This is a genomic window from Streptomyces sp. JLYT201 (genome assembly GCF_059448825.1).
Window position 1 is genome coordinate 57,672 of the sequence record NZ_CM182551.1, and the last position, 55,835, is coordinate 113,506.

The 55,835-nt window shown below is 74.2% G+C and carries 48 protein-coding genes and 1 pseudogene (1 of these 49 only partly in view); 28 read left to right on the forward strand and 21 right to left on the reverse strand.

Annotated features, from left to right (window positions below; translation table 11 throughout):
- Positions 1–464: 464 nt before the first annotated feature.
- From AC5WAM_RS00275 to AC5WAM_RS00285, 3 genes are all read left to right on the forward strand, one after another.
- On the forward strand, positions 465–1,244 hold the full coding sequence (locus tag AC5WAM_RS00275) for an SDR family NAD(P)-dependent oxidoreductase (RefSeq protein ID WP_495521058.1): 780 nt from the start codon (positions 465–467) through the stop codon (positions 1,242–1,244).
- Between the two features lie 759 nt (positions 1,245–2,003).
- Positions 2,004–2,336, forward strand: a complete 333-nt coding sequence (locus tag AC5WAM_RS00280) for a hypothetical protein (protein WP_366795574.1) — start codon at positions 2,004–2,006, stop codon at positions 2,334–2,336.
- Between the two features lie 249 nt (positions 2,337–2,585).
- Entirely contained in the window at positions 2,586–3,104 is a 519-nt protein-coding gene (locus tag AC5WAM_RS00285) for an Imm63 family immunity protein (protein ID WP_495521059.1), read from the forward strand.
- A 95-nt stretch (positions 3,105–3,199) separates the two neighbouring features.
- Here AC5WAM_RS00285 and AC5WAM_RS00290 read toward each other — a convergent pair.
- Positions 3,200–3,775, reverse strand: a pseudogene (locus AC5WAM_RS00290) (class I SAM-dependent methyltransferase); the annotation flags it as partial.
- A 430-nt stretch (positions 3,776–4,205) separates the two neighbouring features.
- Between AC5WAM_RS00290 and AC5WAM_RS00295 the strand changes: the two are divergent.
- A complete protein-coding gene (locus tag AC5WAM_RS00295; protein WP_495521060.1) occupies positions 4,206–4,778 on the forward strand; it encodes a helix-turn-helix domain-containing protein in 573 nt (190 codons plus the stop codon).
- The gene (locus tag AC5WAM_RS00300) at positions 4,771–5,109 is read left to right on the forward strand and encodes a DUF1707 SHOCT-like domain-containing protein (RefSeq protein ID WP_366795570.1); all 339 of its coding nucleotides are present in this window, start codon (positions 4,771–4,773) and stop codon (positions 5,107–5,109) included. Before AC5WAM_RS00295 ends, AC5WAM_RS00300 begins: the two co-directional genes overlap by 8 nt.
- Positions 5,110–5,397: 288 nt before the next feature.
- Here AC5WAM_RS00300 and AC5WAM_RS00305 read toward each other — a convergent pair whose 3' ends face one another.
- Positions 5,398–6,027 (reverse strand): helix-turn-helix domain-containing protein, encoded by a 630-nt coding sequence (locus AC5WAM_RS00305; RefSeq protein WP_495521061.1) that lies wholly within the window; start codon positions 6,025–6,027, stop codon positions 5,398–5,400.
- A 143-nt stretch (positions 6,028–6,170) separates the two neighbouring features.
- Between AC5WAM_RS00305 and AC5WAM_RS00310 the strand changes: the two genes are divergently transcribed.
- Positions 6,171–7,157, forward strand: a complete 987-nt coding sequence (locus AC5WAM_RS00310; protein ID WP_495521062.1) for an alpha/beta fold hydrolase — start codon at positions 6,171–6,173, stop codon at positions 7,155–7,157.
- Positions 7,158–7,683: 526 nt separating this feature from the next.
- Here AC5WAM_RS00310 and AC5WAM_RS00315 read toward each other — a convergent pair.
- Complete coding sequence (locus AC5WAM_RS00315; protein WP_495521063.1) at positions 7,684–7,851, reverse strand: hypothetical protein; 168 nt, start codon at positions 7,849–7,851, stop codon at positions 7,684–7,686.
- 71 nt (positions 7,852–7,922) lie between these two features.
- Between AC5WAM_RS00315 and AC5WAM_RS00320 the strand changes: the two genes are divergently transcribed.
- The 4 genes from AC5WAM_RS00320 to AC5WAM_RS00335 all read left to right on the forward strand — a co-directional run bounded on the left by AC5WAM_RS00320 (position 7,923) and on the right by AC5WAM_RS00335 (position 10,141).
- Positions 7,923–8,588, forward strand: coding sequence for a pyridoxamine 5'-phosphate oxidase family protein (locus tag AC5WAM_RS00320; protein ID WP_366795566.1), 666 nt, complete (start codon positions 7,923–7,925; stop codon positions 8,586–8,588).
- Between the two features lie 146 nt (positions 8,589–8,734).
- On the forward strand, positions 8,735–9,142 hold the full coding sequence (locus AC5WAM_RS00325) for a hypothetical protein (protein ID WP_495521064.1): 408 nt from the start codon (positions 8,735–8,737) through the stop codon (positions 9,140–9,142).
- Positions 9,143–9,372: 230 nt separating this feature from the next.
- On the forward strand, positions 9,373–9,564 hold the full coding sequence (locus AC5WAM_RS00330; RefSeq protein ID WP_495521065.1) for a hypothetical protein: 192 nt from the start codon (positions 9,373–9,375) through the stop codon (positions 9,562–9,564).
- Between the two features lie 373 nt (positions 9,565–9,937).
- Positions 9,938–10,141, forward strand: a complete 204-nt coding sequence (locus AC5WAM_RS00335) for a cold-shock protein (protein WP_495523770.1) — start codon at positions 9,938–9,940, stop codon at positions 10,139–10,141.
- 151 nt (positions 10,142–10,292) lie between these two features.
- Here the strand turns inward: AC5WAM_RS00335 and AC5WAM_RS00340 are convergent, their stop codons facing one another.
- Positions 10,293–11,816, reverse strand: a complete 1,524-nt coding sequence (locus tag AC5WAM_RS00340) for a glycosyl hydrolase family 18 protein (protein WP_495521066.1) — start codon at positions 11,814–11,816, stop codon at positions 10,293–10,295.
- Between the two features lie 251 nt (positions 11,817–12,067).
- Positions 12,068–12,478 carry a hypothetical protein gene (locus AC5WAM_RS00345; protein ID WP_495521067.1) on the reverse strand — a complete coding sequence of 137 codons (411 nt, stop codon included), beginning with the start codon at positions 12,476–12,478 and terminating at the stop codon, positions 12,068–12,070.
- Positions 12,479–12,603: 125 nt separating this feature from the next.
- On the opposite strand from AC5WAM_RS00345, the gene AC5WAM_RS00350 reads away from it, so the two are divergent.
- Positions 12,604–13,956 carry a tetratricopeptide repeat protein gene (locus tag AC5WAM_RS00350; protein WP_366795562.1) on the forward strand — a complete coding sequence of 451 codons (1,353 nt, stop codon included), beginning with the start codon at positions 12,604–12,606 and terminating at the stop codon, positions 13,954–13,956.
- Positions 13,957–14,181: 225 nt separating this feature from the next.
- Entirely contained in the window at positions 14,182–14,598 is a 417-nt protein-coding gene (locus AC5WAM_RS00355) for a hypothetical protein (RefSeq protein ID WP_495521068.1), read from the forward strand.
- A gap of 96 nt (positions 14,599–14,694) precedes the next feature.
- Here AC5WAM_RS00355 and AC5WAM_RS00360 read toward each other — a convergent pair whose 3' ends face one another.
- Positions 14,695–15,234, reverse strand: a complete 540-nt coding sequence (locus tag AC5WAM_RS00360) for a GNAT family N-acetyltransferase (protein ID WP_495521069.1) — start codon at positions 15,232–15,234, stop codon at positions 14,695–14,697.
- A 657-nt stretch (positions 15,235–15,891) separates the two neighbouring features.
- Between AC5WAM_RS00360 and AC5WAM_RS00365 the strand changes: the two genes are divergently transcribed.
- Entirely contained in the window at positions 15,892–16,536 is a 645-nt protein-coding gene (locus tag AC5WAM_RS00365) for a hypothetical protein (protein ID WP_495521070.1), read from the forward strand.
- A 28-nt stretch (positions 16,537–16,564) separates the two neighbouring features.
- Here the strand turns inward: AC5WAM_RS00365 and AC5WAM_RS00370 are convergent, their stop codons facing one another.
- Together AC5WAM_RS00370 and AC5WAM_RS00375 are read right to left on the reverse strand one after the other, a co-directional pair.
- Positions 16,565–17,158, reverse strand: coding sequence for a TIGR03086 family metal-binding protein (locus tag AC5WAM_RS00370; RefSeq protein ID WP_495521071.1), 594 nt, complete (start codon positions 17,156–17,158; stop codon positions 16,565–16,567).
- A gap of 560 nt (positions 17,159–17,718) precedes the next feature.
- Positions 17,719–18,483 carry an ArsR/SmtB family transcription factor gene (locus AC5WAM_RS00375; RefSeq protein ID WP_495523771.1) on the reverse strand — a complete coding sequence of 255 codons (765 nt, stop codon included), beginning with the start codon at positions 18,481–18,483 and terminating at the stop codon, positions 17,719–17,721.
- Between the two features lie 272 nt (positions 18,484–18,755).
- On the opposite strand from AC5WAM_RS00375, the gene AC5WAM_RS00380 reads away from it, so the two are divergent.
- Together AC5WAM_RS00380 and AC5WAM_RS00385 are read left to right on the forward strand one after the other, a co-directional pair.
- The gene (locus tag AC5WAM_RS00380) at positions 18,756–21,065 is read left to right on the forward strand and encodes a molybdopterin cofactor-binding domain-containing protein (protein ID WP_495521072.1); all 2,310 of its coding nucleotides are present in this window, start codon (positions 18,756–18,758) and stop codon (positions 21,063–21,065) included.
- A 56-nt stretch (positions 21,066–21,121) separates the two neighbouring features.
- Positions 21,122–21,598, forward strand: a complete 477-nt coding sequence (locus AC5WAM_RS00385; RefSeq protein WP_495521073.1) for a (2Fe-2S)-binding protein — start codon at positions 21,122–21,124, stop codon at positions 21,596–21,598.
- 90 nt (positions 21,599–21,688) lie between these two features.
- Here the strand turns inward: AC5WAM_RS00385 and AC5WAM_RS00390 are convergent, their stop codons facing one another.
- Positions 21,689–22,723, reverse strand: coding sequence for a Rossmann-fold NAD(P)-binding domain-containing protein (locus tag AC5WAM_RS00390; protein ID WP_495521074.1), 1,035 nt, complete (start codon positions 22,721–22,723; stop codon positions 21,689–21,691).
- A gap of 404 nt (positions 22,724–23,127) precedes the next feature.
- On the opposite strand from AC5WAM_RS00390, the gene AC5WAM_RS00395 reads away from it, so the two are divergent.
- Positions 23,128–23,892 carry a GbsR/MarR family transcriptional regulator gene (locus AC5WAM_RS00395; RefSeq protein ID WP_366795554.1) on the forward strand — a complete coding sequence of 255 codons (765 nt, stop codon included), beginning with the start codon at positions 23,128–23,130 and terminating at the stop codon, positions 23,890–23,892.
- Between the two features lie 22 nt (positions 23,893–23,914).
- Here AC5WAM_RS00395 and AC5WAM_RS00400 read toward each other — a convergent pair whose 3' ends face one another.
- From AC5WAM_RS00400 to AC5WAM_RS00430, 7 genes are all read right to left on the reverse strand, one after another.
- Complete coding sequence (locus AC5WAM_RS00400) at positions 23,915–24,700, reverse strand: SDR family NAD(P)-dependent oxidoreductase (RefSeq protein WP_495521075.1); 786 nt, start codon at positions 24,698–24,700, stop codon at positions 23,915–23,917.
- 177 nt (positions 24,701–24,877) lie between these two features.
- Positions 24,878–26,353: a nitrosuccinate lyase gene (locus tag AC5WAM_RS00405; RefSeq protein ID WP_495521076.1), complete on the reverse strand. Its 1,476-nt coding sequence runs from the start codon at positions 26,351–26,353 to the stop codon at positions 24,878–24,880.
- Between the two features lie 157 nt (positions 26,354–26,510).
- On the reverse strand, positions 26,511–28,049 hold the full coding sequence (locus AC5WAM_RS00410) for an FAD-binding oxidoreductase (protein WP_366795889.1): 1,539 nt from the start codon (positions 28,047–28,049) through the stop codon (positions 26,511–26,513).
- 102 nt (positions 28,050–28,151) lie between these two features.
- On the reverse strand, positions 28,152–29,150 hold the full coding sequence (locus AC5WAM_RS00415) for an aldo/keto reductase (RefSeq protein ID WP_495521077.1): 999 nt from the start codon (positions 29,148–29,150) through the stop codon (positions 28,152–28,154).
- A gap of 125 nt (positions 29,151–29,275) precedes the next feature.
- A complete protein-coding gene (locus tag AC5WAM_RS00420) occupies positions 29,276–30,430 on the reverse strand; it encodes an FAD-dependent monooxygenase (protein WP_495521078.1) in 1,155 nt (384 codons plus the stop codon).
- Positions 30,427–31,008, reverse strand: coding sequence for a chorismate--pyruvate lyase family protein (locus AC5WAM_RS00425; RefSeq protein ID WP_366795892.1), 582 nt, complete (start codon positions 31,006–31,008; stop codon positions 30,427–30,429). The genes AC5WAM_RS00420 and AC5WAM_RS00425 overlap by 4 nt, the downstream gene beginning before the upstream one ends.
- A gap of 86 nt (positions 31,009–31,094) precedes the next feature.
- Complete coding sequence (locus AC5WAM_RS00430) at positions 31,095–31,577, reverse strand: carboxymuconolactone decarboxylase family protein (RefSeq protein WP_495521079.1); 483 nt, start codon at positions 31,575–31,577, stop codon at positions 31,095–31,097.
- 1,301 nt (positions 31,578–32,878) lie between these two features.
- On the opposite strand from AC5WAM_RS00430, the gene AC5WAM_RS00435 reads away from it, so the two are divergent.
- The 12 genes from AC5WAM_RS00435 to AC5WAM_RS00490 all read left to right on the forward strand — a co-directional run bounded on the left by AC5WAM_RS00435 (position 32,879) and on the right by AC5WAM_RS00490 (position 49,037).
- Entirely contained in the window at positions 32,879–33,961 is a 1,083-nt protein-coding gene (locus AC5WAM_RS00435; protein ID WP_495521080.1) for a phenylacetate--CoA ligase family protein, read from the forward strand.
- The gene (locus tag AC5WAM_RS00440) at positions 33,961–35,352 is read left to right on the forward strand and encodes an aldehyde dehydrogenase family protein (protein WP_495521081.1); all 1,392 of its coding nucleotides are present in this window, start codon (positions 33,961–33,963) and stop codon (positions 35,350–35,352) included. The genes AC5WAM_RS00435 and AC5WAM_RS00440 overlap by 1 nt, the downstream gene beginning before the upstream one ends.
- 183 nt (positions 35,353–35,535) lie before the next feature.
- Complete coding sequence (locus tag AC5WAM_RS00445; RefSeq protein WP_495521082.1) at positions 35,536–36,882, forward strand: 3-deoxy-7-phosphoheptulonate synthase; 1,347 nt, start codon at positions 35,536–35,538, stop codon at positions 36,880–36,882.
- A 42-nt stretch (positions 36,883–36,924) separates the two neighbouring features.
- Positions 36,925–39,066, forward strand: coding sequence for an aminodeoxychorismate synthase component I (pabB, locus tag AC5WAM_RS00450; protein WP_495521083.1), 2,142 nt, complete (start codon positions 36,925–36,927; stop codon positions 39,064–39,066).
- An 89-nt stretch (positions 39,067–39,155) separates the two neighbouring features.
- A complete protein-coding gene (locus AC5WAM_RS00455) occupies positions 39,156–40,628 on the forward strand; it encodes an AMP-binding protein (protein ID WP_495521084.1) in 1,473 nt (490 codons plus the stop codon).
- A 76-nt stretch (positions 40,629–40,704) separates the two neighbouring features.
- Complete coding sequence (locus AC5WAM_RS00460; RefSeq protein ID WP_495521085.1) at positions 40,705–42,297, forward strand: class I adenylate-forming enzyme family protein; 1,593 nt, start codon at positions 40,705–40,707, stop codon at positions 42,295–42,297.
- Positions 42,298–42,352: 55 nt separating this feature from the next.
- Entirely contained in the window at positions 42,353–43,582 is a 1,230-nt protein-coding gene (locus AC5WAM_RS00465; protein WP_495521086.1) for an FAD-dependent oxidoreductase, read from the forward strand.
- A gap of 6 nt (positions 43,583–43,588) precedes the next feature.
- Positions 43,589–44,398, forward strand: coding sequence for an aminotransferase class IV (locus AC5WAM_RS00470; protein WP_495521087.1), 810 nt, complete (start codon positions 43,589–43,591; stop codon positions 44,396–44,398).
- 85 nt (positions 44,399–44,483) lie between these two features.
- Positions 44,484–46,481, forward strand: coding sequence for an FAD/NAD(P)-binding protein (locus AC5WAM_RS00475; protein WP_495521088.1), 1,998 nt, complete (start codon positions 44,484–44,486; stop codon positions 46,479–46,481).
- A gap of 97 nt (positions 46,482–46,578) precedes the next feature.
- Positions 46,579–47,124, forward strand: a complete 546-nt coding sequence (locus AC5WAM_RS00480; protein WP_495521089.1) for a MarR family winged helix-turn-helix transcriptional regulator — start codon at positions 46,579–46,581, stop codon at positions 47,122–47,124.
- 393 nt (positions 47,125–47,517) lie between these two features.
- On the forward strand, positions 47,518–48,060 hold the full coding sequence (locus tag AC5WAM_RS00485) for a hypothetical protein (protein WP_366795904.1): 543 nt from the start codon (positions 47,518–47,520) through the stop codon (positions 48,058–48,060).
- Positions 48,060–49,037 carry an MsnO8 family LLM class oxidoreductase gene (locus AC5WAM_RS00490; RefSeq protein ID WP_495521090.1) on the forward strand — a complete coding sequence of 326 codons (978 nt, stop codon included), beginning with the start codon at positions 48,060–48,062 and terminating at the stop codon, positions 49,035–49,037. Before AC5WAM_RS00485 ends, AC5WAM_RS00490 begins: the two co-directional genes overlap by 1 nt.
- A 425-nt stretch (positions 49,038–49,462) precedes the next feature.
- On the opposite strand, the gene AC5WAM_RS00495 is transcribed toward AC5WAM_RS00490, so the two are convergent.
- The 5 genes from AC5WAM_RS00495 to AC5WAM_RS00515 form a co-directional block, all read right to left on the reverse strand.
- Positions 49,463–50,716 carry an FG-GAP repeat domain-containing protein gene (locus AC5WAM_RS00495; RefSeq protein WP_172387720.1) on the reverse strand — a complete coding sequence of 418 codons (1,254 nt, stop codon included), beginning with the start codon at positions 50,714–50,716 and terminating at the stop codon, positions 49,463–49,465.
- A 60-nt stretch (positions 50,717–50,776) separates the two neighbouring features.
- Positions 50,777–51,514: a hypothetical protein gene (locus AC5WAM_RS00500; RefSeq protein WP_495521091.1), complete on the reverse strand. Its 738-nt coding sequence runs from the start codon at positions 51,512–51,514 to the stop codon at positions 50,777–50,779.
- A 50-nt stretch (positions 51,515–51,564) separates the two neighbouring features.
- Positions 51,565–52,761, reverse strand: coding sequence for a non-hydrolyzing UDP-N-acetylglucosamine 2-epimerase (gene wecB / locus AC5WAM_RS00505; RefSeq protein ID WP_366795907.1), 1,197 nt, complete (start codon positions 52,759–52,761; stop codon positions 51,565–51,567).
- Between the two features lie 391 nt (positions 52,762–53,152).
- Positions 53,153–54,505: a phosphomannomutase/phosphoglucomutase gene (locus AC5WAM_RS00510; RefSeq protein WP_495523772.1), complete on the reverse strand. Its 1,353-nt coding sequence runs from the start codon at positions 54,503–54,505 to the stop codon at positions 53,153–53,155.
- A 372-nt stretch (positions 54,506–54,877) separates the two neighbouring features.
- On the reverse strand, positions 54,878–55,835 hold the 3' portion of the coding sequence (locus AC5WAM_RS00515) for an FAD-binding oxidoreductase (RefSeq protein ID WP_495521092.1). The gene runs 725 nt beyond the window's last position; the window shows 958 of its 1,683 coding nt (coding positions 726–1,683); its start codon lies off the right edge, out of view; its stop codon occupies positions 54,878–54,880.

Sequence of the window (55,835 nt, forward strand, 5' to 3'; positions counted from 1 at the left end):
GCCTCCGAAGATCGGCTTCCGGTTCCCCGCACGCCGAGCATACGAAGGGGCGGTGCTGCCGGGGCGGCCGGGTGCGGCTGTCTCGGCGGCGCGGCGGCTGGCGTTGGGCGGGGTGGGCGGTAGTCGTGTGCGCCGTGTACGTGTCCTCATCGCGGCTTGCTCCGGCCAGCCGGGCTGGCCTGGCCTGGCCGGAGGAGGCCGTGAAGTGCCCGGTGTCGGCCTGTTGTTCGGGAGTGCCGCGTTTCATGGGCGACGTACGCCATCCCGCCAGGACCCGCCCGGCCGGAGCGAGGAGGCGTTCCTGGAGACGGTCGCCGCGCTCGGGGTGCTGTTGTCCTGCGGCGTCGACGCCGGGCTCGACGAGCCGGGCGGGCGGTGCTGGGCCGGCACCGCATCGCGCTGTGTCCCCTTAGGCTGAATCGCTCCGGGATCCGGCCGGGGACATCACGAGGGAAGAGGCGTTCATGGGGGAACTGGACGGCCGCACCGCGCTGGTGACGGGCGGATCGCGCGGGATCGGGCGCGCGGTCGCTCTGCGGCTGGCCGCCGAGGGGGCGCTGGTCGCGGTCCACTACGGCGGCAACGACGCGGCCGCTGCCAAGACCGTGGCGCAGATCGCCGAGAGGGGCGGCCGGGCGTTCGCGGTGCAGGCCCGGTTCGGTGACAGCGGCGCGGTGGACCGGCTGTTCGACGGGTTCGCTGCCGGGCTCGCCGGTCACGGTGCGGACGGCCTGGACATCCTGGTCAACAACGCGGGCCTTCACTCGGTCAGTTCGATCGAGCAGCTGACCGAGGAGGAGTTCGAGCGGCTGCTGGCCATCAACGTGAGCACGCCCGTCTTCGTGGTCCAGCGGGCGCTGCCGCTGCTGCGGGACGGCGGGCGGATCGTCAACGTGGGCTCGGCGTCCACCCGGATCGCCGACCCCCACCAGATCGGCTACACCGTCACCAAGGCGGCGCTGGCCGCCCTTGGCCCCTCGCTCGCCAACGAACTGGGCCGACGCGGGATCACCGTGAACACGGTCGAACCCGGGGTGGTGCTGACCGACATGATCGCCCACTACGCCGAGGTTCCCGAGGCGGTGGCCGCACTTGAGTCGATCACCGCGCTCGGACGGATCGGCGAGCCGGAGGACGTCGCGGACGTGGTGGGCTTCCTGGCGGGGCCGCGGGGGCGCTGGGTGACCGGCCAGAGCATCGACGTCTCCGGCGGCACCTACCTCGGGCCGATCGCGCCCCGGTGACCTGGCGCGGGCGCGTACCGGGGCCGGGACGCCGGCCCGGGCCGCCTCAGCGCAGTGCGGTGCCGGTCCTCCCGGCGCCTGGGCGGCCGAACGGACCGGCACTCGGCTTCAGCCACCTGCTCAGAGCACCCTCACGGCCGGGCACTTGCGCGCGTGGAAGCAGCTGCGGACCGCTCTGCTCGCGCCCTGCCTGAGGTGCGGCCGGACGGGCGCGCCGGGCGTGGCTCCGGTGCCCGCCGTGGTTCGGCCGGTCTGGCGGTCTGCTGGCTGGTCCTCGCCGGTCCGCGGGGCGCGCAGGTGGGTGTGCTGTGGGGCAGTTGGCGAGGATGCCCAGGGCTGGCCCGGGGGCGGGGTGGCCCCGGGGGGGGGCGCGGTGGCCCCGTGCGGGGGCGGGAGCCCGCGGTCGCTGCGGGTGCCGGGGCTGCCCGGCGCGGTCGCGTCGTCACGCGCTTCGGCTCCTGCTGCGCGGCCTCGCAGGCGGTGCGCAGGCCCCCCGGGGTCGGTCAGGACGGGCGGGCCAACGGGCCAACGGGCCAACGGGCCAACGGGCCAACGGGCATGAGGATTGGCCTGCCGGGCTCCCCGTCAACGACGCGCGTCGGGGCGCCCTCCCTCCCAGGCGCTGACGGTTGAGAGGAAGCCGCAATATCATTCATTCGGGTGATTATTTGCTAAAACCCCCAGCTCTGCCTATACAGGGTGGATCCTGCAACTGCGGCGTGATTCTCACTGACCACGACAAGAGGGGAAGGACCCTTCATGCGTGCACTCAACCGAATCAGCAGGGCGACTCTGGCCATCGGCGCGGCCGCCGCGCTGGTCACGGGCCTGTCCACCAGCAACGCCCAGGCCGCCACCGGCACGTTCTTCTACACGCGGGCGGACAACGGGCACGAGACGACCCTCAACGTCCCCACGCCCAATGGCACATGCATCGCCGTCAGCGGTGGCGCACGCGATGCGCACAACGACACCGACACCGACGCCACCATGTACACGAACAGCACCTGCACGGTGTTCGCCGGGTTCGTCGGCTCCCGGAACTTCGAGACGTTCTCGGCGCCCTTCCCGACCTTCGTGAAGTTCGGCTAGCCCAGTTCCCCTGCCGGGGGCGGCGCCGGGTCGTGTACCGACGATCAGCCCGCCGCCGCCCCCGGCACCGGCGGCCGCACTCCGGCCGGACGCGCTTCGCCCATCGGCCCCTGGCAGCGCGTCGTCGCCGATGCCGGCCCCGCGGGCCGTCTCCGCGCGTGCCCCGACGAGGCGGCAGGAGAGCAGGGCGCCCCCGCGTCACGTCGGGCGGATGCGGGCGCGGATCGAACAGGTGCAATAATCGTCACTATGACGATAACGATCGAGGATGTGCGCACCGCGGTGCACGAGATGTCCGCAAAGCTCTACGGCGGGCGCACGTACGACCTGGTCGGGTTCACCATCCGCGACGGCTCCTACCCCTGGATCGAAGTCCACGACGGGGTCATCCACTGGACCCTGATGGAGCGCGGCGTGAGATGCGGCCCCACCACCACCGAGGACCTTCACGAGGCCATGCACTGGGTCGCCCTCGACGCCACCGGATCCATGGCCATGCGCTGGGAGCTGGGCCAGCGGGACCGGTGGCCCGAGGACCGCGACACGCGGATCGGCTGGAACGCCAAGCAGGTCGCCCTCCTGCGTCTCCTCGATGACCAGTGGGCCGAGGAGTTCCGGGCGGACATCCCCGTGCGATGCCCGGGAGTCCGGCTCCAGGACGTGGACGCCCACCCCCTCGCCGAATGGGCCGCGGTCAAAACCGCCGACGAGTCCTTCCTCGCCCGGCGCTGGCGCACCCTGCGCGACAAGCTGCGCGAACCGTACTGATTCTCCGCGCCCCCGGCCTTGCCCGCACCACCGTCGGCCGCGTGAGGCGTGCGACGACGGCTGTGAGGTGCCTTCCCGTCCCGGTGGGGCGCAACTCACGGTTTGTGGGTCACCCAGAGCAGTTCCGCCGGCCAGCGGCGGGCCCAGTCGGGCGGGTCGGTTTCGTTGTAGCCGTTGGGTGTTCCGGGTTCGGGCCGCGGCTCGATGAGGTCGTCGATGACGAGACCCGCGCCGCGCAGGACCCTGACCCAGTCGCCGTAGGTGAGTTGACAGCTGGTCGCGCCGTCGCCTTCGGCGATGGTGTTCAGCCCGAAGTGGTCCTGCTGCAGCGTCGTGGTCACGCGGCTGGCGGCTTCGTCGTAGCAGGCTTCGAACCACGCACTGGCGACGTTGAACACCAGGCGTCCGCCCCGGCCCAGGACGCGTGCGGCCTGCGGGACGGCCAGGTGCGGGGGCGCCCAGCTGAGCCCGCCGAAGTCGCAGAACACCAGGTCGAAGCTGTCGGCGGCGAAGGGGAGCTGCTCGGCGGCGCCCTGCACCAGCGGGTAGCGGGCCGCTCCCCTCGCGCGGGCCGCTGCGGCGAGCTGGGCTTCGGACAGGTCGAGCCCGACCACGGTGGCGCCCTCGGCGGCGAGCGCCCTGGACCACTGGCCGGCGCCGCAGCCCAGCCCGGCCTCCCCTCCTCTGCCCCCGGAGCTGAGCCAGGCCGCCCGGGCTCGCGGGGCAACAGCAAGACCGTGCAGGGGGCGCGCTGCCGGCCCTGCGCACAGCCGCTCCGCACCCCTGGCACCGGCTGACGCTGGAGCAGGCCCGCCCTCGCGCTCGCAGCCCACGCGGGAGAAGCTCCTCGCGCCCGCGCCCGGCAGCGGCGCGCTCCGGGCCACCGGGGCCAGGGCCCACCTGGCCCCCGGTCTTCCGCGCCCGATCGGGGCACGCCCGCAGGCATAACGCTGCGACCACCGGCCACGCGACAGCCGACGCACTGGACCGACACCGCCCCGGAAACGGTCACCCATCACCCGCCTCAACTAGCCGCATCCGCCTGCTGGTTGTAGGATTTTCCAACGATTGCAGATCAGTACAATGATGAGGGGCAGGACGATGAGTGCGAAGCGTCCCGACGACGCGCCCAAGCGGTGGAAGGGCGTGCACAAGGCGCTCGCCGACCCCTTGCGCATCCGGATCCTGGAAGGCCTGTGGGAGACGCCGCAGTCCGCACGTGAGCTTGCCGACCGGGTCGAGCTTCCCGCGGACCGGCTCTACTACCACCTGGGCCGGCTCGAGCGGGCCGGGCTGATCGAGATCTGCGAGTACAGGCCGCTGGCCCGCGGCAAAGTCGAGCGGATCTACGCCCCCGCGGTCAGCGAACCTCCCGGCGACGCCGCGGACCCGGAAGAGCTGGCGGACTTCCTCGGCTCGATGCTGGAGGCCACCCGGGCCGACATCAACGCCGCCTGCCGCTCCCGACAGGCCGGTGGGCGACGGGAGGTCGACCTCCACCGCGGCGCACTGCGGCTCACCGACGAAGCACTCGCCGAACTGCGCGGCCACATCGAACAGCTCGCCACCCGATTCGGTGACCACGACGCCCCAGGGACCTGGACCCGAGTCGTCATCGCGGTCGTCGACCTGCACGACCGCCCCGCCCCGAACCCGAGAGGCCTTCATGAATGACAGCGAAGACTCCACGGCAGACCCCGCCTTACGAGCCAGTGACACCGAGCGCGACCGCGTTGAGGCACAGCTGCAACATCACTACGCATGCGGCAGGCTGACACTGCCTGAGCTGGAAGAACGCGTAGCCATGGCCTGCGAAGCACGCACCCGCGATCAACTCGATGCCCTCGTGCAGGATCTGCCGGGTGAGACGCAAGCGCCCGCACCACCCGCTCCCGTGATCGATTCACGCCTGCTGATCATCCTGCTGTGTACGTCACCGCCAGCGGCACTCATCTACTGGCTCATCTGCCAGCGCACGGCACGCCGAGGAAGCCCACCGATGTGATCCCAGGAAGACGCTCCTGGACGCGGAGCTCTGCCTGGCAGCCCTCCTCGGCGAACCACGCGCGGACGGTCCCGGCGGGTCCGGCAGCTTAAGAGCGTGGATGCGGGCGAGTTCGGCCTGCAGTGCCTGCGCGGTGAGCCGGTGCGCTTCGGAGGTGTGGGTGAACACCGCGCGGTTGAAGTCGAATGTGAGGCCGTCGGCGGCGCCGAGCGAGGTGTCGGCGGCGAGCCGGGCCGCCACGGATGCGCCGCGCTCGCGCGCCCGGAGGCAGCGGGTGACGCCGGCTGCTCATCCAGCAGTCTTGCTGTCACCAGTGCCGCGGCCAGCGGCTGGAGGGGTGCGCAGCCGCAGGCGTTCTCCTTGCGGCCCGAACATGATCAGGTACTCGACCGGTCCGGTGGATCCGGCGTTGGCGACTCCGTGGGGGGTGTGGGTGTCGAACTCGATGACGTCCCCGGCAGTCAGGACGAGGTCCTGGTCGCCGAGTGCGATCCACAACCGCCCGTACAGGACGCACAGCCACTCGTAGCCCTCGTGGGCCCTCTGGCGGGGCCGCGCGGGCGGCTCCTCGACGGCGGGCAGGACGTGCTTGTGGGCGTGCAGGCCGCCGACGTACCGGGTCAGCGGCAAGACCGCCTTGTCGTCGCCGAAGCTGTGCGGCACCGTGCTGCGGGTCCCGGCCGCAGGGGCGGGCGCGGTGCCGGCCAGCTCGTCCAGGGAGACTTCGTACTCCTTCGCCAGCTGCAGCACCACCTCCAGGGTGGGCTTGCGCCGGCCGGTCTCGATCCGCGACAGCGTGCTGGACGAGACGCCGGTCGCGCGGCTGACAGCGGCGAGCGTGACGCCGCGGCGCTCGCGCACGGCCCGCAGCCGCGGCCCCATCGCCGCCAGCGTCCGGGTCACGTCGTCACCTGCCATCGGCCCCGTTCCTTCCCGCCGCGCCGCTTGATCGCCCTGTCCTGCAACCTTGCCAGACCGGCAACGCTGATCGCGCCGGGCGGCCGCGGCGCCGCATGATCGACGGGTTCCCGCCGGCCGCCCGCGAACCGAGGAGAAGTCCCATGCGATCCGAGCCGACCGCCGCACCGCGCCACCGCACCGTCCAGGCCCCGGCCGGGCGCCTGCACCTGGCAGAGCAGGGCACCGGCCCGCTGGTCCTGCTCGTGCACGGCTTCCCCGAGTTCTGGTACTCCTGGCGCCACCAGCTCCCGGCCCTCGCCGCGGCCGGGTACCGGGCAGCGGCGATCGACGTACGCGGCTACGGCCGCTCCTCCAGGCCCGCCGCAACCGACGCCTACCGCCTCCTCGACCTGGTGGAGGACAACGTCGCCGTCGTGCGCGCCCTCGGCGAGGAGAGCGCGGTGATCGTCGGCCACGACTGGGGCTCCAACATCGCCGCCGCCTCCGCCCTGCTCCACCCCGACGTCTTCCGCGCGGTCGGCCTGCTGAGCGTGCCCTACGCGCCGCCCGGCGGCTCCCGCCCCACCGACGTCTTCGGCCGGATCGGCGGCCCCGAGCAGGAGTTCTACGTCTCCTACTTCCAGGAGCCCGGCCGTGCCGAGGCGGAGATCGAGCCCGACGTCCGCAGCTGGCTCGCCGGCTTCTACGCGGCCCTGTCCGCCGACACGATGCCCGCCGAGGGCGAGCCCGACCCGCACTTCGTCGCCCGCGGCGGCCGGCTGCGCGACCGCTTCCCCGCCGGGCCGCTCCCGGCCTGGCTGAGCGAGGACGACCTCGACGTCTACGCCGCGGAGTTCGAGCGCACCGGCCTGACCGGCGCCCTCAACCGCTACCGCGCCATGGACCGCGACTGGGAAGACCTCACGCCCCACCGCGGAGCCCCGCTCACCCAGCCCGCCCTGTTCATCGGCGGCGCCCTGGACGCCTCCACCACCTGGATGGCCGACGCCCTCGACGCCTACCCCACCACCCTCCCCCGCCTGTCGGCCTCCCACCTCCTGGAAGGCTGCGGCCACTGGATCCAGCAGGAACGCCCCGCCGAGGTCAACCGCCTGCTGACCGACTGGCTCACCACGGTGCAGAGCTGAACCAGGCCAACTGCCAGAGCAGTTCGGCGGTGCGTTCCGGGCAGGCCGCGCCGAGGCAGCACACGCCGCTCTGCTCGCTGACGCCGAGACGCGTACGGCGCCGAAGACGCTGGTGGCGCAGACCGCGGTCAGGACCGCGGCGGTGGCCCCGTCGGCCGTGCGCCCATCTGTTCGCGCCACCCGGGCAGTCCGGGCCCGCCGGCGGACAGCTGATCGCCTTCAGCCGGGCTGTACGCCGCCCTGACCGGCGGCCCGCCCCTCCTGTCCCAGGGGGAACGCAGCCTGGTCCGGCAGCAGCACTTCACCGGCCCGCCGGGCACGATGTCGCCCCGCCCTCCCGGCTCTCGTCCTTCAGCCAGTCCGAGGCGCATGCGCCCCCGCCCCGCCAGGTGCCTGCCGCACACGCCGAACACCGGCCGGGTACCGCCAGCCTGAGCGTGGATCAGGTCCGCCTGCGGGGCATCCGGTCGGGTCAGAGGGAAACGGGACCCGGTCACCGCAGGCGGCACGCTGGGTCCTTGTCCGTTCATCCGGCGCGGAGTTCGGCGCCGAAGGCGTCCTGGAGCTGCCAGTCGATGAGCGGTGCGAGGGGGGCGGGCCACGCCTGGAGCAGGTGCTCTTCGGGGGACCAGTCCTCGCCGTCCTCCGATTCGCCCCCGTATGCGTAGCCGTGGTCGCGGCGCGGAGGACGCATCAGCCCTCTCCAGCGGGCGGGATCACGCGCTGGGCTCCGCGCTGCCCCGGTCGTCTTCTAGGGTCGTTCCCATGATGATCGATACGGGGACCACCGGCCTGCTCTTCGACGCCCTGCGGGCGGACGCTCTCACAAGCCCGGATCAGCTGACCGAGCTCTACTCGCAGCCGAACCCGAACGCACTGCGCAAGGAGATCGACCACCTGACCGACCAGACCCGCGCGCTGATCGGCTGTTCCTCCCTGGTGTTCATAGGCAGCGCCGACGCCGACGGCAGGGCGGACGTGACGCCGCGCGGGGGCCCGCCCGGGTTCGTCTCCGTGCTGGACGAGCAGACCCTGGTGATCCCCGACGCGACCGGCAACAAGCGGCTCGACACCATGCACAACGTGCTGCAGACCGGACGTGCCGGACTGCTCTTCCTCATCCCCGGCCGCCCGACCACACTGCGCGTCAACGGCCGCGCCTGTGTCTCCGCCCGCCCGGAACTGCTCGAACAGCTCACGCCCGTCGGCAAGCCGCCCGTCACCGCGCTGGTCGTGCACGTCGAACAGGTCTACCCCCACTGCCCCAAATCGCTGATGCGCGCCCACGCGTGGCAGCCGGAGAAGTGGGTGCCCGCCGACGCCCAGCCCGCCAGCGCCGAGGTGACGCTGGCCCAGCTGAACCTGCCGGGCCTGACGGTCGAACAGGTCGAGGAGGCCGAACGGGAGTCGCTGCGCCTGCGTTACGAGTGAACCGGACGCGGGCGCGCCCCACGCCTCCCGCGCCCCGCGGCCGCGCGGGAGGCGCTGCGGCGCCGGCCGCCGAAGGCCGTGCCGTTGCGGCGCGTGGTGCGGCCGGGCGGAAGCGTCGTGGTCCACGCTTGGCCCCCTCCGGGCCGATGGCGCGTTTCTTCCGCGACGTCGTCGACCTCCACAGCACGACGCGCCACGCCTCCTCCCACCTGGGCCGCCCCGAACTGGCCGGTCTCTTCCGTCCTCACGCGGTGGACCGGCACCTCACCGAGATGTACGGCCCCTTCACCGTCCACAGCCCGACCACGTCGGCGGCCCGGGGCGCCGCAGTCGACTGCCTCGGCGCCACGCTCGGCCTGGCCAGCCGCTTCCACGCACTCGGCCCGCAGAGCAGCTGGCGCCTGCTGGAGCCGGTCTTCGACCACACCGGCCTCCCGCACCGCCCGCCCGGCACACCGGCCCGCCCGGCGGTGCGGACCTTGCCTGCGAGCGGCTTCGTCGCCGAGATCCCCCGCCCGGCCACCGTCGCCGTCGCCACCAAGCCGACCGGCTGACAGCAGGCCGGGGGCCGCGCAGCAGCTCGGCCGAGGGCCAGGGCTCCGGTCCGGCTCCGGCATGCCTGCCGGGCGCCAGGGGACCGGGCAGGGGGCTAAGGCGCCTCCTTACGTCTAAGGCCCCGCCCCGCTGGAAGATGCGGAACCTTCCCGATGTGGCGGACCCGCCTGGGAAGCGACAGTGGAGTCATCGCAGGGAGCGAGACACCAGCACCGCAGGGGGAAAGAAGATGTTCGGCTACGAGATCCACCAGTTCCGCGCTGCCGAGCTCGCCCAGGAGGCCGCCCGCCACCGGCTCGTACGCGAAGCACGCAAGGGCGCCGCCGCGCCGCGCCGCCGGGTGCTGGGCCGGGAAGGAGCCGAGGCCCGCCTGACGGCCGAGCGCACCGGGGGCGCCGACCGTTACACCCGCGCTGCCTGATCCTCAAGGGTTGTCCGGGCAGATCGGCGCACTCGGGGTGCTGTCCTGGGTGCTGATGCCGGGCGCGGCGATGGGGGTGACCGGTGCTGGTGGCGGGTGTCGCCCGGATGGTCGTTCGGGCTTGCGGGGCTTTGGTTCCGCGCGCACGGTGAGGGCGCGTACAGCCTTGTCGCACGAGTCGCCGAGCGGTGTGGTGGGTATCCGCCGCGGGGGCGGCCCGGCCGATCTCCCGCCTGGAGGCCCCGTCATGCGCCACTCCGCCCGCCGCCGTGCCGCGGCCTGCGTGCCGCTTTTCGTCCTGGGTGCCCTGCTCGCGCCCTGCGCCCCGGCGTGGGCCGAGAGCGTGCGGGCGGTGGACGCCCGGCGCGATCTGATCAACTTCGGCACCGTCAAGTGGTTCAACGCCGAGAAGGGGTACGGCTTCATCGCGCCGGACGTCTCCGGTCCGGACGTCTTCGTCCACCACTCGCAGATCATCGGGCTGGGGTACCGGACCCTGCGGGAGGGTCAGCGTGTCGAGTACCAGGTGGAGGAGGGGCCCAAGGGCCCGCAGGCCGTGAACGTCGTTCCTTTGTGAGCGTGCGTCACCCGGGCCGGCGGCGCTCACGGCCGGGTGCGGGTGCGGGGCGGTCTGTGGTGTCATGTGCCCCCGCCCCGTCCGGCGGGCGGTGCCGCGGGGCGGGGCGGGGGTGCGTGAGGGGTCGGCCGGGCCGGTGGGCGCGAGGGGGTCAGCAGGCTCCGAGGTCCTGCCAGACGCCCCACTGGCCGGTGGTGCCGGGTTCCTCGCCGGTCGTCCACCACTTGGCCTTCCAGGTGTGGCCCTTGTGGGATACCTGCTGGCCCGCGGTGTAGACGGCGCCGGAGGACCAGGGGGCCGCGGTGCACTGGTGGCCGCTGCCGCCGGTGACGGTCAGGGAGTAGGTCGTGGAGTGGGCGGCGGAGGGGCTCGTGGCGGTGAGGACGATGCTGTAGGTGCCGTTGACGGCTGCCGTGGTGGTGGAGACCGTGAGGGTCGAGGTCTCGCCGGCCGTGACCGAGGCGGGGCTGAGGGAGGCGGTGACTCCGGCGGGTGCGCCGCTGACGCTCAGGTCCAGGGTGCGGGCGCTGCCCGCGGTGACCGCGGTCTTCAGGGTGCTGGTGGCGGAGGTGCCGGCCTTGAGGGTGGCGGCGGGCGGGGAGAGGGACAGGGAGAAGTCGTCGCTGGGCGGGGTGTTGCCGCCGGTGAAGGGCGCGAAGACGCGGGAGAAGTCCCAGGTGCCCTGTTCGATGCCGGAGCAGTCGTCCCTGGCTCCGCCGCCGGGGCACTTTCCGTTGTCGCGCTGCAGGGCCCAGAAGCTGAGCGTGTTGATTCCCTTGGAGACCGCCCAGTCGTACACCGTTTTGGCGTTGGGCAGGGTGAAGGTCTCGGCGGGGCCGAAGTCGTCGACGCCCGGCATCTCGGTGACGCCGATCATGCCCCAGAGCTGGGCGGGGGTCTTGGCGGGGTAGAGCTTGGCGAGCTGGTCGTACAGGCCCTGGGCGGCGGTCTTGGTGTCCTGGGCCATGTCGTGCTGGGCGTTGTCGTAGTAGTCGAACGTCATGATGTTGGCGATGTCGACGCGCGCGCCGTTGGTGACCGCGTTCCTGAGCAGGGCCAGGCCGCTGTCCGCCAGGCCCCGGGTGGTCGTCGGCAGGGTGTAGGAGATCTCCAGTTTGCGGCCGGTGGAGGCGGCCCAGTCCTGGACCTTCTTGATCGCCTTGTTGCGGCGGTCGATGCCGGCGGTGTTGTCCAGGGCGTCGACCTCGATGTCCATGTCGAGCCGGGGGACGTCGTAGGTCGTGATGACCTTCTGGTAGACGGCGGCGATCTGGTCGACGTCGGTGCAGCTGTCGGCGATCTCCGTTCCGGTGGTGTCCGCCGTGTAGCCGCCGAAGGAGGGGATGACGTCTCCGCCGCGGCCCTGGATCGTCTTGATGTCGGCGCCGAAGGACTTGGTGTCGATGGGCAGGGAGGTGTCGCCGTTCCAGTAGGCGGTGCAGGAGCCCTTCGTCGCCGTCTGGAGGAAGGCCATCGTCAGGTGTTTGGCGCCGGACTGGGCGCTGAGGGCGGCGGGGCTCTCGCCCGTCCACGACTCGAAGTAGGGGGCGAAGACATGGGCGGGCAGCGGGGTGGCGGCCTGGGCGGGGGTGCTGGGGAGCGCGGTCAGGCCCAGAGCGGCCACCGCGATGGCCGCCGCGGCGAGAGCGGCACGGAGGGAACGCATACGTCTCATGGCCATCCCAAAGGGGTGAAGGGGCGTCAGGGAGGGGCTGACGCGGGGCGGTTGCACCATGAGGTAGCCATGTGGTCATAGGCATGTCAATGGTATGGACCAAGCAAGGACTAGACCAATTCCGGGGGCGTTCCGTGCCGGGAGCGGCCGTGTGCGGCGCCGCGCGGCGGGGCCGCTGGTCAGACGGCCGCCCCGCCCCGGGCCGCGGGCGGCCGTCCGGGGCGGGGCGGCCGTACCGCTTGACCGTAATTTCAACAACCTCCGGCCCCGGCAGGACCCTCCCCCGTGCGCGCCGCCGCCGTACGCTCCAGCGCCTGGCGGGCGGCGAGACAGCCCGCGACCCTGAACGCCAGTTCGTGCGAGCCGAACGCATCGGCGCGGGCCGCCCGCAGCACCGCCCGGACGGCCACCACGATCCCGTGCCCGGGCAGGCGCAGCTGCTCCTCGATCCCCGCGGCCGCGGCCGCGAAGAAGCGCGGCAGGTCCCCGGCAGGCTCGTAGGCGACCGTCAGCCCGGGGGCCGTCCGGAAGGCGAAGCCCTCGGCGGCGGGCTCGAAGTCCACCGTGATCCCCGCGAAGTGCGGCGCGCAGTTGTGGCGCTGGTGCAGCACGCACACGCCGCGGACCGGATACGGCGGAAACCGGGGCGGCGAGAAGGTCATGCCGCAACGCTATCCCCGCAGCGGTGCACGGCCGCCGCGTGCCGGGGTGTCCGCGTCCCCGCTGCGGGGCAGGGTTCCCGCGGCGGGACGGGGTTCTCGCGGGCGGCCTTCGGGAGGCGGGCAGGGTGAGCGTGGACCGGCACGGCCAGGTGATGACGGACACCGGCGCCGCAGCGGTGCGGCACTACGAGAAGGCCCTGGAGGACCTCCTCTTCTTCCGCGAGGAGGTGTCCGGGCAGGTCGGGGCCGTGCTCGAGGCCTCGCCCCGCTCCGCCATGGGCCACGTCTTCCGCGCCTACCTCGGACTGCTCGGCACGGAGGAGAAGGACGCGGCCGCGGCGGCCGCAGCGTTCACCGCGTTCCGCCAGGGCGTTGACCCAGGCGGGCTGAGCGTGCGCGAGCGCCTGCACACCGAGGCCGCCTCCTGCTGGCTGGCGGGCGACCTGCACCGGGCCGGCCGGCTCCTGGGCGACCTCGTGGTGGCCCACCCCAAGGACATCCTCGCCCTGGCCGTCGGCCACCAGATCGACTTCTTCACCGGCAACGCCGTCCTCCTGCGCGACCGCATCGGCGGCGCGCTGGCCGCCTGGGACCGCGACGATCCGCACTACGGCCTGCTGCAGGGCATGTACGCCTTCGGCCTGGAGGAGGCCGGGCACTACGGCCTGGCCGAACAGGTCGGCCTGGAAGCCGTCGAACGCAACGCCCGCGACGTCTGGGGCATCCACGCCGTCGTCCACGCCTTTGAGATGCAAGGACGGCACGAGGACGGCATCGGCTACCTCGACGCGCGCACCGAGGCCTGGTCGGCCGGCAACTACCTCAACGTCCACAACTGGTGGCACTACGCCCTGTACCTGCTGGAGACGGGGCGCACCGACAAGGTCCTGGCGGTCTACGACGCGGCCCTGCACCACGACGGTTCGGCCGGGGCGGCGATGGAGCTGCTGGACGCCGCCGCGCTGCTGTGGCGCCTGTATCTCGCGGGCGCCGACACCGGCGGCCGGTGGCCCGTGCTGGCCGAGGCGTGGGCGCGCCGGGGCGACGGTCCCCACTACGCCTTCAACGACGTCCATGCCGTCATGGCCTACGTCGGGGCCGCCCGCATCGGCGACGCCCAGCGCCTGATCCGTGAGCGGGAGAAGTGGCTGCGCGACGCCGGGGCGGGGCCGTCCAACGTCGCGATGACCGCCGAGATCGGCCTTCCGGTGTGCCGGGCGCTGGTGGCGTACGGGCAGCGGCGCTACGCCGAGGTGGTGGACCTGCTGCTTGCGCTGCGCTACCGCTTCCAGGAGTTCGGCGGCAGCCATGCCCAGCGGGACGCCCTGCAGAAGACCCTGGTCGAGGCCGCCTTGCACGCGGGCCGGTACGACCTGGGCCGCGCGCTGCTGAGCGAACGCATCAGCCTGCGCTCCCGCTGCCCCTACAACCAGCGGGCGTGGGCGCGTCTGACGGCCCGGCAGCCGGGGTCCGGGTGAGCGAGGAGGCGGCCCGCGGGTGCCCCGGCCCCGCGGGCGGGTGCCCGGCTGCGCGGCGCCCTGCTGTACGGGGCGGGGTGCGCGGGGTGCTGGTGGTGGGTGTCGGTGTCAGGGGCGGTGTCAGCGGGGTGTCAGGGCGCTGACAGCAGCGGCGGAGATCGTAGAGACATCAAGCACCGACCCGGTGGCCCCCACCACCGGCACGAAACGCTCAAGGAGCACACCATGTCCCTCACCCTCACCACCCTCACCGACCAGGACAAGAACACCCTGCGCACCGCCGCCTACGGCGCCGTCTCCCTCATGGCCGCCGCCGACGCCGCCGGAAAGCCCCACAAGACCGCCACCCAGGGCACCATCGCCCTGACCTCCGCCACCGGCCAGGTCGGACACGTCCTCGCCGCCAAGACCCCCCTCAAGAACCTCAAGGGCACCACCACGGCCGCACTCGCCGAACACGTCCTGCCCGCCCTCACCGCGGCGATGCAGCTGCTCCACCGCCACTCCCCCGCCGAAGCCGCCAACTTCCACGCCACCGTGACCACCGCCGTCCAGGCCGCCGCCCACGCCCACCGGGCCGAGCCCGGCCCCACCCTGACCGCCATGGCCCGCAAGATCACCGACGCCCTCGACGCCGCGTGAGCACCGGGCCCGCCCGGGCCCGGTGCCCGCGCTGCTCGCCGCGGCGCGCTGCCCGCGGCGCCGTACGGGGACGGCGGGCCGGGCGCCCGGCGGGGGTTACAGGTGCAGGAGCATGAGGATTTCGTCGCGGTCGTCTCCGGGGGCCAGGCGCAGGGCCGCGGGCCAGCGGCCGATCTCCTGCCAGCCCAGACGGGCGTAGAAGGTCTCCAGGCCCGCTCCGGCGCGTGCGGCCAGGTGCAGTTGCTCCAGGCCCATCTCGTGGGCCGCGACGTGGTGGGCGTGTTCGGTCAGGGCGGCGCCGATGCCCCGGCCGCGCATGCTGGGGTGGGTCTGCACGTGGTGCACGGTCCCCCAGTGGGCGGTCAGGGGCGAGGAGTCGCGGCTCAGGTGCAGCCAGCCGACCAGTTCGCTGCCGTCCCAGGCGGTCAGCAGGCGGGACGTGTGCGGGGCGAGGCCCGCGATGATGGTGTCGAGGGCGGGCGCGGCCTGCTGGGTGCTGAGGGGCGGTAAGGGGAAGCCGGCGGCGCCGCCGTCGTTGGTGACATCGACCCAGCACTCGAGCAGGGCTTGGCGCACATGCGCGTCGATGTCCCGGGCCGAAGCGACTTGATGCAGGTGGAAGGAGTCGGTGGTCATGGCGCGGAGTCTGGCAGGACCCACTGACATCGCCCGCCGCGATCCGGGGCTCCGGCGCACCGCTCGGGGTGTCCGTGCGCCAGGGCGGGCCCGGCGGGTGTGCGGGTGCGTACCGCCCGGCCGTCGTGAGGGCGCACGGGCGCTGGCCCGCCTGAGCGGGCCGCTGTGGGGCCCGCCGGTCATGCCCCCCGGGCGCGCGGGTGGGTGGGGTCCGGTGGTCGTGGCGCCCGCTGCCTGCGGGCCCGTTCGGACTTGATGGGGCCTCGGGTGGCCGATCACCGTCAGGACCGGGTCGGTGGGGCCTGCGGAGCCGGTCGCCGTGGTGGTGATGTGCGCCGCGTGTGCGTGCTCGCCGGGTCGATCCGCCTCTCCCCCGCGGCCGGGACTGCGGGCGGGGCGGCGGAGGTGTTCCCGGTGAAGGGCGAGGCGCGGTAGCCGCGCAGCGCGGTGCCCCGGATCCGCTGGGAGCTGGAGCCGGGCTGGTCGGCATACCCGGCCCGGCGGGTGGCCCTGTGGCCGGGCCATCGGCATGCGTGATCCGGTGCCGTCCGGACGGTGCATGTCAGTGGCAGGGCCTACCTTCAGGTGCCCCGAGGTATCCACCGGACTCGACGGACTCGACGGACTCGACGGACTCGACGAAGAGGATCGCCACGCATGGCTCTGCCGGCTTCCGCCGTTCACGGCGTCTCTCTGACCGAACGCGTCATCGTCCGCGTCGAGGCCGCCCCTTCCCGGCCGGTCCTGGACTACGCCCCGTGGGCCGGTCCCTGGGTGTCCGCGCCGCCCTCGCCGCTGCCCGCCGACGTGCTGGACGGTGCCGTGTTCCCCAGCGGCCGCCCGCTGCCGCCGAGCCTGCGCCGCCGGCTGGCCTTCGACAGCCAACTGCTGCGCCGCTTCGGCTGGTTCGGGCCTGCCTGCGGCTTCACGCCGCGCACGCTCGGCCGGCTCGCGCGCGAGGAGTTCGGCGACGGGTGGGGGGCGTGTTACGAGCCGCTGTCGGCCCGCTTCGACGAGTGCTTCCTGCTGCCGGGCGGATCCGACTCCCGCCGGGTCCTGGCCACCTGCGCCGTCGACGAGTACGGCGAGTACCCGGTGTTCGCACTCGGCATCGACGACCTCCCCTGCATCGAGCTGATGTACCCGGGCCTGGATGTGTACCTGGCGGACACGGCCGGGCTCATCGCCCGCGCGGGGCAGGGCTATGCCGCGCTGGCCGACGCCCCGGCGTACGGGCCGCGGATGCGGACCCACGCGCGCCAGGTGTTCACCGGCGCGCTCGCCCAGGAGTGCCTGGGGTGAGCACGCCGGTGTGCCGTGCCGGTGGGGCTCAGGGGCGGCGGCCGACGAAGCACAGGAAGGCGGTCTGCGCGTCGGCGCCCGGCGGCACGGGCACCTTGGGGCCGAAGGCCCAGGGCTGGCGCAGCGCTTCGTCCATCGGCTCGAGGTGGGCGTGGACGTGGGTGACGACGTCGGGGTCCAGGCGCTCGTCGCCGCCGGTGGCGCGGGCGAGGTCCCAGGTGTGGATCAGGACGTCTTCCGGCAGGGTCTCCACGATGTCGGCGAAGGGCTGCGGGCCGGCGAAGGTGGGCATCTGGGCGCGCAGGCAGGCGGGGTCGTCGATGGCGGCCGTGAGGCCGTCGGCGATCTCCTTCCAGGCGGCCTGGAGATCGGCGCCGGGGGCGAGGCGGGGCAGGCCTCCCATCTCGGCGACGGCGACGCCGTGCAGGGGCGCGGGTTCGCTGCCGTGGACGGTGGCGAGGATGCGCCGGGACTCGTTGATCACGTGGACGGCGACGTCGCGGGCGCTCCACTGGGGGCAGGGGCTGGGCGCGTCCCAGCGGTCGGCGGGGACGGCGGCGAGGCGGGCGGCGAATCCGTCGGCGGTACGGCGGAAGCGGGTGGCCGGGGCGGAGGGGGACATGGTGGTGTTCCTTGGGTGGGGAGGGGGTTGCGGGGGTGCGGGTTCCGCGGGGCTCGGGGGTTTCGCGGGGCTCGGAAGTGCTGCTGGGGCATGGGCGCGCCTTGGGGCACAGGGGTGTGGGGGGGCGCAGGGTGCCTTGAGGGGCGGTGCAGGACCTCGCCGGGGGGCGGGGCGCTCCGGGGCGCGGCGGCATCTCGGGGCGGCGGGGCGGTTCGGGGGCGGTGGGGCGTCTTAGGCGGTGAAGTGCCTTGGGGTGCAGGGGCGTTGTGGGGCCCCGGGAGGCCGGGGAGGGGCGGTGCGGCGCCTCAGGGGTGGTGGGGCACCCCGGGGCGGGGCGATACCTCGGGGGCGGCGGGGCCCCAGCGGGTGGATGCGGGCGCAGGGCGGGTGAGGAGCCCGGGGTGGGTGCGGAGCCCGGGGTCGTGGGGTGCCTCGGGACCCGTGGAGCGCCCGGGGAAACCGTGGAGCGCCCGAGGGGGGACCGTGGAGCGCCCGGAGAAACCGTGGACCGCTGGGGCCCGTGGAGCGCCGGGGCCCGTGGAGCGTGCCGGGCCGTGGAGTCAGGACCAGGCGGGCAGCGGCAGGAGTTTGCCGGTTTCCAGGTAGGTCTTGAGGTTGGACAGGACCGCGGACCAGCCGCCCGCGGCCTGGCGGCGCTCGGCGTCGTCGCGCAGGTTCTCGTGGGTCACGGTGAGCTGGACGGTGCCGCCGAGCGGCTTCAGGTCGAAGGTGACCGTGGAGGGCCCCTCGGGGCGTTCGTCGCCGGGGCTCGCCCAGGTGACGACCAGGCGGGTGGGTTCGGTGGCCTCGACGACGGTGCCGGTCACGTCGGCGACGCCGCTGCCGTCGGTGCGGCGGTGCTCCCAGGGCGAGCCGGGCCGCCAGTCGGAGACGTTGTGGTGGCCCCAGTAGGCGGCCGTGATGTCGGCGTCGGTCAGGGCCTGCCAGACCTTCTGCAAGGTGGCTTCGATGTAGGTGGTGTAGACGAAGTCGGGCTTGGCGGTGTGGGGGGTGGTCATGGCGCTTTCCGCTTTCTGTTTCAGGGCGCCCAGTGCGGCGAGGCGGGGGCGGTCGAACTTGCCGATCCACCGCTCCTGGAGGGCGTGGATGGGGACGGGGTTGAGGTAGTGGAGCTTTTCCCGGCCCCGTTTGACGGTGGTGACGAGGTTGGCGGCCTCCAGCAGTGCCAGGTGCTGGGTCGCGGCCTGGCGGGACATCTCCAGGCCGGTGCAGAGCCCGCCCAGGGTCTGGCCGTTGTCCTCGTGCAGGCGGTCCAGGAGGAGTCGGCGGGTCGTGTCGGACAGGGCCTTGAAGACCTTGTCCATGTCATCGTTCACCCCTCCAATAATGCAAGCATTTCCTTGCATGTCAAATAGTGAGCATGAAGCTACTCCGCGTGGCCGCCGCGTGGCTTTCCGCGCTCCCCGGCCGGGCGGAGCGCCCGTGCGCAACTGTGGCCGCCGCGGCCCTTGTTCTCGGTGAGCCGTGGGGGCACGCTCGGTGACCGAGTGGGCGACGTAGAGTTCGTCTTGATCTTTTCCGAGGGGTGCGGGCGGCGGCCGTACGGGTGCGTGCGGGGGCCGGGATGGGATGTGGGATGCGTTCACGCAGGAAGGCAACGGACGCGGCCGGTACGGGAGTTGAGCCGCAAGGCGGGGAGGGGGTGGGGCGGCGGCGGTTCCTCGGGTTCGTGCTGGCCGCCCCCACCCTGGTGACCGCCGCCGAGCTGGGGGCGGCGCCCGCGGCCGAGGCGGACATCACCGAACTGGTGGACCTCAACGACGTGATGACCACCGCGGCGCTGCCGACGTCGAACCTGATCACGGTCGAGGTGCACGCCGACGGCACGGTCTCCTTCGCGCTGCCGCGGGCCGAGGTCGGCCAGGGCATCACCACGTCGACGGCCATGCTGATCGCCGAGGAGCTGGACGTGCCCCTGGAGCGGGTGCGCGTCACCCTGGCCGACGCCCGGCCGGAGCTGGTGTTCAACCAGCTCACCGGCGCCTCCAACACCACCATCTCCACCTATCTGCCCATCCGGGTGGCCGCCGCCGTCGCCCGGGAGCGGCTGCTGCGGGCCGCGGCCGCCGAACTGCGCGCCCCGCTCGCCCGCCTCACGCTGCGGGCGGGCACCGTCACCGACGGCGCGGGCACCGGCATCGGCATCGGCGAGCTCGCCGCCAAGGCGGCGAGCGTCACGGTGCGGCGCACCTGGGTGGACCTCAAGGACCGCGCGGACTTCACCGTCATCGGCCGGCCGCACAACCGCATCGACGCGCTCGCCGCGGTGACGGGCCGCAAGAAGTTCGCGATGGACCTCGACGTGCCCGGCGCGCGGCCGACCATGGTGTGCCGGGCGCCGACCATCAACGGCCGGGTCGGTTCGGTGGCCAACCTCGACGAGGTGCGCGCCATGGCGGGCGTCACCGACGTCGGCGTGGTCTCCACCGGGGTCGCGGTGCGCGCGCGGACCTTCGGCCAGTGCATCGAGGCCGTGCGCGCGCTGCGGGTGGCGTGGAGGCCCGGCAGCGTGGACGGCGCCTCGGACGAGTCGGTGCTCCAGGAGCTCAAGGAGGCGGAACTGCCGCTGGGGCTGCCCGCGCTGACGCCGTCGGTGGAGGCCCGCTTCACCTTCCACTTCCGCGGCAACAGCGCGCTGGAGCCCAACTGCGCGATCGCCGACGTGCGGCCGGACCGGGCGGAGATCTGGTCGGGCCTGAAGGCGCCGATCGTCGCCAAGCAGGCCATCGCGGCCCGCCTGGGGCTCGCCCCGGGCGCCGTGACCGTGCACGTCACCGAGGGCGGCGGCTCCTTCGGGCGCAAGCTCTTCCTCGACGCCGCACTGGAAGCCGCCGAGATCTCCCAGACGTTCGGCAAGCCGGTCAAGCTGATGTGGCACCGGGCCGACGACGCGCGCCAGGGCCGCGCCCACCCCATGGCCACCTCCCGGGTGCGGGCCGCCTACGCCGGCGGCGCGGTGCTCAGCTACAAGCAGCGGCACACCAGCGTGGCCACCGACTTCGGCCACGGCCTCGGGGAGGTCTTCACCGCCCTGGCCGCGAAGCTGCCGGTGGGCGACGCCGCGTTCTCCCAGACCTTCTTCCACCTCACCCAGTCCATGCCCTACGACATCGCCGTGCACAGCCGGCTGCTGAGCGAGACCAACAAGGGCTTCAACACCGGCAGCATGCGCGGGGTCTACTCCCCCGACGTCGTGTGCGCGCGCGAGCTCGTCATCGATGAGCTCGCCGCGAAGATGCGCCAGGACCCCCTGGCCTTCCGGCGCGGCCTGCTGCGCGAGAAACGCTTCCGGGCCGTCCTGGACAAGGCCGCCGACGCCGGCGGCTGGGGGCGCGCGATGCCGGCCGGGACCGCGCAGGGCATCGCCTTCCACAGCGAGTACCGCTCGGCCAGCGCCGTCCTCGTCGAGATCGACTGCCGTCCCGAAACGGTGAACAGGCCCGTGCGGGACGGGGTGAGCGGGCCGCGCGTCACCAAGGCCGTCGTCGCCGTGGACGTCGGCCTGGCCGTCAACCCGCGCGGCCTGGAGGCACAGATGACGGGCGCCGTCATGGACGGCATCGCCCAGGTGCTGACCTCCAGCCTGCACCTGCGCGAGGGGCACTTCCTCGAGGCGAGCTGGGACAACTACTTCTACACCCGGCAGTGGAACACCCCCCTGGAGCTGAAGGTCCTGCTCATGCCCTCCGCCGGCGGCGAGCCCGGCGGCGCCGGGGAACTGGGCGTGGCCGCCTCCATGGCCGCCGTCGCCTGCGCCTACGGGCGGGCGACGGGCACCATGCCCACCCGCTTCCCGGTCAACCACGGCACGCTCTCCTTCACGCCCAAGCCGACCGTGCCGCCCGTGCCCGCCTCGCCCACCGACGGCCTGGACCACGTCCGCTGAACCGCCCCGCCCCCGCCCTGCGCCCGTGAAGGGCCGCCCCACACCAAGGAGTTGCCGTGCCCGAGCACACGTTTCGCCTCAACGGCGAGCAGGTCACCGTCGAAGCCGCCGATGACGAGCGGCTGTTGTGGGTGCTGCGCGACCTGCTGGGCGTGACCGGGCCGAAGTACGGCTGCGGCATCAACGTCTGCAAGGCCTGCACCAGCCACCTCAACGGCAAGGCGGCCAACCCCTGCGCCATCCCGGTCAAGGACCTCGCCCCCGACGACGAGGTCACCACCATCGAGGGCCTGGCCGCCACCGTGGACGCCGAGCTGCACCCGATGCAGCAGGCCTGGCTGGAGCAGGACGTGGCCCAGTGCGGCTACTGCCAGCCCGGCCAGATCATGGCCGCCGTGGCCCTGGTGCGCCGCCTCGCCCAGGAGGGCCGCGCCGTCACCGACGCCGACCTGGACGGCATCCGCAACATCTGCCGCTGCGGTACGTACGTCCGCATCCGCGAGGCGATCCGGGCCGGCGCCGAGCGGATGTGAGGGTACCTCCCCCTCCCCCGGCTCCTGGTCGTCGGTGTCTGCCGGCGCCGGGAGCAGGCGGGCCCGTTGGCCGCCCATGGCGTCCGCTGTCTACCGGCAGGGCTGCGGGCGCTGCTGCGGAGCGGTCCAGCGGGCGCGTCCCGCCACGACGGTGGCGAGGTGGGGCAAAAGCGCGGTGCTGAGGGTCCAGGTCGCGGAGTTCCACAGGTAGGAGGGGCTGTCGGGGACGGCGTAGTACTGCACGGAGTCGGTCACCTGGCGCAGGGGGCGGGCCAGGGTGGTGGGGCCGGTCCAGGGGAAGCCGGTGCCGGGGGTGCGGGAGACGTCCACGATGAGGGTGCCCGGTTTGAGGGCGGCTGCCTGTGCGGGGCTCAGGAGCGTGAGCGGTCTACCGGCGTGCGGGGGCAGGCAGTTGACGATGAGGTCGTGGCGGGCGAGCAGCTCGGCCAGGGGGAGGTGGCCGGTGGTGGTGACCGCGTGGAGGGTGCCGGTGTCGTCGGCTTCCAGCTGGGCGGTGTGCGGGGTGCCGGGTGCGGGGAAGCGGGTGCTGAGGCGGGTGATGGCGGTGATGTTCTGGGCGCGCAGGGCGTCGACGGCTCCCTGGGCGGCTGCCGCGTCGCCGATGACGGCCGCGTGCAGCGGCGGGCCCCAGTGGCCGGTGCGGCCGGTGCAGGCCAGGGCGTGGGTCACCGAGCAGTAGCCCGCCATGGCGTCCGGGTGCGGGCAGGCGGGGGCGTGCCCGGGCCCCGGGGATAGGGGGTGGGGCGGTGCGAGCAGGGCGCGCCGGCCGCCGGAGGGCTGCAAGGCGGCCTCGGCGGGGTGGGCCAGGTGCGGGTGGGCCCACAGGATCTGGCCCTTCTTCAGGCCGGTGAGGTCCTGGGGGGCCGGTGTGTGGACGAGGATGACATCGCATTCGCTGTAGATCTCCTCGCGGGTGCAGATGCCGCCGCAGAGCTGGGCGAGGTGGTCGTCGGCGGTGCCGAAGGCGGTGCCGTAGCCCGTCTCGAGGTAGAGCCGGCTGCTGACGGCGCTCTCCAGCCGGGCCAGGTGCTGCGGGTGGAGGGGCAGGCGCTGGTCGCCGGACGCGCGGGGTGCCGTGATGAGGCCAATCGTGAGCTGGGTCATGCCGATGTCCTCGTCCTCCGATTCGAAGTGGCCAGGTCGCCGCCGGGCCCGGGGCCGGCGGTGTGCCGGGTGCGTCGCTCGTGGGCCGGGCGGCGCCTTCTGCTGCCGGGCGCCCGGTGGCGGCCGCGCCCGGGTGAGCGGGTGTCAGGGCCGGTACGGGTGCGGCGGCAAAGGCCGCGCCGGGCCCGTCCCAGGGCCTTCACCGCATGGAAAACGCTATGTTGCGTTCATTTTTAGGTCAACGAATGAGGCGCCGTAGGGCAGTTCAACATGCAGGTCAGCGGCCTGAAATTCTTGCAAAGGGACTGATGATTAATGCAATGAGTGGCTGATTCATGCTTTGCAACGAGCTGAATTCAAACCACACTGGCCACCGCATACGGAGCGCACGAGGTGAGCCAGCCATGCCAGGAAACAGACTGACGCAGCAGGACCGCCGGAACATCGCGGCGGGCCTGGCCGACGGGCTTTCGTACACCGCGATCGCCAAACGCCTGCAGCGGCCGACGTCGACCGTCACCCGGGAGGTGATGCGCAACGGCGGTCCCCGCGAGTACCGGGCCGACCGCGCCCACCACGCGGCGGGGCGCCGGGCCCGGCGCGGCAGACCCCCCGCCGCGGGCGCGGCGCAGCCCTCGGTGCCCGACGCCCAGGCCCACGGCTACGGCCGTGACGTCCAGGCGGTGCGCGACTTCGAGCAGCAGCTCGTGCGGCTGCTGGTCGGCATCGGCCTGCAGGGGATGGTCTCGCGGGTGCTGGCCTGCCTGTGCGTCACCGACTCCGGCAGCGTCACCGCCGCCGACCTCGCGCGGCGCCTGCACGTCAGCCCGGCCTCGGTCTCCAAGGCCATCAGCCAGCTCGAGCAGCAGGAGATCGTGCGCCGCGAGCGCGACTCGGGCCGCCGCCACGACCGGTACATGATCGACGGCAATGTGATGCACCGCGCCATCCTGGGCAACCTGCGGCGCAACGCCGCCCTGGCGCAGACCGCGTACGAGGGCGCGGGCATCCTGGGCGCCGACACGCCCGCGGGGGCGCGGCTGCGGGAGATGGGCCTGCTGCTGGACCACGTCAGTCGCAGCATCATCCGCTCGATGCAGCAGTGGCGGGAGCTGACCACCCCCGCCGCCCCCGTCCCCTCCCCTGCCGCCGCGGCGGAGCAGGAGTGACACCGCGCCGCGGCGGGCTGGTTCACAGCTGGCGCAGCGCGCCGCCGTCCACCGCCCATTCGGCGCCGGTGACCTGCCCGGCCAGGGGCGAGAGCAGATAGGCGATGACGCGGGCGACGTCGTCGGGGGTGCCGATGCGGCCGGTGGGCAGGCGGCGCACCTCGCGCACGAAGTGGTCGACGGCTTCCTCGCGGGGGCGCTGGAAGCGGGCGGCGAGCTGGTCGGCGAAGCCGCCGGGGGCGTCGAACAGAGCGGTGCGGGTGGGGCCGGGCGAGACGACGTTGGAGCGCACCCCGCGGGGGCCGAACTCCGCGGCCAGGGTCTTGGAGACCGACAGCAGGGCGGTCTTGGCGGCGGCGTAGTCGACGACGGGGGCGTCGGGGAAGCGGGCGGCCTCGCTGGCGACGTGGACGATGCTGCCCGCCCCGCGCTCCAGCAGGGCGGGCAGGGCGGCCCGGCTCATGCGCACCGCGGAGTGGAAGTTCAGCGCGAAGCTGTGCAGCCACTGTTCGTCGCTCACGTCCAGGAAGCCGGTGCGCGAGGTGAGGCCGCCGACGTTGTTCACCAGGCCGTCCAGGTGCCGGTGGCGCTCCAGGACGGCCTCCAGGAGGCGGGCGGGGGCGTCGGGGTCGGTGACGTCGGCGGCCAGGCAGTCGACGGCCGGGCCCGGGGCGGTGATGGTGTGGGGGGTGCGGGCGACGGTGACGACCTGCGCGCCCTCGGCGGCCAGCAGCCGGGCGGTGGCCTCGCCGATCCCGGCGGAGGCGCCGGTGACCAGGAAGACCTTGTCCTTCAGGTGCAGTTCCACGACAGAGGTGTCCGGTTCCTTGACATGAGGAAGGGGGTTTCCCCGCGCCCGCCCCCCGGCGGATCAGGGGGGCGGGCGCGGTGCGGAAACCTCAGGCTAGGGCCGGGCGGGGCGGGCGCGGGGCCCGCAGGGGGTGACTGCGCTCGATCGGGTGTGGGTGGATCACCTGTCGGTCGCTCAGGTGTCCGCCCGCCGGGGCAGTGCCCGGTCCACCAGCGGGGCGGCGGCGCCGGTGTAGTGGGCGGGGTCCAGCAGCGGGGCGATCAGGGCGCGGTGGGCGGCCAGTTCGGGCCGGGCGGCCAGGACCTCGGCCAGCGGGCTCCCGGTGCGGGCGGCCTCGTCGGAGGCCTGCGAGAGCAGCGCCTTGGCGCGGGCGCGGCCCAGCGGCGCGCTCAGGGCGGCGGCCAGGCGTTCGGCCAGCATGCGGCCCTGGGTCAGGCCGGTGTTGTGGCGCATCCGCTCGGGGTCGGTGCGCAGGCCCTCGGCGAGGGCCGCCGCGGTGTGGGCGGCGCCGCCGACCAGGCGCAGCGCCTCGCGCAGCGGCTGCCATTCGGCGTGCCAGGCCCCGGCCGAGCGCTCGTCCTCCGAGAGCAGGCAGTGGAAGAGGGTGGCGGCCAGGGCGGGCACCTGCAGGGCGGTGCTGCGGATCAGGGTGGACAGCACGGGGTTGCGTTTGTGCGGCATCGCCGAGGAGCTGCCGCGGCCGGGCCGGGTGGGTTCGGTGACCTCGCCGATCTCGGTGCGGGTGAGGGTCTGGACGTCGATGGCGAACTTGCCGAGCGCGCCCGCGGTGAAGGCCAGGACGGCGGCGGTGTCCGCGATGGGGGTGCGCAGGCTGTGCCAGGGCAGGTCGGGGGTGGCCAGACCGGTCTCGGTGGCGAAGGCCAGGGTGAGGTCCTCGGTGTAGGAGGCGGGGTCGGCGGCGGTGGCGTGTTCGAGGTAGCCGGCCAGGGTGCCCGCGGCGCCGCCCAGGGAGACGGGCAGGCCGCCGTCGAGGAGGCGGTCCAGGCGGGTGAGGGCGTCCTGGACGAGCTGGCGCCAGCTGGCGGCCTTCAGGCCGAAGGTGGTGGGCAGGGCGTGCAGGGCCAGGGTGCGGGCGGTGGCCAGGGTGTCGCGGTGGGTGCGGGCCAGGCGGGCCAGGGCCTGGGCGGTGCGGTGCAGGTCGGCGCGGATCAGGCGCAGCGCGTGCGCGGTGACCAGCATGGTGGCGGTGTCGAGGATGTCCTGGCTGGTGGAGCCGCGGTGGACGTGTTCGGCGGCCGCGGGGTCCAGGGCGGCGACCTCGCGGGTGAACTCCTTGACCAGCGGCACGACCGGGTTGGCGGTCTCGCGTGAGGCGAGGGCCAGCAGGCGCGGTTCGATGCGGGTGGCGGCGGCGGCCCGGGTGATGACGGCGGCCGCCGGGGCGGGGATGGTGCCCAGGCTCGCCTGGGCGCGGGCCAGGGCGGCCTCGGCCGCCAGCATCGCGTGCAGCCAGGCCTGGTCGGTGACGGCCTCCTCGGCCGGGACGCCCGCGCGGACGGGGGCCAGCAGGCCGGTGTCCTGCGCGGGTGCACCCGCACCGGTGCCGGTGTCGGGTGCGGGGTGGCCGCTGCCGGGCGGGGGCGGGGCGGGGGCGGTTGGTGCTGGGGCGGGCCCGCTGGGTTCGGGCATGGGAGCACCTCGCTGGGCGGGTCGGGCACAGGGCGGCGGTACGGGCAGGGGGCCGGGCCCCCGCCCCCGGCGGCGGAGGGCGGGGGCCCGGCCGGGCCCCCGCCGCCCGGCGGGCCGGGGCGGCGGGGGGGCCGGGGCGGCGGGGGGCGGGGTGGGGTCAGGGGGTGATGGCCTGGGGGAAGCGGAAGAAGCCGTGCGGGTCGTAGCGGCGCTTGACCTGGGTCAGGCGCGGCAGGTTGGTGCCGTAGTAGGCCTGGGCGAAGTCGGCGAGCTTGGGGTCGGGGTAGTTGACGTAGGCGCGGCCGTTGGAGTGCGGGTCGACGGCGGCGAAACAGCCGTCGACCCAGTCCTGCGCGGCCTTCTCCTGTGCCGCGGTGGGCTGCGGCGTGCTCAGGTCGATGCCGCACACGCAGGTGAACTCCGCGTCGCGGTGGACGTAGGCGGTGGCGTCGGAGGCGACGTTGTTGGCGTTGCCGCCCAGGGCCATCAGGCTGATGACACGGGTCTGCCCGGCGCTGCGGGCCGCTTCGAAGGCGCTCAGCAGATCGCCCAGGCCGCCGGCGGGCAGCGGGCGGCTGAACATGCGGCCGCGGTTCTTGGTGTAGGTGGTGCGCGGCAGGCTCGCGCCGGGGGTGCCGCTGGTGTGGCACTGGGGGGTGGTGAGGGTGGCGCAGCCGAAGCGCTGCATCATCGCCTTGTCGTAGGGCAGTTCCTCGCTGACGCGGGAGGCGGGTGCGCTGCCGACCAGGGAGACCAGCTGGTCCAGGGAGGCCTTCAGGGGGCCGGCGGTGCCCAGGTAGGCGCCGGTGACCATGGCGGTGGGCACGGCGCCGGGGCGGGCGTCGGGCAGCAGCAGGACGGCGTCGGGGGCCACTTCGGGGGCGGCGTTGCGCGCCCACTGCTGGTAGCCCACCAGCATGTCCTGGGCCTTGGCCCAGTCCCAGGTGAGGGTGAAGGTGGTGGCCACGGGCACCTGGGTGGGGGCCAGTTCGAGGTCGGTGATGACGCCGAAGTTGCCGCCGCCTCCCCCGCGCAGCGCCCACAGCAGGTCGGGGTTCTGCTTGGCGGACGTGGTGACGACGCGGCCGTCGGCCAGGACGACCTGGGCGCCGACCAGGCGGTCGCTGGCGGGCCCGTACTTGCGGTGCTGCCAGCCGTGGCCGCCGCCGCTCACGAAGCCGCCGGGGCACACCGTGGGGCAGAAGCCGCCGGGCACGGCCAGGCCGTGGGCGGCCAGCTGGGCGACGACGTCGACCATCTGGGTGGCGGGCCCGACGTGGACGGTGGAGCCGCTGGTGCGCACCGAGTTGAGGCGGGTGAGGTTGATGACCAGGCCCTGGGTGGTGGACCAGCCGGTGAAGCTGTGGCCGCCGCTGCGGATGGCGGTGTGGATGTCGTTGTCCTGGGCGAAGCGGATGCACGTGGCCACGTCGGTGGCGCTCTCGCAGTAGGCGACGGCCTGCGGGCGCAGGTGGTCGAACTGGGCGGAGGCCAGCTGCCGGGCGCGGTCGTAGCGGCTGTCGCCGGGCAGGACGAGGTCGCCCTGGAGGGCCGCGCACAGCTGTCCCCAGTTGGTGCGGGGCCCGCGCGGCGGCCGGGGCCGTGCCTGGGCCAGGGGTGAGCCGACCAGGAGTGTGCTGGAGGAGGCGAGGGCGATACCCGCGCCGGCGCCCAGGAGGGCCCTTCTGGTGGGCATGGTGTTCCCTTTCGTGACGGTGTGCGGGGTGCGGAGGTGACGGGCCCGTACGGGCGTTGCGTACGGGGTGCGGATCGTGGCGTGGTGCGTGGTGGCGGGCGGTCAGGGGGTGTGGGGGGCGAGGTAGCGCATCTGGTCGGCCGGGTAGCGGTCGCCGCGGGCCGCGTCGGGAGGGATGGCCTCCTCGATGCGGGTGAGCTCCTCGGGGCTGAGGGGGGCGTCCAGGGCACCGAGGGCCTCGGCCAGGCGCTCGCGGGTGCGGGCGCCGATCAGGGGCACGATGTCGGGGCCCTTGGCCAGGGCCCAGGCGATGGCGGTCTGGGCGACGGTAGTGCCGCGCTCCTTGGCCAGGGCGCGCACGGTCTCGACGAGGTCGAGGTTGTACTCGGCGTTGGCGCCGGTGTAGCGGGGGGTGTGGCCGCGTACGTCGTCGGGGGTGAAGGCGCGGCCCCGGGGCCAGTTGTCGCTGATCAGGCCGCGGGCCAGGACGCCGTAGGCGGTGGTGGCGATGCCCAGTTCGCGGCAGACCGGCAGGATGTGGGCCTCGATGCCGCGGCCCAGCAGGGAGTACTCGATCTGCAGGTCGGAGATGGGGGCGACGGCCGCGGCCCGGCGGATGCTGTCGCAGCCGGCTTCGGACAGGCCGATGTGGCGCACGTATCCGGCCTTGACGGCTTCGCTGATGGCGCCGACGGTCTCCTCGATGGGGACCTGGGGGTCGCAGCGGGCGATGCGGTAGACGTCGATGTGATCGGTGCCCAGGCGCTGCAGGGAGTAGGCCAGGGAGGTGTGGACGGCCTCCGGGCGGCCGTCGTAGCCCAGGAAGGTGCCGTCGGGGCGGCGCAGGGCGCCGAACTTCACGCTCAGCTGGACGTCGTCGCGGCGGTGGTGGCGCAGGGCGTCGCGGATGAGCAGTTCGTTGTGGCCCATGCCGTAGAAGTCGCCGGTGTCCAGGAGGGTGATGCCCGCTTCGAGGGCGGCGTGGACGGTGGCCAGGGACTCGTCGCGGTCGGCGGGGCCGTACAGGGCGGACATGCCCATGCAGCCCAGGCCCAGGGCGGACACCTGGGGGCCGGTGGTGCCAAGAGCGCGGTGGAGCACGGGGGTTCTCCTTGGCGGGTCGGTTGCGGCACAGCGTGGTGTGCTCGCGGGTGGGGGGCAACACGCAGGGGGTTACTGTGGCAAGTCGCTCAACTCGGCAGTGGGGGCCGGGTAGTGAGGGGGTGTCAGTAGTGGACGGTGTGCAGGGGCGGGCCGAAGGGGGCGCGGTCCAGCCAGCGGCCGGCGCGGGCGACGCGGGGGGCGAGCAGGGCGGCGGCGTGCTGGGTGGTGCGCCGCAGGGGCCGGGCGGCCTGGAGGTGGGCCAGGGCGCTCGCGGCGGCGCGGACGTTGGCCTGGGCCGCGGCGCGCCGGGCGCGGGCGCAGCCGGCCAGGGCCTGGGGGGTGGCTTCGGCGATGGCCCGGGCGGCGGCGACGGCGTCGGCGATGCCGGAGTTCATGCCGCGTGCGCCGAAGGGGGGCAGCAGGTGGGCCGCCTCGCCGGCCAGGAGCACGCGGTGGTGGGGGTCGGTGAAGCGGGCGGCGACTTTCTGGTGGAAGCGGTAGGCGGAGGACCAGGAGAGGTCGCCGGGGCGGGCGCCGGGGAGCAGGTCGGGCAGCCAGCGGGCGGCGGTGGCGGCCCAGGTAGCGGCTTCCTGGCCGTCGCGGCACTGGACGTCGACGCGCCAGCCGCCGGCGAAGGGCACGAGCAGCACGTTGCGCCCGCCGGCGGCGGGGTGGCGGTAGTGGAAGACGCGGGCGGGGGTGAGGCCACCGGCCTCGCCGGTCAGGTCGGCCACGGCGAAGCCGGTGGGAGCTGTGGTGCCCGTCAGGGGGATGCCCAGGCGGGTGCGCAGGGTGGAGCGGGCGCCGTCGGCGGCGATGACGTAGCGGGTGCGGTGGCAGTAGCCGCCCGCGGTGATGAGTTCCGCGGCGCGGGGGGTGGTGCGGATGTCGGTGACGGGCTGGCCCCAGCAGATCTCGGCGCCCGCCCGGTGGCAGGCGGCGCGCAGCAGGTCCTCCACCACCGTCTGGGGCAGGCTGGTGAAGGGGATGCGGTCGGCGGGGCCGTGGTAGGTGCGCGTGTGGACGGGCCGGCCGCGCCACAGGGTGCGCCGGGTGCGCCAGATCAGGCCCTCCCGGGCGATGGTGCGGCCCAGGCCGGGGTCGATCTCATCGAGCAGGTCCAGGGTGGCGCGGTGGACGAAGATGGCGCGGCTGCCGGGGCGCGGGCGGTGTTCGAGGTGGGCTTCCAGGACGGTGACGGGCAGGCGGTGGTGGCGGGCGGCCAGGGCCGCGGCCAGGCCCACCGGGCCGGCGCCGACGACGGTGACCTCGCTCATGGCAGCGCCGCCGCGGGCTCGAGGTGCACGGCGGGGCGCAGCCGGGCCGGGGCGATGGCGGGGTGGAACAACTCCTCCACGTAGAAGGGCTGTTCGTCGTCGACGTGTACGACGTAGCCGCGCCAGGCGGCGGTGGTGGCCAGCGGGCGCCACGGGGAGCAGCCCACGCGCAGCAGGCGGCGGCACTGGGGCAGGCGGTGCTCGGCCAGGGCCCGCCCCAGCGGGACGGTGGTGCTGGTGAGGATGGTGCACAGGTCGGCGCGGCGGGGCACGGGGCCCATGACGAGGTTGCGGGAGACGGCCGCGTGGGCGTGGTGGCGCAGTTCGGTGCGGCGCACCAGCCAGGGCTCGTCGGCGCGCAGGCCCAGCAGGGGCAGCAGGTGGGCGGCTTCCATGCCGGTGCGCCGCACCCGCTGGGCCACCAGGCGCAGGGCCAGCGGCGCGCCCAGGTGGTGTTCGAGCAGCGCGGTGGTGGAGCCGCGGTGGGTGAGCAGGCGCCGGGTGAAGGGGTCGGCGAACTGCTGGGCGCGCAGCAGGGCGGGCTGTTCGGCGGGGTGGCAGGGGGTGCGGCGGGTCATCTGCGGCCCTTTTCAGCGCGGGTGCCGCCCGGCGCGGCCGGGGCCGGCAGCGCCGGCGGCACGGTGGGAGTGCGCGGTGGGGGGTGTCACGCCTTGGGGGTGTAGTTGCCGGGCACCATGCGGGTGGAGATGGCGATGCGGTTGTAGGCGTTGATCACCGCGGCGGCCCAGATGAGCTGGGCGACTTCGGCCTCGCTGAACTCCTTGAGGGCCGCCTGGTAGACGTGGTCGGGCACGTGGTCGGTGTGGATGACGGTCACGGCTTCGGTCAGGGCAAGCGCGGCGTGTTCGCGGGCGGTGAAGAAGGGCGTCTCCTCCCAGGCGCTGAGGGCGTACAGGCGCTGTTCGCGCTCGCCGGCGGCGCGGGCGTCCAGGGTGTGCATGTCGATGCAGAAGGCGCAGCCGTTGATCTGCGAGGCGCGGATCTTGACGAGTTCGAGCAGGGAGTGCTCGAGTCCCGCTTCCTGGGCGGCTTTCTCCGCGGTGGCGTGCAGGCGTCCCATGGCGGAGTAGACCTGGGGGGCCAGCTCGGACAGCTTCAGGCGGGGGAAGGACTCGGCAGTGGTCATGCCCTGCACGGTAGGAAGGGTTCCGGTGGCGGGGGAAGCGCGACTTCCCACTGTCGCAGCCATTGGCCGGGGGCGGCCTGGGGCCGGGGGGGCGGCCTCGCCGCCGCCGGGCCGCGGCCGGGAGGGTGCGGCCGCGCCGCAGCCGGGCTCCTCGTCGGTGGCTGCCGGGCCGCCGCCGGGGGTTCGGCCTCGCTGCAGTTGGGCCGGTGGCCGGGGGTGACCCGTGGCCGGGGGGTGCGGCCTCGCCGCAGCTGGACCCGTGGCCGGGGGTGGTGACGGTTCGTCATGCGGAGGCGGCCAGGGGTGGTCCGGGGCCGGGGTGTGGCCTCGCCGCCGGGCCGCGGCCGGGGGGGTGCGGCCGCGCCGCAGTCTCCTCGCCGGTGGCCGCCGGGGGGTGGCCTCGCCGCAGTTGGTCCGGTGGCCGGGGGTGACCCGTGGCCGGGGGTGGTGACGGTTCGTCATGCGGAGGCAGCCGGGTGTGGTCCGGAGCCGGGGGGCCGTGCTGCCGCTGGAGGGGGTGGCCGTGCTGCCGCCGGGCTGGTGTGCGGGCGCTACCGGGGGGCCTCGCCGCCGGGGCGCAGCCGCGCTGCGCCGGACTCCCTCGCTCGCGGCTCTCGGCCGCCGGGCCTCTGCCGGGGTGCGGCCTCGCCGCAGTTGGGGCCGGTGGCCGGGCCGTCGCCGGGGGCCTCGTCGCCGTCGGGCCCCGCCCGCGTCACACCGGCCGCCGCCGGGGGGCCGACGCCCCCGTCATCGCCGGGCTTCGGCGGCCGTGCGGCCGTTCCGCCGGTCCGCTGCTGACGGGCCGTCACGGCGGGGCCGCGGGAGGGGGCGCCGCCGGGCCGCGGGAGGGTACAGCCCCCGCCCGCGCCGGGCCCCTCGCCTCGCCGCCGCCGGGCCGCCGCCCTCGCCGCGCCGGAACGCAGCCGCCCGCCCGTTGACGGCCCGTCAGGCAGCAGACGCCGCCCCGCCGCCCCGCCCCGCTCCGGGGCCGCCCCCCCTTCGCCCGCCAGCCCCAAGAAGCTTTTCCGAAAGAAGCCAGACCCGTGGAATCCACCCACCCTTCGCCGGTCCCGTGGTGCTGAATCAGCGTATTTGTAGGGGTTATTGGGGATTCACAGATGCCCGATTCACTGCGCATCGCGGCTGACTCTTGACATCAAGAAAGCTTTTCTGAAAGCTATTTATGGGTGCTCCCCCCGCCCGGTACCTCCCTGCCCGCGATGCCCGCCCAGGCCTGAGCGCGCCACCGGCTCAGGCCTGCCCCGTTTCCACCCCACCCTGACGAATTGGGCTGACACACCATGACCGAACTGCTCCCGCACGCCCCTCTGGTCCCCCTGGACACCGATGCCGACGCCCATCTGCGCCGGACGCTGCGCTGGCACTTCGGTGCCGCGACCGGCTCGCCGTTCTGGCTGCGCATCGCCCCCACGCTGGGCTTCGACCCGGTGCGTGACATCCAGGCCCTGTCCGACCTGCACCGCTTCCCCGACGTCAGCGACCAGCTGCGCACCGTGGCCGTGGAGGACCTGATCCCGGCCGGGCACACCGGGGCGCCCTTCGAGGTCTTCGAGTCCGGCGGCACCCTGGGCGCGCCCAAGCGCGTCGTCGACAGCGTCTCGCGCGGCCTGAACGTCGACTGGGTCAGCACCGTCCTGGACGCCCACGGCTTCCCCGCCACCGGCAACTGGCTGCACGTGGGCCCCACCGGGCCGCACGTGGTCGGGCGCACCATCCGCCATCTGGCGCAGCGCCGCGGCGGGGTGGCCTTCACCGTCGACTTCGACCCGCGCTGGGTCAAGCGCCTGCTGGGCTCGGGCCGCACCGACCTGGCGGGCGAGTACCGCGCGTACCTGCTGGACCAGGTCGAACTGATCGTGCAGTCCCAGGACATCAAGGTCTTGTTCATCACCCCGCCGGTCCTGGAGGCGCTGGTGGGCCGCCGCGATCTGTACGAACGCCTGGCCGCGGGCCTGGAGGGCATCGTGTGGGCGGGCACGAGCATCAGCGCGGAGTCGCTGCGCCAGATCGAGGAGACGTTCTTCCCGCGGGCACGGATCGCCGCGATCTACGGCAACACCCTGATGGGCATCGCCCCGCAGCGCCCGCGCCTGGACAGCGACGAGCACCCGGCCGTCTTCCGCCCCTTCTTCCCCCAGTCCGTGGTCGAGCTCGTCGACGGCCACGGCGCGCCGGTGGCCTACGGCGAGCGCGGCCAGGTGCGCGTGCACCTGCTCAGCCGCGACATGTTCCTGCCCAACGTGCTGGAGCGCGACACCGCGATCCGGGTGCGCCCCGCGCCCGGCGACAGCGTCGACGGGCTCGCCGACATCGCCCCGCTGCCCTCCCAGGGCGGCGCCCGCGTCATCGAGGGGGTCTACTGATGCACGCCCCCGCCCCCGCCCCCGTCGAGGAGCGCGCCCCTGTCGTGCGGCTCAACCCGGTCATCGCCGGACGGGAGGTCGACAGCCGCGACCGGGCCGAACTGACGGGCGTGGACGGCCAGGTGGTCGCCGAGATCGGGCTCGCCCCCCGGCTGCTGGCCCAGGCCGCCGTGCACGAGGTCCGCGCCCGCGCCACCTCCGGCGCGCCCGGGGCCGAGGTGTTCGCCGCCGCCGGGGAGCTGTTCGCCACCGCCACCCTGGACGGCGAGAGCCCCCGGGAGTACCAGCGGCGGGTGGCGCTGGCCACCGGCTCCCCGCGCGGCACCGTCGAGCGGGCCACGGCCGGTATCCGCTCGGCCCTGGCCCGCATCGAGGAGCTCAACGCCGCCGAGCTGCCCGCCCCCTTCGCCGAGGGCGCCTTCGCCCGCCACTGGGTGCCGCGCGGCCGGGTCCTGGCCGTGATCGTGCCCAACAACCACCCCGAGCCCAACGTCACCTGGGTGCGCGCCCTCTCCCTGGGCTACAGCGTGCTGCTGCGCCCCGGCAGCAAGGACCCCTTCACCCCCCGCCGGCTGACCGCGGCGCTGCTGAAGGCCGGGCTGCCCGCGCACCGGCTCGCCTTCCTGCCCGGCGGCCACGACCTGGGCGACCACCTGCTGGACCAGGCCGACCTGGGCATCGTCTACGGCGGCCCGGACGCGGCCGCCCGCTACGGCAACCGGCGCGACATCCTGGTGCGCGGCCCCGGCCGCAGCAAGGCCCTGGTGGACGCCGACAGCGCCGCCGCCCTGCCCGCGAGCCTCACTTCGTGGATCGCCGACGACGGCGGCGTGCGCTGCAACAACATCTCCGCCGTCCTGACCAGCGGCGACGTCAGCGCCCTCGCCGATGCCCTGGCCGAGCGCCTGGCCGCGCCGGCGCCGCTGCCCGTGACCGCGGCACACGCCCTGCTGCCCGCCACCACCCGGGCCAACGCCGAGGCCCTCGGCCCCTACCTGGCCGGGCTCGCCGCCCAGGGCACCGACCACTCCAGCGCCCGCTACCCGCAGGGGCCGCTGACCGCCCTGGACGACACCAGCGTCGTGATGCGCCCGCTGGTGATCTCCGTGGACGACCCGCACCACCCCCTGGTCGGCACCGAACTGCCCTTCCCCTTCGTCGTCGTCGCCCCCTGGCAGGAAGCCCACGGCACCGCCCCCCTGCGCAACTCCCTGGTGGTCAGCCTGACCGGACGGCACACGCGGCTGGCCGAGCAGCTCCTGCACGAGCCGAGCGTCCGCAAGGTCACCACCGGGGACGTCCTGCCCTGGCTCTCGCGCCCCGAACTGCCCCACGACGGCAGCCTCGCCGGGTTCCTCCTGGAACCCAAAGCCCTCATCCGCCCCGCCTGACCCCTGCCCCGCCCGCCCCGCCTGCCCCGCCTGACGTCTTGTCCGCTGGTCCGCACCCGCCGGTGCGCCCGCCCCGCCCGGGGGCGCACCGGCCCCGCCCCAGCACCCCGCCCCGCCCGTCCGCCCCGCCCGCCGTTTCGCGGCGCACCCCGGTGCCCGCCCCGCCCTGGAAAGAGACCCGCCATGCCCCTGACCGCACCCGCTCCCCCGGCCCGCACCGCCACCCTGACCGCGCCGCCCTGGCGCGGCCTGCCCGCCGCCCAGCAGCCGCCGTGGCCCGACCCGGCCGCCGTCGCCGACATCGCCGGGGAGCTGGCCCGCCTTCCCGCACTGACCGCCGCCGCCGACGTGCGCCAGGTCGGCGCGGCGCTGGCCGACGTCAGCGCGCACCAGGCCTTCCTGCTGCAGGCCGGTGACTGCGCCGAGCCCACCGGCGCCATGGGGGTGGCCGCCCTGCAGGGCAAGCACCGCGTCCTGGGCGAGATGGGCGAGATCATCAGCAACCGCCTGGACGTGCCCACCATGACGGTGGGCCGCATCGCCGGGCAGTACGCCAAGCCGCGCTCCAAGCCCGAGGAGATCGTCGGCGGCCGCGCCCTGCCGGTCTTCCGCGGCCTGAACGTCAACGCCCCCGACGCCGACGCAGCCGCCCGCATCCCCGACCCGCGGCGCCTGCTGGCCGGCTACCACAGCGCCCGCGCCCTGCTCAGCGAGCTGCACATCATCGCCCACCGCGCCGCATCCGACCTCACCCCGCTGTCGGCCGCCAGCATCAGCACCCGCCGCCCGCGCTCCTGGGACGGCACCCTGCGCGCCGTCCTGGACGACTACGGCCGCACCCACCGCACCGAGGAGGGCTGGCGCCGCACCGGCCTGTGGACCAGCCACGAGGCCCTGCTGCTCGACTACGAGGAGCCCTTCGTGCGCCGGGATGCGCGCACCGGCGAGGACTACCTGCTCTCCACCCACCTGCCCTGGGTGGGCGACCGCACCCGCCAGGTCGAGGGCGCCCACATCGCGCTGCTGGCCCACATCGCCAACCCCGTCGCCGTCAAGATCGGCCCCGGCATCAGCCGCGGCGACCTGGTCGCCCTGTGCCACCGGCTCGACCCGCACCGCCGCCCCGGCCGTCTGACCCTCATCGTCCGCCTGGGCGCGGCCGACGTGCGCCGGCTGCTGCCGGAGATGATCCGCGCCGTCGCCGAGGCCGGCCACCAGGTGGTGTGGGCGTGCGACCCCATGCACGGCAACACCTTCACCGCCGCCACCGGCCACAAGACCCGGCACATGGACGACATCGTCGCCGAGACGAGCGCGTTCATCGAGATCCTGCACCGCGCCGGCCAGTGGCCCGGCGGCCTGCACCTGGAGGTCGCGGGCGACCGCGTCACCGAGTGCCTGGGCGCCGGCGGCCCGCGCAGCGAGCAGGGCCTGGCCCGCGCCTACCGCACCCTGTGCGACCCGCGCCTGAACGACGACCAGGCCCGCCTGCTGGCCCAGACCGCCGCCGACCTGATCGCCCGCGGCTGACCCGCCCCCGCCCCCTGCCAGCCCGCGCCCGACGGAGCCGTGATGAAGACCCTCCTGATCGACAACTACGACTCGTACACCTACAACCTCTTCCAGCTCATCGCCGAGGTCAACGGCGAGGAACCCGACGTGGTCACCAACGACGCCCCCGGCGCCGCCGACCTCGACCTCAGCGCCTACGACAACGTCGTGATCTCCCCCGGACCCGGCCACCCCGGCCGCGCCGAGGACTTCGGCGCCAGCGCCCGCATCATCGAACGCGCGGCCATCCCCGTGCTCGGCGTGTGCCTGGGCCACCAGGGCATCGCCGCCGCCGCGGGCGCGGTCATCGCCCGCGCCCCCCAGGCCCGCCACGGCTACCTCAGCCGCATCACCCACACCGCGCAGGAGGTCTTCGCCGACCTGCCGCAGGACTTCACGGCCGTGCGCTACCACTCCCTGGCCATCGCCGAGCCCCTGCCCGCGGCCCTGGAGGCCACCGCCTGGGCCGAGGACGGCGTGATCATGGCCGTGCGGCACCGCGAACGGCCGCTGTGGGGCGTGCAGTTCCACCCGGAGTCGGTCTCCACCCAGTACGGCCACCAGATGCTCGCCAACTTCCGCGAGCTGACCCTGGCCCACCAGGCCCGCCACCCCGAGACCGCCCCCCGCCCCGCCGCGCCGCGCCCCGCGGCCGCCCCCGCCCCCGCTCCCCAGGGCGGCGCCCCCGCCCCGGCGCCCTACCAGCTGCACCTGCGCATCCTGGAAAAGGAGATCGACACCGAGACCGCCTTCACCCACCTGTACGGCGCCGCCGAGGCCCCGGTGTTCTGGCTCGACAGCGCCCTGGCCGAAGCCGGGCGGGCCCGGTTCTCCTTCTTCGGCGACGCCGCCGGGCCGCTGGCGGAGACCGTGCGCTACCGCACCGGCCAGGGCCACGTCGAGGTCACCCGCACCGGCGGGGCCACCGAGCAGGTGCCCGGCACCGTCTTCGACTACCTGCAAAGCGAACTGCGCCGCCGTCAGACCAGCGCCCCCCACCTGCCCTTCGACTTCACCGGCGGCTACGTCGGCTACTTCGGCTACGAGCTCAAGGGCGACCTGGGCGCCACCAACAAGCACCGCGCCCCCACCCCCGACGCCGTCTGGCTCTTCGCCGACCGCTTCATCGCCGTCGACCACCACGACGGCACCACCTATCTGGCCGCCCTCAGCCGCACCGGGCAGCAGGGCGGGCCCGGCGGCGCCGAGGACGCCGTGCGCTGGCTGGAGTCGACCGCCGCCGCCCTGCTGGCCCTGCCCCCGCGCACGGCCACCACCGCCGAGCCCAGCACCGCCCCCGTCGAGCCCTGGCTCGTCCACGACGCCGACGCCTACGCCGCCCGCATCGCCGACATCCACCAGCAGCTGCGCGCCGGCGAGAGCTACGAGGTCTGCCTCACCAACGCCGCCTGGGCCCCCGCCGGCGCCGGCGGCCTGGACTTCTACCGCACCCTGCGCCACGTCAACCCCGCCCCCTACGCCTCCTATCTGCGCCTGGGCGAGGACGTCGAGATCGCCGGCTCCTCCCCCGAGCGCTTCTTGACCATCGACCGCGCCGGCACCATCGAGACCAAACCCATCAAGGGCACCGTCCCGCGCAGCGACGACCCCCGCGAGGACCGGCGGCTGCGCGACTCCCTGACCGACAGCGCCAAGACCCGCGCCGAGAACCTCATGATCGTCGACCTGCTCCGCAACGACCTCGGCCGGGTCAGCAAGGTCGGCAGCGTGCACGTGCCCCGCCTGATGGCCACCGAGAGCTACCGCACCGTCCACCAGCTCGTCTCCACCATCCGCGGCACCCTGCGCGAGGACAGCGACGCCATCGACGCGGTACGCGCCTGCTTCCCCGGCGGCTCCATGACCGGCGCCCCCAAGCGCCGCACCATGGAGATCATCGAGTCCCTGGAGACCGAGGCCCGCGGCGTGTACTCCGGCTCCATCGGCTGGCTGTCCACCAACGGCACCGCCGACCTGAACATCGTCATCCGCACCGCCGTGCGCATCGGCGACCAGTGGCGCATCGGCGCCGGCGGCGCCATCGTCCTGGACTCCGACGCCGACGACGAGTACCAGGAAATGCTCCTGAAGGCCGCCGCCCCGCTGCGCGCCCTGCACCCCGCCACCGCCACCCAGGCCGCGGAGGTGCCCGCCACGGTCTGAGCCCGCCACGCCCCCGCGGGGGGCCACGGCCCCGCGCCGCGCGCCCTGGCCCCCACCCCCCCTTTGCGCAGAACAGGACCCCTCCCGCCATGAACATGGCCGCAGACCTCGCCCGCCGGGCCGCCCGCAACCGATGGCTCGACCGGCCCGCCTACCACGAGAACGACCTCACCCTCACCCACGGCCGCCTCCACCAGCTCGCCGCCCAAGCCGCCACCGTCCTGGCCGACGCCGGCGCCCGCCCCGGCACCCGCGTCCTGCTCGCCCTGCCCGACGGCATCGCCTGGGTCACCGCGTTCCTGGCCACCGCCCGCCTGGGCGCCGTCGCCGTCCTGGCCAACCCCCACCTGGCCGCCGGCGACCACGCCCACATCGTGCGCGACGCCCGCCCCCGCCTGGCCCTGGCCCCCACCGCCCTGGCCCCCCGCTTCCCCGCCCTGGCCCACCTCACCGGCACCGAGCTCCTGGACCGCGCCGCCGCCCAGCCGCCCGCCCCGCCCGCCGAGAGCGACCCCGCCCACACCCTCTACATCCAGTACACCTCCGGCACCACCGGCGCCCCCAAAGGCGTCATCCACCGCCACCGCGACCCCGCCCACTACTACACCGGCGCCGGCGCCCAGCTCCTGGACATCGGCGAGAGCGACGTCAACCTGTCGGTGTCCAAACTGTTCTTCGCCTACGGCCTGGGCAACTCCCTGGCCTTCCCCCTGTACTCCGGCGGCTCCGCCGTCCTGCTGCCCGACCCGCCCCGCCCCGCGGCCATCGCCGGCCTGGCCGCCCGCCACCGCGTCACCCACCTGCACGCGGTCCCCTCCGCCTACGCCGCCCTGACCGCCCACAGCGACCCGGCCGCCTTCCGCGCCCTGCGCGCCGCCGTCTCCGCCGGCGAACGCCTCAGCCCCGCCCTGGCCGCCCGCGTCACCGCCCACCTGAACGCCCCCGTCCTGGACCAGCTCGGCTCCACCGAAGCCGGCCACGCCTTCGCCTCCAACAGCCTCACCCGCCACACCCCCGGCACCGTCGGCACCCCCGCCCCCGGCTTCGAACTCCAGCTGCGCGACCGCGACCTGAAACCCGTGGCCGACGGCACCGAGGGCGAACTGTGGGTCCGCGGCCCCACCGTCATGCCCCGCTACCTGAACCGGCCCGAGGAAACCGCCCGCACCCTCATCGACGGCTGGCTGGCCACCCGCGACCGCGCCGTGCGCAACCCCGACGGCACCTACACCCACCGCGGCCGCGCCGACGACCTGGAAATGGTCGGCGGCATCACCATCTCCCCCACCGAAGTCGAAGAAGTCCTGGCCGCCCACCCCGCCGTCCGCGACGTCGCCGTCGCCTCCCTGCCCAACACCGAAGGCGCCACCAAACTGCGCGCCTTCGTCGTCCCCCGCCACCTGGAGCACACCAGCGGCCTGGAAGCCGAACTGACCGCCCTGGCCCGCGCCCGCCTGGCCCCCTTCAAAGTGCCGCGCAGCGTGCAGTTCGTCGACTCCCTGCCCCGCACCGCCACCGGCAAGCTCCAGCGCTTCCTGATCCGCACCGCCCCCGCCCGCTGACCACCCCGCCCAGCCCCCGCACCCCGCCCCGCGCCCTGTGCCGGCCGCCCCCGGCCGCCCCGAAAGGACACCCCTCATGCCCAGGCTCACCCTGCCCGAAAAGGCCTTCTACCTCGGCCTGCTGTGGGAGAAGGCCGCCGACAAGCACGGCGACGTGCCCGTCACCCTCGACCAGCCCCTGGCCACCTTCCCCGACGCCGGCACCGACCTGACCTACCGCAGCGTCGCCGACCTCGTCGACGACCTGGCCGCCCGGCTGTGGCACGTGGGCATCCGCCCCACCGAACGCGTCGCCATCCACAAGGACGACAACTTCGACATCGCCCTGCTGGCCGCCGCCACCGCCCGCATCGGCGCCGTGCCCGTCGTACTGTCCGCCGCCCTGAGCCCCGACGTCGTCGCCCAGCTCCTTGAGCGCCTGGCCCAGCCGTGGCTCATCAGCGACGCCGCCAAACTCTCCGGCCCCCTGCAGGACACCGACCTCACCACGCTGGTACGCGACACCGTCCTGGCCGGCACCACCGCCCACGCCGGCCTTCGCCTGCTCGCCGACATCACCGACGCCCCCCGCCGCGAACCGGTGCGCCTGCACCGCCGCCAGACCGCCCTGATCACCCACAGCTCCGGCACCACCGGCGTCAACAAGCTCATGGTCCACAACGCCCGCGCCCTCTTCCACCGGCTGCTGCCCCAGCAGCTCATCGCCTGGCCCATCCGCAAGAAGGAGACCGTCGCCCTGGCCATGAGCTACGTCCACTCCCGCTTCTACCACTCCCTGGGCGTGTTCCTGAACTACGGCAACCCCCTGGTCATCCTCACCGACCCCGACCCCGACACCGTCGGCCCCATCTTCACCCGCACCCGCCCCGGCCTGGTCGAGACCCACCCCAACAACTTCATCCAGTGGGAAGACCTCGCCGACGCCCCCGGCGCCCCGCTCTCCAGCGTCCGCTACTACAGCAGCACCTTCGACGCCATCCACCCGCGCACCATCCAGCGCCTGCTCGCCGCCTCCCGCCGCCGGCGCCCCCTGCTCGTCCAGCTCTACGGACAGAGCGAGACCGGCCCCATCTCCGGTGCCTGGTACACCCGCAAGAGCGCCGCCAGGAACGACGGCCGCGACGTCGGCTTCGTCCTGCCCGGCTTCATCCGGCTGCGGGCCGTCGACGACAACGGCCGCCGCGTCCCGCGCGGCCAGGCCGGCCACCTCGAACTGCGCGGCCGCGGCACGATCATGACCTACCTCGGCGAGGACGAACGCTATGAAAAGCAGCGCCACGACGGCTGGTGGCGCCTGGGCGACATGGGCTCCCTGCACCGCGGCGGCAAACTCCGCCTCATCGACCGCGAGATCGACCAGATCGACACCATCGACAGCAACCTCGAACTCGAAGACGTCCTGATGTCCCGCCTGGACGAACTCCTGGAAGTCATCATCGTGCCCGGCACCGACCACACCCCCGTGCCCGTGGTCTGCACCCGCCGCGACGCCCCCCTGGACCAGGAGCGCTGGCGCACCGCCACCGCCGGCCTGCCCGCCATGGCCGCCCCCCTGCACTGGCCCTTCGCCGACGTGCCGCGCACCTCCACCTGGAAGGTCCGCCGCGTGGAGATCACCCGCATGCTCCACAACGGCCAGAGCCCCGCCGCCCCCGCCAACGCCACCTGAGACCCCGCCCCTTCACCCCCGCCCCTGCCCGCCCCGTTTCGTGGAAGGACCCACCATGGCACCCCCCTCGTCCCAGCCCGCACCCCACCCCGTCCTGGTGGTCGGCGCGGGCCCGGTCGGACTCGCCGCGGCCCTGGCCCTGCGCCACCACCACATCCCCGTCACCGTCGTCGAAGCCGACCCCGCCGACCGCCGGCGGCCCGGCAGCCGCGCCCTGTTCGTCCACCGCGACACCCTGGCCCTGCTCGGCACCATCAGCCCCGGCCTGGACCAGACCCTCATCGACCACGGCGTCATCTGGCCCACCCGCCGCACCGTCTACCGCGACCGCGACGTCTTCACCCGCACCTACCCCGCCCGGCCCGCCGCCGGCGGCCTGCCGCCCTTCACCAGCCTGCGCCAGGTCGAGACCGAAAAGCACCTGCTGCGCGCCTGCCACGCCGCCGGCGTCCGCTTCCTGTGGGACTCCCCCGTCACCGGCACCGAACCCGGCCCCGAGGGCGTACGGGTGTTCACCGCCGACGGCACCGTCCACCACGCCCGGTTCGTCATCGCCGCCGACGGCGCCCGCTCCGCCGTGCGCCACGCCCTGGGCATCCCCATGAGCGGCACCCGCTCCAAGGCCTTCCACGTCGTGGTCGACGTCGCCGAGGACCCCACCGACCCCCTGCCCCTGGAACGCGTGTTCACCTACGAACACCCCGCCCTGGACGGGCGCAGCGTGATGCGGGTGCCCTTCGCCGGCGGCTTCCAGCTCGACCTGCAGTGCAAGGACGGCGACGACCCCGAGCAGTGGGCCACCGAGGAGGCCGCCCGCGCCTGGGTGGCCCGCGTGGTGCCCCCCGCCTACGCCGAACGGCTGCTGTGGGTCTCGCGCTACCACTTCCTGCAGGTCGTCGCCGACTCCTTCACCGACCCCACCCACCGGGTGATGCTGGTGGGCGAGGCCTCGCACCTGTTCCCGCCGTTCGGGGCCCGCGGCATGAACAGCGGCATCGCCGACTCGGTGGCCGCCGCCGAGGCCGTCGCCCAGGCCCTGGCCGGCGGCGAACACACCGCCGCCGTCGGCGCGTTCGCCCACGCCCGCCGCGAGGCGGCCCTGTTCAACTCCCGCGCGGCCGGCACCGCCCTGGCCCACCTGCGCCCGCGCCACCGCAGGACCCGGCTGCTGCAGCAGTTCTCCGCCCGCATGGCCCCGCTGGTGCCCGCCTGGGGCGAGTGGCTGGAGCGCGCCCCCTACGGGCCGCGCACCGCACCGGCCACCGCCGTGCACGGAAGGTACTGAAGCGCCGTGCCCCACCAGCCCACGGCCTGGTTCGCCTGGCGGCCCGGCTCCCACCTGGCTCCGGCCGACGCGCCCCGCGCCCCGCTCCTGGCCGCCGACTCCTTCCTCGTCCAAGAGGGCCGGGTACGGTTCCTGGCCGGGCACCGGGCCCGCTTCCGGGCCGCCTGCCGGGCCGCGGGCGCCGGCCCCGGCCTGGACGTGGCGGGCTTCCTGGACCAGGCGGCGGACCGGCTGCCGCGCACCGGCGCCTGGTTCCCGCGCATCGAACTGCTCGGCGGCCACCGGCCGGTGCTGGGCCTGCGCCTGCGGCCCGCCCCCGCCCGCACCCCCCGGGTGCGCCTGAGCCCCTGGTACGGGCCCGACCCGCGCACCTGCCCGCGCCGCAAGGGCCCCGACCTGGACGCCCTGGCCGCCCTGCGCGCCCACGCCCGCGAGCGGGGCGCCGACGACTACCTGCTGACCGCCCCCGGCGGCTGGGCCAGCGAAGCCACCTCCGCCACCCTGCTGTGGTGGGACGGCGAGCAACTGTGCCTGCCCGCACCGCGCCTGCCCGTCCTGCCCGGCATCACCGCCGCCTGGATCACCGCCCGCGCCACCCGCCTCGGCGTGCCCCTGGCCCCGCGCCCGGCCCGCCCGGCCGACCTGAGCGGACACGAGGTGTGGCTGGTCAACGCCCTGCACGGGATCCGGCCCGTGACCGCCTGGCCCCACACCCCCTACCGGGCCGGGCCCGCCCTCCGCGCCGCCGCCTGGCAGCAGGCCTGGCAGGACGCCGCCCGCCCCCTGCCCGCCCCGCAGCCGGCCGCCCGCCCCTGAACCACCCCCAGCCCCCTGCCCCTTCCGCCCCCCGGTGCCGCCCCCGTGCCCGCCCTTTCCGCCCGCCCAAGGAGAGCCCCCTGCCATGAACAGCCGCCCCCTGACCCTGGCCATCGTCGGCGCCGGCCCCCGAGGCCTGTCCGTCCTGGAGCGGACCCTCGCCGGCGCCCGCACCCTGGTCACCCGCCCGCTGACCGTGCACGTCATCGACCCCTTCCCGCCCGGCGCGGGCGCCGTGTGGCGCACCGACCAGCCCGCCCACCTGCTGATGAACACCGTCGCCTCCCAGGTGACCGTCTTCACCGACGCCTCGGTGCGCATGAAGGGGCCGCTGGTGCACGGCCCGAGCCTGTACCAGTGGGCGCGCTCCCTGCCGCGCTCGCGCACCGTCCACCCCGCCTGGGTGCTGGAGCAGGCCCGCACCCTGCGCCCCGACGCCTACCCCACCCGCGCCTTCTACGGCCACTACCTGCGCTGGGCGTTCGCCCACATCGTCTCCCGCGCCCCCGCCCACACCAGCGTGCGCACCCACGCCACCCGCGCCACCGCCCTGGAGGACAGCGGGCCGCACCCGCACGGCCCGCAGACCCTGCACCTGGCCGACGGCACCGTCCTGACCGGCCTGGACGCGGTGGTCCTCGCCCAGGGCCACACCCCGGTGCGCCCGACGGCCGCCGAGAGCAGCCTGGCCGCCTACGCCGCCCGCCACCAGCTGCGCTACCTCGCCCCCGCCAACCCCGCCGACCTGGACCTGTCCGCCATCGCCCCGGGCGAGACGGTCCTGCTGCGCGGCCTTGGCCTGAACTTCTTCGACCACATGGCCCTGTTCACCCTCGGCCGCGGCGGCACCTTCCACCGCCGCCAGGGCCGCCTGGCCTACCGGCCCTCGGGCCGCGAACCGCACCTGGTGGCCGGCTCCCGGCGCGGCGTGCCCTACCACGCGCGCGGCGAGAACGAGAAGGGCGCCTTCGGCCGCCACACCCCGCGCCTGCTGACCGCCGAGCGCATCGCCCGCCTGCGCCGGCAACAGCCCCTGGACTTCGCCGCCCAGCTGTGGCCGCTGATCGCCACCGAGGTGGAGGCCGTCTACTACCGCACCCTGCTGGCCGCCGAAGGCCGCCCGCGCGCGGGCCGGGAGCTGGCCGAGCGCTATCTGGCCGCCCCCTCCCCCCAGGCCCGCGCCTCCCTGCTGGACGCCCACCACGTGGCCGCCGGCCTGCGCTGGGACTGGGAGCTGATCGCCAAGCCCTACAAGGAGACCTCCTTCACCGGCCCCGGCGACTTCACCGCCTGGCTCCTGGCCCATCTGCGGCGCGACCTCGACCAGGCCCGCCAGGGCAACCTCAGCGGGCCGGTCAAGGCCGCCCTGGACGTCCTGCGCGACTTACGCAACGAGATCCGCCAGGTCGTCGACCACGGCGGGCTGAGCGCCGACTCCCACCGCGAGGACCTCGAGCGCTGGTACACCCCGCTCAACGCCTACCTGTCCATCGGCCCGCCCGCCTCGCGCATCGAGGAGATGGCCGCGCTGATCGAGGCCGGCGTCCTGGACGTGATCGGCCCCGAGGTGGACATCCGCCCGGCCCAGGGCCCCGACGGGCCGGTGTTCGCGGCCACCTCCGCGGCCGTGCCCGGCCCGCCGGTGACCGCGCGCACCCTCATCGAGGCCCGGCTGCCCGACGGCGACCTGCACCGCACCGCCGACCCGCTGCTGCGCCACCTGCTGGTGAGCGGGCAGGCCCGCCTGCACACCCTGACCGGCCCGCACGGCGACTACGAGACCGGCGGCCTGGCCGTCACCGCCCGCCCCTACCACCTCATCGACAGCGCCGGGCGCGCCCACCCGCGCCGCTTCGCCTACGGCGTGCCCACCGAGGCGGTGCACTGGGCGACCGCGGCGGGCATCCGCCCGGGGGTGGACTCCGTCATCCTGGGCGACGCCGACGCCATCGCCCGCAGCCTGCTGGCGCTGCCCGCGCACAGCACACCCCCCGGCTACGGCGCCGCGCTCACCGGGCGCGCACCCCGGCCGGTCACCGACAGCGCCCCGCCGGTCATGGCCGCCGCCACCGGCCGCGAATAGCGCCGCGTTCCAGGACCCGCCCCCGATTGTCTACACTGCGCTGCCGCTCGGTGCCGCGCCTGGCGCCACCGAGCGGCCGGCACAGGAAGAGGTACTGATGGCCCAGACACCCCCGCCACCGTGCACCCCGGCACACCTGGCCGCCCAGGCCACCCGCCTGGCGGCCGCCATGGACGCCGTCACCGACGCCGAAGCCGCCCAGCGGGGCCTGACCCGCGCCGACTTCGAGGTCCTGGCCGCCCTGCGCGGAGCCGGCGCGGCGCTCGGCTACCGGCTGCGGCCCGGCGAACTCGCCGAGCGCTGCCACCTGTCCTCCGGCGGCACCAGCAACATCATCCGCAGGATGGCCGAGTCCGGCTATGTGGTCCGCGAGGCCGACCTGCACGACGGGCGCGGCTCGTGGGCGCAGCTGACCGAGGAGGGACGCCGGGTGGTGGACGCGGTGCGCCGGGCCGCGGACGCCGTCTACGGCGAGCTGCTGCGGCCGCTGCCCGGCGGCGCGGTGGACGCCCTGTCCGGGCTGATCTCCCTGGTGGCCGCCGCCCTGGAACAGGGCGGCGGCCCGCGGGCGGGCGCCGGGGCGCCGGCTCCGGGGCGGGCCCGCAGGATCGTGCGGGCCCCGCGGCCCGCCTCCAAACGCTGAGAACCCCCCTCTTGCGGCCGCCGCGGAAGGGGAGGCGGGCGGCTGGCGGAAAGGGCGAAGAGGGGGGAAGAAGAAGGAAGCCGGGCGCGTGAGCGGCGGGGCGTACCGGTGTGGTGCCCGGCTTCCTGTTGTCCATGGTGGCGTGCTGCCGCGGCGGGCGGCAAAGGCCGCGGCGCGACTTCGGCACCTGCCCCGCACGCGCCGGTCCGGCCCCAAGAGGCGGGCCCGGGAGCGGACTTGGCCAAGTAGGCGGCGGGCGGGTCACGGCGGGAGGGGCCGGTAGCGGCCCGGGCGTTCAGCCCCGTGATGCGCGGCCATGTGGCCCCCTCAAAGGGGGGCCGGGCCGCGCCCCTGGCACGCCCTGCGTGCCCCGCACCGCCTAGGAGGCACTGGATGAACACCAGCGTGACGCGCCCCGACGCCCATATCGGGGCGCTGCTGCGGCACTTCGGAGATCTTCGCGACGGTACCCACGGCGACGGAGCCGTCTCGCGCGCGGCCAAGGAGGAACTGTTCGAGCAGGCCGTCGCGCTGCTGGACCCCTATGCCCGCCAGGTCTTGGCGGAGTTCAACACCCATCTGCTCAACGGGGCGGGCCAGGTGCGGGTGAGCGGCACCACGCGGGCCCGCGACGGCGGTCTGGCGGCCACCTGGGCGCTGACCTGGCCCCAGCAGCGCGATGAGGGCATCGACCCGATCAGCCTGGTGGCGCACTACGGCCGGGGCTTTCACCACCCGCACCTGCGCGGCGCCACCGTCGCGGAGTGGCCGCTGAACGTCTTCAGCGACGCGCAGGCCGCCGCCGAGGTGCCCACCTTGCGCGCGATCGCCACCGCCGACCTGCACAACCTGGTCTTCCAGCGCGACTTCCGCATCGTGCCCGCCATCACCGACCCGCACCGCGCCCCCGCCGGCGCCGCACACCAGGAGGCCTGATGGACCGGGCCCCGCTGCGCCTGTCGGTACTGGACCAGTCCCCCATCGGCGAGGACCAGTCGGCCGCCGAGGCCCTGCGCGCCTCCGCCGACCTCGCCCGGAGCGTGGACACCCTGGGCTACACCCGCTACTGGGTGGCCGAACACCACAACTCCCCCGGCTTCGCCGGCACCGCCCCCGAGATCCTGGCCGGACAGCTCCTGGCCGCCACCCGCCACCTGCGCGTGGGCACCGGCGGCGTGCTGCTGCCCCGCTACCGGGCGGCGAAGGTCGCCGAGGTCTTCAACGTCCTGGCCGCCCTGCACCCGGGCCGGGTCGACCTCGGGATCGGGCGCGCGGGCGGACCCGCCGACCGCTTCCCCGCCCAGGTGGAGGAGGTGCGCCTGCATCTGGGCCTGATCGACGGGCGGCGCCCGGAGACCGACCAGAGCGCGCCGGTGCCCCCGCAGCTGTGGCTGCTCGGCGCGGGCACCAACTCCGCCCGCCACGCCGGGCAGCTGGGCGCCTCCTTCGCCTACGCCTACTTCCTGACCCACAAGCCGGGCGGGCCGGTCCTTGACGCCTACCGCGCCGCCCTGACCAGCGCCGGGCAGCCCGAGCGGCGCGGGGTGGTGGCCGTGCGCGCGGTGACCGCGGACACCGCGGCCAAGGCCGAGGAACTGGCCCAGAGCGTGCTGCTGTGGCGCAGCCGCAAGGACCTGGGCCAGGACCTGCCCCTGCCCTCACCGGCCAGCGTGCGCGCCCACCGGTGGAGCTCCCTGGAGACCGAACGGGCCGCGGTGCTGCGCCGCACCCTGGTGGCGGGCACCCCCGAGCAGGTCCACGCCCGCCTGAGCGCGCTCGCCGCCGACCACGGCACCGACGAGCTCCTGGTGAACACCCTGACCGCCGACCCCGCCGACCGGGTGCGCTCCTACCACCTGCTCGCCCAGGCCTTCCAGCTGACGGCCCCGCGGCCCGACGCCGTCCCCGTCTAGGGCCGCGCGGCAAGCACGGCGCCTGGCGCGCGAGGAAGCGGGAGAGCCCGGTTCGGGCTCTCCCGCTTCTGCTGTGCCTTCGGGCCGTGTGCGCGCAAAAGGAGGGGGCGGCCGTTGGGATACGGCCGCCCCCTGGGGGGTCTGGGTCCTCCTGTCTGCTGTTGTGGCCTGTCCTGCGGTGGATGCGTCGAATCCGGCGTACGGCTATCGCGTGCTCCTCTCGCCGGGGGCTGTCATCTGCCTCCTCCTTTCTTCTTGGGTTGTTCTGCCGCTGGGGGTCGCTGGCGGGGATCGGGGACGGTCGGGGTCGAAGGGACGGGGGCCGGGGGTCGAAGGGGCAGGGTCGGGGTCGCAGGCGGTCGGGGGTCGAAGGGGTCGGGGGGCTGGTGGTCGGGGTCTGGCGGTCGGGTTCCGGGGGTTGGGGGTTACTGGGCGTCGATCTCGTTGCGGTAGACCATGAGCTTGGCGTCCTTGGCCACGTAGTAGTGCTGCACCGAGTAGGCGATGGTGGCGAAGTCCAGGCGGCCGTCGCCGTTGAAGTCGGCGGTGGCGATGCGGGCCACGGACTCGTCGGAGACCCGCCACTTGGCCCAGACGCCGTTCTTCAGGTCGATGGCCTTGTAGTACATGACGCCCTGCCAGGGCCACGGGCCGCGCAGGGCGACCAGGAACTCGTCCTCGCCGTCGCCGTCGAAGTCGGCGGTGACGATCTGGTGGCCGGGGCCCTCGCCGTTCTCGTTCGGGTCGCCGTAGACGTCCAGCAGGACGCGGTTCCACTCGACGTCCTCGGGCCGGCCGTCGGTGGCCTTGGTGTAGACGGCGACGGTGTTGCCGTGGAAGGGCTCGACGGCGGCGACGTAGCCCATGGCGTCCTCGCCCATGCGGCCCACGTTCAGGTCGCCGCTGCCGCGGAAGCCGGTCTGCTCGAACTGGGTCAGTTCGCCGGTGCCGATGAGCTTGCGGACCCACTCCTTCTTGTTCTCGTCGTAGAACATCCAGGTGACGCCCTCGTCGGAGGCCAGCAGGAGGGACTCGCGGTCCGAGCCGGGGATGAGGCCCTGCTTCTTCTCCGCGCCGTGGATCATGCGGTAGTGGCAGTCGTCGATGACCGTCATCGGCCACTCCTCGGCCGTCTGCACGTCGTCGGGCTGGGTGAACATCACCACCGGCAGGACGGCGTGGACGTCTTCCTTGGCGACGATGGGCAGGCCGATGATCTCCAGGCGCTCGGTCTGGGTGAAGTAGCCGGCCCGCAGGCGGTGCATGCCGGTGGCGCGGCCCACGTAGTGCCTCTTCCAGCGGGACTCGTCCTTGTCGGGGCTGCCGGGGTTCTCCAGCCAGTCGATCTTGCCGCCCTCGGTGTTGGCGTCCTGGATGGTGCCGATGGGGCCGTAGAGGTCGTAGCAGAGGATGATGTCGGGGCGGCCGTTGCCGTTGACGTCGGCGTAGTCGGCGCCGACCGGCATCTTGATCTTGTCGGCGACCAGGCGGCGGGTCCACTTCTCGTCGTTCTGGTACCAGTAGATCTCGCCCAGGCGCAGGCCGTAGCCGAACAGGTCGGGCTTGTTGTCGCTGTTGAGGTCCGGGGCCTCCAGCCAGTATCCGTCGCGCAGCTGGTCGGCGACGAGCTCGGCGGTGAACTTCGGGGCGCGGAAGGCGGACAGGGAGTCGGCGCTCATGGTGGGTCTCCTTGGGGTGTCGTGGGGCGCGGCGGCCAAAGGAAGGGAGGGGGGCGGGGGTCAGGGGGTGAGGCGGTGGTATTCGACGGCGAGCCAGACGCAGTCGGTGTCGGCGTAGTACTGGTGCCAGGGGTAGTGGTAGGAGCCGTCGGCTTCGATGGTGCAGAAGGGGTCGGGGGTGGTGTAGCCGGGGCTCATGCGCAGGTCTTCGTAGAGGCGGGTGGGGTCGGGGGCGGTGAACTTCTGCATGCGGCCCAGGCCGTGGACTTGGGTGTGGACTTCGATGAAGTCGTGGCGGTTGTGGATGTGGCAGTCGGTGCCGGCCGGGGCGAACCAGAGGTTGACCTTGATCTGGAAGTCCTGGGCGCGGGCGGGGGCGGGGGTCTGTCCCAGCAGGTGGGCGGGGTCGAAGCGGGCGGTGCCCGCGTCGTCCTGGGGGCTTTTGAACAGGGGGGTGGTGCGGGGGAAGGCGGCCTCGTCGGGGAGCAGGTCGGCCAGGTGCTGCCAGCCCGGTTCGCCGGTGATGGCGTCGATGGGGGCGTCGAGGTCGGTGCGCAGCAGGATGAGGGTGTCGGCCTGCTGGATGCGGGTGTCGCGCAGGATCGTGGAGGACAGGGGCGGGATGCCCTTGCGGGGGTGCTCGGCGATGGTGACCTGGCGGGGCTGGGGGTTGACGGCCAGGGCGGTGCCGTGGACGGGGTAGTCGCGGGCGTGGGTGATGAGGGTGGCCTTGACGTGCGGCCCGGAGAAGTTGAGCTCGGTGGCGGTGTTGGTCTGCTGGCGGCTGGTGGTGGTCATGGCGGTGCCTCCTGCCGGGTCGTCGGTCCTTGCCGGGTGGGGACGGGTGCTCAGGCGCGGGCGAAGGTGGCGGTGCGGGCCAGCTCCGCGGACAGCTCGTCGATGGCGATGGCCGGGGTGAACTGGTCGGGGGCGGGGCTGTCGCCGAAGTAGTGGGCGATGGCGTCGACGGTGCGCTCGGTGGCGCGGCCGTCGCCGTAGGGGTTGGTGGCGTTGGCCATGCGGTCGTAGGCGTCGGGGTCGCGCAGGAGTTCGCAGGCGGCCTGGACGATGCCGGAGGTCTTGGTGCCGACCAGGCGGGCGGTGCCGGCGACGACGGCCTCGGAGCGTTCGGTGACGCTGCCGAGCACCAGGGTCGGCTTGCCGAGGGCGGGGCCTTCCTCCTGGGCGCCGCTGCTGTCGGAGACGATGAGGTCGGCGCGGCGCATCAGCTTGCTGAAGCACAGGTAGGACAGCGGGTCGACGACCGTGATGTTGGGGTGGTTGCCGATGCGGGGCAGCAGCGCGTCGCGCACGACGGGGTTGCGGTGCAGCGGGATGACCACGCGCACGTCGGGCTCGTCGGCGATGTTGGCGAAGGCCTCGGCGATCTGCGGCAGGTGCGGCCAGGCCTCGCGGCGGTGGGCGGAGGCCAGGACCACGCGGCGGTTGTCGCTGTCGAGGTCCTCGATGGCGTCCGCGCCGTAGTCCTGGGCGCGGTCGCTGGCCCAGCGCAGGGCGTCGATGACGGTGTTGCCGGTGACGACGATGGTGTCGTCGGCGATGCCCTCGCGCAGCAGGTTGGCGCGGTTGCCGGGGGTGGGGGCCAGGTGCAGGGCGGAGACCTGGGCGACCAGGCGGCGGTTGCCCTCCTCGGGGAAGGGGGAGTTGAGGTGGCCGCTGCGCAGGCCGGCCTCGACGTGGATGACGGGGATCTGGTGGTGGAAGCCGGACAGGGCGCCGGCCAGGGTGGTGGCGGTGTCGCCGTGCACGAGGACGGCCTCGGTCTGCAGGTCCTTGAAGACCTCGCCCAGGCCCTGCAGGGCGCGGGAGGTCACCTGGGACAGGGTCTGGCGCGGCGCCATGATCTCCAGGTCGATGTCGGGCTTGAGGCCGAAGGCCTCCAGGGTCTCGTCCAGCATCTGGCGGTGCTGGCCGGTGGAGATGACGGTCGGGGCGAAGCGCGGGTCGTCCTTCAGGGCGCGGATGACGGGGGCGAACTTGATGGCTTCGGGGCGGGTACCAAGGACAACGGCTACGGAACGCATGGCTTTTATTCCTTTTCTGTGTCAAGGGGGAGGGAGAGAAAGGCTCATGAAGGGTTTTACGGAAGGCGCGGCACCGGATGTCGGGGTGCTCTTCGCGCCGGGCTCTTCAGGGGCCGGCCCGTTGTGCGTGCGGGCGGCGTTTGCGGTGTTTCCCGCCTTGGGGATTCCTTCCGGTTTCCCTGCTGGCACTAGATATCTTTCCTGTGAGCTAGTTCCGCGTCAATTGAGCTTTCTCCCGCCGGTTGCACACGAGTTGGACACCCGTGCCGCCTTGTGCGGGAAAGGGGGCGCGGACATGCGAAAACCCCCGTGCCCGCGAGGCGGGCACGGGGGTTTCCCGGCCGGGGGGGCGCCGTGCGGCGCCCGGTGCGCGGCTGTGCGCGCGGGTTGTTCAGGCGCGGACGATGGCCAGCACCTCGTCGCGGACGCGGGCCATCACCGCCTGCTCGCGGGCCTCGACGTTCAGGCGCAGCACGGGTTCGGTGTTGGAGGCGCGCACGTTGAACCACCAGTCGGCGCCGCTGACGGTGAGCCCGTCGAGTTCGTCCACGCGCACGCCCTCACGGCCCCGGTAGGCGGCGTGCAGGGCCGCCAGGCGGGCCTGGCTGTCGCTGACGGTGGAGTTGAGCTCGCCGGAGCCCGCGTAGCGGTCGTAGGCGGCCACCAGGCCCGACAGGGGTCCTTCCTGGCCGCCGAGGGCGGCCAGGACGTGCAGGGCGGCGAGCATGCCGGTGTCGGCGTTCCAGAAGTCGCGGAAGTAGTAGTGCGCGGAGTGCTCGCCGCCGAAGAGGGCGCCGGTGGCGGCCATTTCCTGCTTGATGAAGGAGTGGCCCACGCGGGTGCGCACCGGCGTGCCGCCGTTCTCGCGTACGACTTCGGGGACGGTCCAGGAGGTGATCAGGTTGTGGATGACGGTGCCGGAGCCGCCGTTGCGGGCCAGTTCGCGGGCGGCGACCAGGGCGGTGATCGCCGACGGGGAGACCGGCTCGCCCCTCTCGTCGACGACGAAGCAGCGGTCGGCGTCGCCGTCGAAGGCGATGCCCAGGTCGGCGCCTTCTGCGCGCACGCGCTGCTGGAGGTCGACGATGTTCGCCGGGTCCAGCGGGTTGGCCTCGTGGTGGGGGAAGGTGCCGTCCAGCTCGAAGTACATCGGCACCAGCGTCAGGGGCAGGCCCTCGAAGACGGTGGGCACGGTGTGCCCGCCCATGCCGTTGCCCGCGTCCACGACCACCTTCAGGGGCCGGATCGCGGACAGGTCGACCAGGGACCGCAAGTGGGCCGCGTAGTCCTTGAGGGTGTCGCGGCGGGTGAGCGCGCCCGCCGCGGTCAGGGAGGGCGGCGCGCCCTCGGCCAGCCAGCGCTCCACCAGGGCGCGGATGTCGGCCAGGCCGGTGTCCTGGCCCACCGGGGCGGCGCCCGCGCGGCACATCTTGATGCCGTTGTACTGCGCCGGGTTGTGCGAGGCGGTGAACATCGCCCCCGGCAGGTCCAGGGCGCCGGAGGCGTAGTACAGCTGGTCGGTGGAGCACAGGCCGATCTGGGTGACCGCGCAGCCGCCCAGGGCCGCGCCCTGGGAGAAGGCCAGGGCCAGGGCGGGCGAGGTGGGCCGCATGTCGTGCCCCACGACGATCGCGGCCGCGCCCGTCACCCGGGCGAAGGCGGCGCCGAAGAGCTCGGCCAGGGAGGCGTCCCACTGCTCGGGGACGATCCCGCGGATGTCGTAGGCCTTGACCAGGCCCGACAGATCGGCGCCGCCGGCCGCGGCGGCGCGGGCGGCGACGGAGGTGGCGGCAGTGGCGGCGCACTGGTGCGCGGCGTGGTCCGAGGTGAGGGACAAGGCGGTGCCTCCGGTTCGAGGGGAACGGGACGTACGGGGAAACAGGAAACGAGAGGGGAACGGGAAGGGCGGGAAAGGCGGGGTCCGTGCGCGCGGTGCTGTGCGTGAGGGCCGGGCAAGAGGGGCCCGGCACAGGGAGGTTGCGCCCCCCGGGGGGGGCGGGGTGGCAGCACGACGCCGGGCGCGCGGTCCGCGGGGGTGCGGCGGCGCGCCCGGCGCGGGTGGCCCCCGCCCCTGGGGGGAAGGGGCCCCGAAGAGGGGGCGGGGGCGGGGCGGTCCCTAGCGGCGGGGCAGTTCCACCGACAGGGAGTGGCGGAAGACGTCGGCGGGGTCGTAGCGCTTCTTGACCTGCTGCAGACGCGGGTAGTTGTCCTTGTAGTAGAGCCGCTGCCAGGGCACGCCGGAGGTGTTGTGCTTGGGGTCGGCCACGTCCCGGTCGGGGTAGTTGATGTAGCAGCCGTCGGTGCGGTCGTCCAGGACGGGCACTCCCCCGGTCCTGGCGAAGAAGTCCTCGTACAGCTCGCGCACCCAGCCCAGGTAGAAGTCGTCGTCCTTCTTCTCGGCCCAGAAGGTCTGGAAGCACATCTTGAACACCGAGCTGCGCTGGGCGTTGGCGGTGGCGTCCGGGGCCAGGGCGTTGACCTGGCCGCCGAAGGAGAACAGCACCAGCATGGTGTCGGGGTTGTGGAAGTCGGCGCGGGTCATGTGCTTGTACAGGGCGGCGACCTGGTGGTCGGTGAAGTTCTTGCGCATGTAGCCGGACTTGTGGGCGCCGCGCGAGGTGGGGTTGGTGATGGTGGGGTTGTCGGTGCCGACCAGGCGGGTGGCCTGCAGCCAGGGCATGCGCCGGGGGGTGTGCAGGCCGGGCATGGCGGGCAGTTCGCCGTTGCCCCGGGCCAGGGTTCCCGGGCGCAGGCCGGTGCCGGCCAGGACCGCGTCCAGGAAGGACTGCAGCAGTCCTTCGGCGCCCTCGACGCCCGCGTCGACCTGGGTGAACATGCCCAGGCTGCCGTGGGCCTTGGCGCTGACGTTGAACAGGCTGCTCAGGTGCCGGTAGGGGGAGGTGGGGGCGCTGTGCTCCTCGTGCCAGGCGCCCCAGTTCTTCAGCAGCCGGGTGAAGCGGGCCTCGTTCAGCTGCTCCCAGGGCAGGTCGATGGCGCTGACCAGGACGGTGGAGGGCGGCCTGAGCAGCTGGTCGGCCGGGTCGCTGCCGTGGGCCTGGGGCGAGCGGAAGTAG

Excerpts from the sequence above, each read along its gene's own strand:
- AC5WAM_RS00460 (WP_495521085.1), top strand. The coding sequence starts at position 40,705 with ATGCCCAGGCTCACCCTGCCCGAAAAGGCCTTCTACCTCGGCCTGCTG.
- AC5WAM_RS00360 (WP_495521069.1), bottom strand. The coding sequence starts at position 15,234 with ATGACCACCGACTCCTTCCACCTGCATCAAGTCGCTTCGGCCCGGGAC.
- AC5WAM_RS00275 (WP_495521058.1), top strand. The coding sequence starts at position 465 with ATGGGGGAACTGGACGGCCGCACCGCGCTGGTGACGGGCGGATCGCGC.
- AC5WAM_RS00325 (WP_495521064.1), top strand. The coding sequence starts at position 8,735 with ATGGCGCGTTTCTTCCGCGACGTCGTCGACCTCCACAGCACGACGCGC.
- AC5WAM_RS00300 (WP_366795570.1), top strand. The coding sequence starts at position 4,771 with ATGAATGACAGCGAAGACTCCACGGCAGACCCCGCCTTACGAGCCAGT.
- AC5WAM_RS00485 (WP_366795904.1), top strand. The coding sequence starts at position 47,518 with ATGAACACCAGCGTGACGCGCCCCGACGCCCATATCGGGGCGCTGCTG.
- AC5WAM_RS00315 (WP_495521063.1), bottom strand. The coding sequence starts at position 7,851 with ATGCGTCCTCCGCGCCGCGACCACGGCTACGCATACGGGGGCGAATCG.
- AC5WAM_RS00445 (WP_495521082.1), top strand. The coding sequence starts at position 35,536 with ATGCCCCTGACCGCACCCGCTCCCCCGGCCCGCACCGCCACCCTGACC.
- AC5WAM_RS00455 (WP_495521084.1), top strand. The coding sequence starts at position 39,156 with ATGAACATGGCCGCAGACCTCGCCCGCCGGGCCGCCCGCAACCGATGG.
- AC5WAM_RS00375 (WP_495523771.1), bottom strand. The coding sequence starts at position 18,483 with ATGGACAAGGTCTTCAAGGCCCTGTCCGACACGACCCGCCGACTCCTC.
- AC5WAM_RS00410 (WP_366795889.1), bottom strand. The coding sequence starts at position 28,049 with ATGCCCACCAGAAGGGCCCTCCTGGGCGCCGGCGCGGGTATCGCCCTC.
- wecB (WP_366795907.1), bottom strand. The coding sequence starts at position 52,761 with ATGCGTTCCGTAGCCGTTGTCCTTGGTACCCGCCCCGAAGCCATCAAG.
- AC5WAM_RS00465 (WP_495521086.1), top strand. The coding sequence starts at position 42,353 with ATGGCACCCCCCTCGTCCCAGCCCGCACCCCACCCCGTCCTGGTGGTC.
- AC5WAM_RS00495 (WP_172387720.1), bottom strand. The coding sequence starts at position 50,716 with ATGAGCGCCGACTCCCTGTCCGCCTTCCGCGCCCCGAAGTTCACCGCC.
- AC5WAM_RS00395 (WP_366795554.1), top strand. The coding sequence starts at position 23,128 with ATGCCAGGAAACAGACTGACGCAGCAGGACCGCCGGAACATCGCGGCG.
- AC5WAM_RS00390 (WP_495521074.1), bottom strand. The coding sequence starts at position 22,723 with ATGACCCAGCTCACGATTGGCCTCATCACGGCACCCCGCGCGTCCGGC.
- AC5WAM_RS00490 (WP_495521090.1), top strand. The coding sequence starts at position 48,060 with ATGGACCGGGCCCCGCTGCGCCTGTCGGTACTGGACCAGTCCCCCATC.
- AC5WAM_RS00345 (WP_495521067.1), bottom strand. The coding sequence starts at position 12,478 with ATGACCTTCTCGCCGCCCCGGTTTCCGCCGTATCCGGTCCGCGGCGTG.
- AC5WAM_RS00405 (WP_495521076.1), bottom strand. The coding sequence starts at position 26,353 with ATGCCCGAACCCAGCGGGCCCGCCCCAGCACCAACCGCCCCCGCCCCG.
- AC5WAM_RS00475 (WP_495521088.1), top strand. The coding sequence starts at position 44,484 with ATGAACAGCCGCCCCCTGACCCTGGCCATCGTCGGCGCCGGCCCCCGA.
- AC5WAM_RS00280 (WP_366795574.1), top strand. The coding sequence starts at position 2,004 with ATGCGTGCACTCAACCGAATCAGCAGGGCGACTCTGGCCATCGGCGCG.
- AC5WAM_RS00480 (WP_495521089.1), top strand. The coding sequence starts at position 46,579 with ATGGCCCAGACACCCCCGCCACCGTGCACCCCGGCACACCTGGCCGCC.
- AC5WAM_RS00330 (WP_495521065.1), top strand. The coding sequence starts at position 9,373 with ATGTTCGGCTACGAGATCCACCAGTTCCGCGCTGCCGAGCTCGCCCAG.
- AC5WAM_RS00430 (WP_495521079.1), bottom strand. The coding sequence starts at position 31,577 with ATGACCACTGCCGAGTCCTTCCCCCGCCTGAAGCTGTCCGAGCTGGCC.
- AC5WAM_RS00365 (WP_495521070.1), top strand. The coding sequence starts at position 15,892 with ATGGCTCTGCCGGCTTCCGCCGTTCACGGCGTCTCTCTGACCGAACGC.
- AC5WAM_RS00435 (WP_495521080.1), top strand. The coding sequence starts at position 32,879 with ATGACCGAACTGCTCCCGCACGCCCCTCTGGTCCCCCTGGACACCGAT.
- AC5WAM_RS00380 (WP_495521072.1), top strand. The coding sequence starts at position 18,756 with ATGCGTTCACGCAGGAAGGCAACGGACGCGGCCGGTACGGGAGTTGAG.
- AC5WAM_RS00420 (WP_495521078.1), bottom strand. The coding sequence starts at position 30,430 with ATGAGCGAGGTCACCGTCGTCGGCGCCGGCCCGGTGGGCCTGGCCGCG.
- AC5WAM_RS00355 (WP_495521068.1), top strand. The coding sequence starts at position 14,182 with ATGTCCCTCACCCTCACCACCCTCACCGACCAGGACAAGAACACCCTG.
- AC5WAM_RS00425 (WP_366795892.1), bottom strand. The coding sequence starts at position 31,008 with ATGACCCGCCGCACCCCCTGCCACCCCGCCGAACAGCCCGCCCTGCTG.
- AC5WAM_RS00500 (WP_495521091.1), bottom strand. The coding sequence starts at position 51,514 with ATGACCACCACCAGCCGCCAGCAGACCAACACCGCCACCGAGCTCAAC.
- AC5WAM_RS00305 (WP_495521061.1), bottom strand. The coding sequence starts at position 6,027 with ATGGCAGGTGACGACGTGACCCGGACGCTGGCGGCGATGGGGCCGCGG.
- AC5WAM_RS00285 (WP_495521059.1), top strand. The coding sequence starts at position 2,586 with ATGACGATAACGATCGAGGATGTGCGCACCGCGGTGCACGAGATGTCC.
- AC5WAM_RS00310 (WP_495521062.1), top strand. The coding sequence starts at position 6,171 with ATGCGATCCGAGCCGACCGCCGCACCGCGCCACCGCACCGTCCAGGCC.
- AC5WAM_RS00320 (WP_366795566.1), top strand. The coding sequence starts at position 7,923 with ATGATGATCGATACGGGGACCACCGGCCTGCTCTTCGACGCCCTGCGG.
- AC5WAM_RS00295 (WP_495521060.1), top strand. The coding sequence starts at position 4,206 with ATGAGTGCGAAGCGTCCCGACGACGCGCCCAAGCGGTGGAAGGGCGTG.
- AC5WAM_RS00370 (WP_495521071.1), bottom strand. The coding sequence starts at position 17,158 with ATGTCCCCCTCCGCCCCGGCCACCCGCTTCCGCCGTACCGCCGACGGA.
- AC5WAM_RS00440 (WP_495521081.1), top strand. The coding sequence starts at position 33,961 with ATGCACGCCCCCGCCCCCGCCCCCGTCGAGGAGCGCGCCCCTGTCGTG.
- pabB (WP_495521083.1), top strand. The coding sequence starts at position 36,925 with ATGAAGACCCTCCTGATCGACAACTACGACTCGTACACCTACAACCTC.
- AC5WAM_RS00340 (WP_495521066.1), bottom strand. The coding sequence starts at position 11,816 with ATGAGACGTATGCGTTCCCTCCGTGCCGCTCTCGCCGCGGCGGCCATC.